We start from the raw sequence: 53,677 nt of genomic DNA, 5'->3' as shown, positions 1-53,677 counted from the left end.
TCTGAGCATGATTCACGATTCATTCATGTCGAGCCCCACCAGCATCGTGGTGAATGGCGGCAAAATGGGTTTTGCCATGGAGCTCATCCTCACACCAATCATTCACAGGATGATTGAGGAAAAGAAAAAGCTGGGCTGATTTCAGTCTTTTCCAGTCAAGCTAAATCGATCTATCGTGGGTTCATCTGAACAGTCAGGTGAACCCATTTCTTCGTTTTCACCATCCTTTGTGATTGAAGGTGCTGGCGGTAGTAACGCCGGACTGACACCACGCTGGGATCGAGTGGACAGTCGGCGCTTGATCGCCGTCGCACGAAGGGTTTATTTCAATCACCTGACCACGAACGGTTACACCCTCGATCCATGTGGTGTGGTGGTGAATGGTCAGCACGATGACGGTCGCGTGGTGTTTGAGATGCCGACCCTCCTGCCCGAGGAGCAGTTCATCAGCGCTGAGCTGATTGGCCTCAAACTCAAGCGCCCGAGAGTCCCCCGAGATCGACAGAAGGGGGGCTCGTTCTAGTGGCACTCATGGTGATCTCCCTGGCCCTCTTCGGTGCCTGCATCGGCAGTTTCACCAACGTTGTGGTGTGGCGACTTCCAAGGCAGGAATCTCCGATTTGGCCAGGAAGTCACTGCCCGAGCTGCGGTCATCCCGTGCGCTGGCATGACAACGTTCCAGTGCTTGGGTGGTTGCTTCTGCGCGGCCGATGTCGGGACTGCGCAGCAGCGATCTCGGTCCGTTACCCAATCGTGGAGGCCTTCAGTGGCTGCCTGTGGCTCAGCGCCCTGATACCGGCCCAACGCAGCAGCGATAGCAGCGTGGTGCTGATCACTCTGCTGATGGGGCTTGCACTTGTAAGCCTCCTACTGCCGCTGGTTCTGATCGATCTCGACCACCTGTGGTTGCCGGAACCGATCTGCCGAGCAGGGGTCATCTGCGGCGTCTTCGCCACAGCTTTTCTGGCCTGGGGGGGCGGCAGTGATCACCCAGAGGCGATTCTCCTCAATCATCTGATCGCCAGCGCGACCGGACTTCTGGTGATGGAGGGCCTGAGCGCCCTTGCCGAACGAATCCTGGGCCAACCTGCCCTTGGTCTTGGCGACGCCAAACTGGCTGCAATGGCAGGGGCATGGCTCGGCTTGGGCGGCCTCGGGGTCGCCATGGCTCTGGCGGTGTTCTCCGGTGCCGCGGTTGGAACAGCGGGCCGATGGACGGGTCGTCTTGGGCCCAGGCAACCCTTCCCCTTCGGTCCTTTCATCGCCTTCGGGATTTGGATGACATGGCTGATGGGAGCGCCGTGGTGGTGGCAACGCTGGCTTGCCCTGATGGGAGGAGCCTGATGTGTCGTCTTAAATGGTTCCAGTAGAAGGCATTGCGTGTCGCTATTCGACTGGTTCGCCGATCGCCGCAAAGAACAGTCCGTCGTGAAGGTTGCCCAGGAGCCCGAGGAAGGCGACGGCCTCTGGAGCAAATGTCCTGAATGCGGCCAGGTGGTGTACCGCAAAGATCTGCTTGCCAATGCCAGTGTTTGCAGCAATTGCGGCCATCACCACCGGATTAACAGCGCTGAACGCATCGCTTTGATCGTCGATGAAGGCAGCTTTGAAGCGATTGACGAGGGGTTGGCCCCAACCGATCCACTTGGTTTTAAAGACCGTCGCGCCTACGCCGACCGGCTGCGTGAAACCCAAGCCGGCACGGGCCTCCGCGATGGAGTGATCACAGGCTTGTGCCGAGTGGACGACATCCCCATGGCCCTGGCGGTGATGGATTTCCGCTTCATGGGCGGATCAATGGGATCAGTTGTGGGAGAGAAGCTGACCCGCCTGGTCGAACAAGCCACTGCCAAGCGCCTGCCGCTGCTCATCGTCTGCGCGTCAGGGGGAGCGCGGATGCAGGAGGGCATGCTCAGCCTGATGCAGATGGCCAAGATCTCCGGTGCCCTGGAACGGCATCGTGAAGCAGGCGTGCTTTACATGCCCCTGCTCACTCACCCCACCACCGGAGGCGTGACCGCCAGTTTCGCCATGCTCGGTGATCTGATCCTGGCGGAACCGAAGGCTCTGATTGGCTTCGCCGGCCGACGGGTGATCGAACAGACCCTGCGGGAAAAATTGCCCGAAAACTTCCAAACGGCGGAGTACCTCCAGGACCACGGATTCGTGGACACAATCGTTCCTCGCACCCAGCTGAAGTCCACGCTCGCCACGCTGATGAAACTGCATGGCTGCCGACAGGGGAGTGCGGCAGTTTGATGAGGCTGACTCCGCGTTTCAAATTCGCCCGGTGGATCAGCCTGGTGGTGGTTTCACTCCTGCTTCTCCTGCTTGCGGGTCCCGTCCTGGCAGGTCCTGTTGATTGGCGAGAGGTTCCATCCAGTTCGGAAGGCCAACAGTGGTGGGACGCTGGCAGTGTTCGACGCAGCAAGGACGGCACCGTTTCCGTTCTGAGCCGTTACAGCCTGAGAACGGAGGATGAATCACCGGCCTTAGGAACCTTGGTCGTGATGGACATCGATTGCGACCAACGCCTGTATCGGGATACGCAGAAAAATGGTCTTCCCCGCTTCAGGGCCTCCTGGGAAGCTCCGGCTGACGACGATCTGATCTCCGAGGTGATCGATGCTGTCTGCAGCTCCGGATTGGCCTGATCCCTCTTTGCTGTCTTTCCCCCACTGATGCCCCATGGCTTTGAGATCCAACCGAGATCCAATTGGTGTCGCCGTTGCCGGTCTTGGTTTCGGGGCGTCCGTTCACCTTCCTGCACTGGAAGCGAACCCTGATCTCAAGGCCGTGGCGTTGTGGCATCCCCGCAAAGAGCGCCTGGATCAAGTGGGTGGAGACATGGGCCTGAAGGGATATGACGCCTTCGAGGCCCTGCTTGAGGATCCCGAGGTGGAAGCGGTGATCATCGCCACACCGCCGGGGCCGCGCTACGAACTCGCTCGACAAGCCTTGGCCGCCGGGAAGCATCTTTTGCTTGAAAAACCGGTTGCCCTGAATGCTGATCAGGTGGCTGAGCTGCAGCGGACAGCCTCGAGCGCAGGTCTCAGCGTGGCTGTGGATTTTGAATATCGGGCAGTGCCGCTCTTTCAGCAGGCAGAAAAGCTTCTGAGCAGCGGCGCAATCGGCACCCCCTGGCTGGCAAAGCTCGATTGGCTGATGAGCAGTCGGGCCAATCCTCAGCGCCCTTGGAACTGGTATGCCCAAGCAGACGAAGGAGGCGGTGTGCTGGGGGCCCTTGGTACCCATGCCTTCGACATGCTGGCCTGGCTGATCGGCCCGGTGCAGACCCTGCAATCGATCACGCAAACCGCCATCGCGAACAGACCAGATGCCAGCGGCGAAGTTCGGGCCGTCACAGCAGAAGACATCGCCCTGATCAACACAACGCTCACGACCCATCAGGGAGCACCACTGGCCGCACAGGTGGCTCTGGCATCGGTGGCGCGCAATGGCAGGGGTTGCTGGCTGGAGATCTACGGATCGGAGGGAAGTTTGAAGCTGGGTAGTGAAAACCAAAAGGACTACGTGCACGGGTTCTCCCTCACCCTTCAACGGGACGGCGAACCCCCTCGCAGCATTCAGGCGGATGAGGAGTTCCGCTTTGCGAAAACCTGGAGTGACGGCCGCGTTGCCCCTGTCGCTCGGCTGCAAGGTTGGTGGGCGGAGAGCATGCGCAGCGGCCGGCCGATGGTGCCAGGTCTGTTGGAAGGGCTTGCCAGTCAGAAGGCATGCGACCGCTGCCTTGAGATGGCCTTGGGACAGTGATCGAGGGGAGACAAGAATCCAGGGGTTAGATCCGGTAGATTCGCCCCCATTCGTCTCCAAGACGTTCTACCTCGAGGTTCTTTCCCATGGCGCTCGTTCCGCTTCGGCTTCTGCTCGACCACGCCGCCGAAAACGGCTACGGCATTCCTGCGTTCAACGTGAACAACCTGGAACAGGTGCAGGCGATCATGGAAGCGGCTGATGAGACCGACAGCCCCGTGATCCTGCAGGCCTCCCGCGGCGCCCGCAGCTACGCCGGTGAAATCTTCCTTCGTCACCTGATCCTGGCCGCCACCGAGACCTATCCCCACATCCCCGTGGTGATGCACCAGGACCACGGCAACGCTCCCGATACCTGCTACTCCGCTGCCATCAACGGTTTCACCTCCGTGATGATGGATGGCTCCCTGGAGGCCGACGCCAAGACTCCCGCCAGCTACGAGTACAACGTGGCCGTCACCAAGCAAGTGGTGGATTTTGCCCACTCCGTGGGTGTGAGCGTTGAAGGTGAGCTGGGCTGCCTGGGTTCCCTGGAAACCGGCAAGGGTGAGGCTGAGGACGGCCACGGTTTCGAGGGTGAGCTGTCCAAGGACATGCTGCTCACCGATCCTGCTGAAGCAGCTGACTTCGTTGCCAAGACCAAGTGTGACGCCCTGGCCATCGCCATCGGCACCAGCCACGGCGCTTACAAGTTCACCCGCAAGCCCACCGGTGAAGTGCTGGCCATCAGCCGCATCGCTGAAATCCACAAGGCCATCCCCAACACCCACCTGGTGATGCACGGCTCTTCCTCCGTTCCCCAGGAATGGTTGGAGATGATCAACAAGCACGGTGGTTCCATCCCCGAGACCTACGGCGTTCCCGTCGAGGAGATCCAGGAAGGCATCCGCAACGGTGTGCGCAAGGTGAACATCGACACCGACAACCGCCTCGCCTTCACCGCTGCTGTTCGCGAAGCAGCCATGGCTGATCCCGCCAACTTCGATCCCCGCCACTTCAACAAGCCGGCTCGCAAGTACATGAAGCAGGTGTGCCTCGACCGCTACCAGCAGTTCTGGGCCGCCGGCAACGCCAGCAAGATCAAGCAGGCCAGCATCACCCACTACGCCGGCCTTTATGCCAAAGGCGCTCTCGATCCCAAGGCTGCCGTCGCTGCCTGATCATCGCGATCGAGTCATCCTGCAAAAGGAGGCCATTCGGCCTCCTTTTTTTTGTGCCTACGCAATCACCACATCCAGGTCCATCCGATTGTTCGTCCTGCGACCTTCCACTTCGATCACTAGCTGTTCGGGATCAGCAATCACGGAGATTCTGTGGTCGCCCTTTGACAGAGACAAGGGCATGGTGAAGTCTTCACTTTCACCGGCTTTGAGCCATGGAATGCGCACGTAGCGGTGGTTGCTGTAGCGGTCATCGATCACGACAGCGACGCCCACATCACTGACGTCCATGCTGCCGATATTGCTGACACGGAAGTGCAGTGCACCTGCTCGATAGACAAGGCTCTCGATCGCCAGGTCACTGGCCAGTGCCTTGATGCTGCGCAGCGGATAAATCCATAGGCTCTCAAGCCGTGCCAGGCGGGTTGAAGGATGTTCATGGTGGAGATGGCCGCCATAGGCCAGGTCGGTGCTGCAGCCATGCAGATGCAGATGGGCGCCTTCCTGTGGAACGGTCACCCGTCCGAGTTCGGGCTCCGTATCGAAGAACCCGCAGCAATCCCATTGCATGGAGCGGCCGAGATAGCGGATCGGATCGTCCGTGTTGCCCGGGTCCGGGGGCAGTGGAGCGAGCCGGTAATGCTGGAGCATGTCGTAGATGCTGAGGCCCGCAGCAGTGGTTCCAGCCTCACTCGTGGCGATTCCAAGATTTCTGCGCTGCTGTCCCATGCAGAGCTTGGAGGCCACGGTGATCACCAGTTCATGCCAGTGCGCGATCAGACGCACGCCGTAGATCGGTGCCGCCTCCAGGGTGCCAAGACGCTGCCCCTGGGCGATGGCATCCTCCACAAGGCCTTGCAGTGGCCGTCCCTCCAGGTCTCCGAGGGTCTCGAGATCGGCTGGTCGACGCAGAGCCCTGGCATCCCTGGTGAAGCACACATAGGGGAAATGACCGCTGCCATCGCCAGGGGTGAGTCTGACGATGCTTCCGTCGTGGGCGACACATCGCCAGATCACGGACTTCTGGTCGCCATTGCGAAGGAAAGTTAGTTCTCCGTTATCGACACTCGTGGTTGTGCCCAGACCCAACACATCACCTTCGAGCGGAATCCTCTCCAGCGGCAGATGTTCGCGCACATCGCCAAGGATCAGATCACTGACAGTGTTCGCAATGGTGAGGTCAGCCATGGTGAGTCAGCGAAGAAGTTGAAGGGTGCCATCGTTCCCATTCAGTTGTGCCTTCACGCCTAGAGGCAGGGATTGATTGGGTAATCCATGGCCCAAGGGCAGATCGAGCAGCAGAGGAATCCCGAGATCACCAAGGCGTTCCTCGAGAATCTCAGCCATCGAAAAATCACCGGGAAGAATGTCGTCCTCCTTCCAGCTGAAACGACCGCAAGCCACACCCGCCACGTTGTTCAAGAGCCCCGCACTGCGCCACTGCGTCAGCATGCGATCCACGCGGTAAGGAGCCTCACCCACATCTTCAAGCACCAAAACAGATCCCTGAAGGGACGGAAACCATGGGGTGCCGATCAGATGCGTCGCCACCGTGAGATTGGTCACCACCAGGGGGCCCTGGGCTGAACCAGCACGCAGCGGGCGTCCCTGCAACGGCGCTGTCGGCTCACCTTTCAGAAGTGAAACTGTGCGTTGCCACTGCTGCTCCGGCCCACCTGTGGAGCCATGAATGGCGCCCAGAAGTCCGGCGTTCCACTGGGCCAGGAGCAGGGCGCTGCTGTCGGAAAAACCAAGCGCCCAGAAGGATCGTTTCGGGAACTGAACACCCGCTTCAAGCACCCTGGCCGCGCCCCAGCCACCACCCACGTACACCACCCCATCAAGAGTGGGATCATTCCAAGCCTCCTCGATAACCCGGCGCCGTTGAGCATCGGTTCCCGAAAACCACTGCCATTGACCACGCACATCGTCAGGGATTTCCAAGACCCACCCCTGGGCCTCACAGCGTTGAACGAGAGGATTGAAATCCGTGTCTGGATCAATCCAGGTTCCTGGATTAAGAGCACGCAGCCGCGAGCCTTTCGCTAGCGGTCGTAGGGGTGGAAGCCGTCGGGGCGTTTGGCGTGCCCTCACGCCGCCAGGCCAGAGAGAGGTCAACGCCCCGGAACCGACTGCTAACGAAGCCAACTCCAGCAGCGATCGACGGCGCATGACTTAGGAGAGCAGAGCCTCCAGGATCGCGCGACCGGCTGTACTTCCGGTTACTGGATCGCACGCGCGCTCCGGGTGTGGCATCAGACCCAGCACGTTGCCCTGTGCATTGGTGATGCCAGCGATATCGGCGACAGAACCATTGGGGTTCCTGCAATAACGCAGGGCAATGGCGTCATCGTCCTGCAGCTTCTTGAGCGTGTCATCACTGCACTGAAAACGGCCCTCGCCGTGAGCGATCGGCAAGGAGAACTGGTCATCGCGCGCGCAAGTCGCCAGCCAGGGGGTGCGATCACTCACCACCGCAAGGGGAGTGGACTCGCAGATGAAATGAAGATGACGATTCCGCGTGAGGGCCCCAGGCAGCAAGCCGAGTTCCGTCAGTACCTGAAATCCGTTGCAGATTCCCAGAACGCGGCCCCCCTCTGACGCGAAACGTTTCAAGGACTCGAGCACTGGTGCAAAACGGGCAATGGCGCCGCAGCGCAAGTAATCGCCATAGCTGAATCCGCCTGGCAACACGACGGCCTCCAACCCACCAAGATCACGATCTTCGTGCCAGAGATACCGGGTCTGGTGACCAAGACATCCTTCTGTGGCCCAGCGGACATCGCGGTCACAGTTTGATCCTGGGAAAACGACAACCCCGATGGTCATGACTGTGAGAGCTCCAGAGTCCAGTTCTCGATCACAGGGTTGGCCAGTAGTCGATCACTGAGCAGTTCAACCCTGCGCCGCGCTTCTGCCTCATCAGGTGCTTCCAATTCAAGTTCCACTGCTTTACCGATGCGGAGATGGGCAATCCCATCCACACCAAGACGCTGGGCAGCGGCGCTCGTCGCTTCCCCTGCGGGATCGAGGACCGATGGGCGCAGTTGCACCAGAACGCGGGCTTGAAAACGCGGCACGAGCTCTGAACGGGGATTGTTAAATCTTGACAGGCCAGGGGTCCGCAAAGGGGCGATCGACTGCACGTTGAAGACAGGTGAGTGAACCCTGCAACGCGTGACTGCCCCCAGCAACGCTGTTCTTCCATCCATCGCTCTGCTGATGGTCTCAGTGGCGGTCTTTGCTGCTCCAGCGCGGGCTCAATCCGCTTTGGCCGTCACGATGGAATGCCGCCACGCCAATCAGGCCTGGTCCCCCTGCCGCTACGTGAGCGAGCAACCGGGAGCTCGCTGGGAGCTGGCGTTCAGCAACCAAGTGGTGCGTTTTCAGCACGACGGCAGCGGCACGATGCAGATGCAGATTGGCGAGCAGACCCCCTGGGCCAAGGTGCAGGCGCGCTGGAGTGCGGATGGAACGCTCTGCTGGAACACGGTCTGCGCCCGCGGCGACATTCCGCTGGACTGAGGTCAGCGTTCCAACGTGGCATTCACCGCCAGCTCAAAGGGCACGGCGGATGCCGGCAGATTGAGCAGGTTGGCGCAGAGGGACGCGAGGTCGCCCGGCTGCGTCATCAATTCGGGTGCCAGAGGACTCGTTGCGCGTGCCATGTCGGTGTTCACCCAACCTGGGCAGATGGCGGTCACGCGGATTCCCTGGTCCCAGCCTTCGTTGCGCATCGCCTGGCAGAGGCCCATCAGGGCGAACTTGCTGGCGGAATAGCCCGCCAACGTGCCCTTGCAGCGTTTGCCACTCATGGAGACCAACACCTGAATCCGCCCCGTTTGTGAGGCCACGAGCGCTGGCCAGGCTGCTCGTGTCAGCCACCAGGGGCCCTTCACATTCACACTCCAAAGCTCGTCGGGCTCGTTGCTTTGCGCATCGCTGAACAACAGCGGTGTGCTCCGGAGGATTCCGGCGCAGTGAATCAGGGTGTCGAGTGCTCCAAACGCCTGCTGCGTCGCCTGCACAGCCCGCTCGGCATCGCCTGGATCCCTGGCGTCGTAGCGACAAAGCGATAGAGCATCGCCATGGAGACGGGGATCCAGGGCTGTATCGCGGAGGCCATCCGGATCCCGAACAGCCAGACAAAGGTGATGCCCCTGAGAGAGCAGCAAGGTCGCAATCGACCGGCCGATACCCCGACTCGCACCTGTGATCAGAATCGTTCGCATAGTGGGAGCACGTAGAGGAAGGCCACCCCATGGCGGATTGGAACCAGGCGTTCCATGGCTGGAACCTGAGCTGGCGAAGCCTGTTCAGCAATCAACAGGGTGAATGGTGGCTGGTGGCCCAGCTGCTGCTGATCGTGGGACATCTGGCGCCGGCTTGGCCGAGCACGCACTCCCTAGGGGTCCATTGGCCAGCGGGGATGGCGATGGGCGGACTGATCCTCTTCGCCGTGGGACTGGGATTGGCGGTTCAGGGATTCCGTGCCCTGGGCCCCAGTCTCTCGCCCTTACCGGAGCCCAAGAAGGGAGCCGCCCTGGTCACCACAGGGGTTTATGCCCACTGCCGCCATCCTCTCTACAGAGCAGTGTTGGTGTGTTCCTTGGGAGTGACCCTGGCCTGGGGAAGTCTTCTGCACATGGCTCTTTTTTTGTCGCTGGTGTTTGTCCTCACCGGCAAAGCGCACCGGGAGGAGCGTGAACTGCTCAAATGCTGCCCCAACTACGCGGACTACATGAAAACCACAGCGTCAATCGTGGCTCACATCCCTGGTTTGGACTGGCGCACAACGGGGGCCGGCTGAGAAACCGTTTATTCATTCTTGAACCGATAATGATTGCCCGTAAGACAGGTTCGTTTTTCTGTCAGCGGAATGCAAATCGTCCGGGATCGCCGCACTCTCTGCCGTTGCCTTGCATGGCCAGTTGTGGCGACAGCGTTGCTCGGACTGGGAATGGCCCCCGCAGCACGCGCTGATCGTCAGGATGGCGAGCGTCCCTCCCTGATGGCCCTGCTCGAGCCCGTTCCACCGAAGCCGAAGCCTGTCCCCACCCTCGTTCTGGAACGGACCGACCGCCGCATCGCCTCCACCGGCGATCCGATCTGGGATCTGAGGCTCGAGATTCCCGGAAAGCCAACCCGTCGTTTTGACGCTGTCAGCGGACGGGCCAATCGTCAGAACGCTGACCGCGACCGCATGGGAAGCCGAGCTCCCCTGCCAGCAGGCACCTACAGCGTCGGCCCGGTCGAACCCCTCGCCGACGGGGCCTATCCCGAGCTTGGCCCTGTCTGGATCAGCATCGAGCCCACCTTCACGACCGGTCGCAGAGTTCTGGGAATCCACCAGGATCCCAGCGCCGGTCGCCTCAATTCCCAAAGCGGCACCCTTGGATGCATCGGTCTGGTGAACCGCAACGACATGCTCGATCTCTCTGCTCTGATCGAACGGTCAGGAACCCAGCGCCTCGTGGTGATGAACTGATTCGATTGCCGAAGATCACAAGCAAGGGACTGAACCGCCCATGAGCACAGCACTGGATCTCTCCGATGCTCCCGCTCCGCTCAAGCGCAGAGTGTTGCTCGCCTACGGCATTGGTGATGCCGGAACTGGCATGGCCACGGCCGTCGTGGGCTTCTATCTCTTCGTTTTTTACACCGCAGTGGCTGGATTGCCCGCATGGCTGGCAGGAACGGTGCTGATGGTGGTTCGCGTCTGGGATGTGTTCAGTGATCAGATGATCGGTTTGCTCAGCGATCGCACCGGCGGACGCTGGGGCCCGCGTCTGCCGTGGATGATCTCCAGTGCGGCACCCCTGGGGCTGTCCATGACTCTGATGTGGTGGGTGCCACCGTTCAGTGATCCTTGGCGGTTTCTCTGGTTTGTGGTGGTAGCGGCGATCTTTCAGAGCACCTACTCCGGGGTGAACCTGCCCTACTCAGCGCTGGCCACGGAGCTGACGAATGATGAAACGCTGCGCACGCGCCTCAACGCCTACCGCTTCACGGGGTCCGTTCTGGCCAGCCTGCTTGGGCTTCTGCTTGGCGCAGCACTCAGCCATGAAGGTGCACCTGGATACCTGCGAATCGGTTTGGCCTCTGGCCTGATCCTGGTGTTCGGCAGTGTGGCCAGTGCGATTGGGTTGGCGCCTGCTGCAGCCCGGTGCCAGCGACCCAAAGCGATGCATCAGGCTCTCATCCCTCAGCTGCGCAGCCTCAAAGCCAACGGTCTGTTTCTGCGGGTGGTGGCGATGTACCTGCTGGGGTGGGGAGCCCTTCAGCTGATGCAACCAGTGTCGATCATCTACCTCTCGGATGCCTTGCATCTCCCCCATCGCTGGAGCACGTTCTTGCTGATCCCGTTTCAGATCAGCGCCATGGCAGGACTCTGGATCTGGAATCGGGTGGCCGCACAACGAAGCCGCTTGCTGGCGCTGCAGGTCGGTGGTTGTGGCTGGATTGTGTTCTGCATCATCGCGATGGTGCTGCCGGCGCTCCCCATCAGCGGAAACGCTCTTGCCGCTGCCAATCGAACCCAGCTTCTCGCCTTGCTGGTCACCCTCGTGCTGCTGGGTCTGTGCGCGGCCACGGCCTATTTGCTGCCTTGGGCTTTTCTGCCGGAGGCTGTCGATGCGGAGCCCAACCATCCCGCCGGTCTGATTACAGCCTTTATGGTTCAGATCCAGAAGCTTGGAAGTGCCGCTTCAGTGTTCCTGCTGGGCCTGATGCTCAGCTGGAGTGGCTACGAAGCAAGCCTGGGGGAAGCCCAGCCTGAGGGAGCGTTGGTCATGATCCGCATGAGCATGGGGCTGATTCCCGCTGTTCTGGTGATGCTCTCTCTCTGGGTGATGCGTGATTGGAACACGGTGCGGTCGCGCCTCTTGCATCGCTAGCGACTCGCCAGAAGCCTCAACTCCAGCCTCTCTGCCGCACCAGCCTCGAGGCCGATCACGACGAGCTCGAGACCGGAGCCTGCTGCAGGCATCCAGGCATGATCTGGAGCTGCTTCAAACCAGCTGTCCAACCTGGGACCCACCATCTGGATTTGCAGAGGGAGAGTCTTGCCGGGAAGCCAGACACGACCTTTGAGGCGGATCACATGATGGGTGCGGACAAACTCCGGCAGTAGCTGCTCAAGCGTGCTGCGATCAAAGGGGCCTTCCAGACGGATCTGACCGCTGATGGCCTCCACATGGCTGTGATCGTGATGGCTATGGCTGTGTTCGTGGTCGTGGTCTTGGTCGTGATCGTGATGCCCGGCTTCGTCGGCGTGCTCAGCGCCATGGCTCGATTCAAGGGACTCAAGCCCGAGAACCAGAGCTGGATCCACCTCGCCACGACTGATGGCCAGAGTGCCCGCACCGGGACGCAGCCGCGGCTCGATCGCCTGCAAAACGGTCTGCAATTGCGGCGGCTGCAGACAATCGGAACGGCTGATCAGAACAAGATCCGCTGCTTGGAGCTGGTCTTCGAACAGATCCTCGATGGCCGTGAGGTGATCAAGGCTCTGATCCTCTTGCCGCTGACGTTCCAGCGCCTCAGGATCACCGACGGGACTGCCACCACTCATGGCTTCACCATCCACCACGGTGACAACCCCATTCACATGCACACGGCGGCGGATGGCAGGCCACTCAAGAGCCTGGAGGAGGGGACGGGGAAGAGCCAGACCGCTCGTTTCAACGACAATGCCATCGAGCTGATCGGATCGTTCCAGAAGCGTTTCCATCGTTGGCAGGAAATCGTCCTGAACGGTGCAGCAGAGGCAGCCGTTATTCAGTTCCACAAGACGGCCCTCCACCTCCTCGTCTGGGCAGAAACCGCAGCTGCGGATCAGATCTCCATCCAAGCCAACGGTTCCGAACTCATTGACCATCACGGCAAGTCGTTGACCGCTCTGGGTGAGCAGGTGCCGCAGAACTGTGGTTTTGCCGGCGCCGAGGAAGCCGGTGATCACCGTGACAGGAAGTCGCTTGGCCATCAACGACATCCCAGTGATTCTCTCGTGCTCACACCACTGAGACTGTTCACGCCGCTGGCGCGTCCACACAGAGCTTTGAGCTGGGGAAGATCGATCACGGCATTCGTGAAATCGGTTCCTTCGATCTGAGCGTCGTTAAAACGGCTCTGCATCAACATCGCGTTGGTGAAGTTCGCATCGCGCAAGTCGGCCCCATCGAAGCGGCTGGAGAAAGCCACCACATCTTCAAGATCGGCACCGCGAAGATCAGCTCCCTGAAGTTGCGAGGTGTTGATCACAGCCCCGCGGAGATCGGCGTCCCCAAGATCAACCTCGCGCAGGTCGGCCTTGAGAAATTCCTTTTCCTTCAGATCCCGACCATGCATGTTGGATGAGATGTCCTGCACGGCACGCTGTCCGCGCAGCTCCGGGGCGGTGATCGCCTCTGCTGAGGGTGCACCGATGAAAACGGCGGAGAAGACCAGCACTCCGGCGAGCAAGGCCGTGACCAGTTGGCGCAGCGAGTTGCGAAGAAACGCGGAGACAGACATGGGGGGTAGGAACCTCGGCGGGTGCCGGAAGCAGCTGCCGTAATTTGAACGGTCACGTTATGGCAGAGATCTGCCCAGCCACGTGTCATGGCCAAGACTCTTCGGGTGGTCGTTCCGCCCCACCCACTCATTGCCCACTGGCTAACGGTGCTGCGCCATCAGGGAACTCCGGCAGCTCTGTTTCGTACAGCAATGGAAGAGCTCGGCCGATGGCTGAGTTACGAAGCGCTTCGCGACTGGTTGCCGCACCGGAGGGAGGTGGTGCAGACACCTCTGGCGAGCACAGAAGGAACGATGATTGAAGCGAGCGTTCCCCTCCTTGCAATCCCGGTTCTCCCTGGAGGCCTGCATCTTTGGGAGGGTGCACGCCAGGTGCTTCCGAATGCTGATCTATGCCTCGATGGCGTGCCCTCAGGCATCGAGGCCCAAGCGGGTGTTGTGCTGCTTCTCGATCAGATCAACGATGGCGAAACTCTGCTTTCGAGCCTGAATCGGTTGCAGCAAGAAGGGGTGGATGGGCGTCGCTTGCGCGTGATCACCACAATTTGCGCCAGCCCGGGGTTGAAGCGCATTGGTGAGGCCTTCCCTGATATCACCATTCACACCGCCTGCATCGATGCTGATCTTGATGAACAGAATCAGATTCTTCCGGGAATCGGTGACCCCTTGCAAAGGCTCGGGATCAGATCAACGCAGGCCACCTAGGGTTCAACCAAGGATTGAAGGGCCATGGCGCGTCAGCAAGACTCAACCTCGGCAACACTGGCGACACTCGTCAGCGGAGCTGTTCTGGGCGCAGCAGGCCTTGGCTGGTGGCTGATCTCGGAAGCAGACCGTCGCCGGCGTCTGCGCTACAAGCGCTCGATGTTGTATGCCCCGCGCATGCAGGACGGCAGCGAGGCTCTTGGACCAGGAGAGCGCCAGCCTCTTGATGCCGACAGTCAGCTAGAGGCCCGGGTTGAGCAGCTGAATGCCGCGATCGCGGATGTTCGCAAGCAGCTTGAAGACCTTGGCTCCAGGGGGTGACCAGCGCAGCCGGTAGGTTGATTTCAGTTTCACGCCGGATGACGGCCTGATCCATGCTCCGCTCCGATGCCGTCACCAAAGGGATCCAGCGCTCACCCAACCGGGCGATGCTGCGGGCCGTGGGTTTCGGCGATCAGGACTTCGGCAAGCCGATCATCGGCATCGCCAACGGCTACAGCACGATCACGCCCTGCAACGTCGGGCTTGATGACTTAGCCCGGCGTGCCGAAGAAGCGGCCCGACTGGCCGGTGGCATGCCACAGACCTTCGGAACCATCACCGTCAGCGACGGGATTTCGATGGGCACCGAGGGGATGAAATATTCCCTGGTGAGCCGGGAAGTGATCGCCGACGCCATCGAAACAGCCTGCAATGGCCAAAGCATGGATGGCGTGTTGGCCGTCGGCGGCTGTGACAAGAACATGCCTGGGGCCATGCTCGCGATGGCGAGGATGAACATCCCAGCGATCTTCGTGTACGGCGGCACCATCAAGCCGGGAAAACTGGGCGGCTGCGACCTCACCGTGGTGAGTGCTTTTGAAGCGGTGGGTCAGATCACCAGCGGCAAGATCGACGAAGAGCAGCTCACGGCCATCGAGAAAAATGCCTGCCCCGGTGCTGGCAGCTGCGGCGGCATGTTCACCGCCAACACCATGAGCGCCGCCATCGAAACGATGGGGCTCAGTCTTCCCCACAGCTCCACCATGGCCGCTGAAGATGAGGAAAAGGCCGACAGTGCAGCCCGATCGGCCGAGGTGTTGGTGCAGGCAATCCAGGCCGGCATCCGCCCGCTTGACCTGATGACAAGGGAGGCCTTTGAAAATGCCATCAGCGTGATCATGGCGGTGGGTGGCTCCACCAATTCGGTGCTGCATCTGCTGGCCATAGCCCGCACGGCCGGCGTTGCACTGGCCATCGACGACTTTGAACAGATCCGCCAGCGCGTTCCGGTGATCTGTGATCTGAAACCCAGTGGCCGTTACGTCACGGTGGATCTCCACCGCGCCGGTGGGATTCCCCAGGTGATGAAACTGCTGCTCGATGCCGGCCTGCTCCACGGTGATTGCCGCACGATCGAAGGCAAAACCCTGAAGGAACTGCTTGCGGATGTGCCTTCCACACCACCCGCGGATCAAGACGTGATCCGTCCACTCTCCAATCCCCTCTACGCCAAGGGCCACCTGGCCATCCTCAAGGGCAATCTGGCCTCGGAAGGAGCAGTCGCGAAGATCAGTGGTGTGAAGAATCCAGTAATTACAGGCCCGGCAAGGGTGTTTGAAAGCGAAGAAACTTGCCTAGAAGCGATTCTCGACAACCAGATCCAGGCCGGTGATGTGGTGGTGGTGCGCAACGAAGGCCCCGTCGGCGGTCCGGGCATGCGCGAAATGCTCAGCCCCACCTCCGCGATCGTGGGCCAGGGTCTGCTCGACAAGGTGGCGCTGATCACCGACGGCCGTTTCTCCGGAGGCTCATACGGTTTGGTCATCGGCCATGTGGCGCCTGAGGCGGCCGTGGGTGGAACCATCGGCTTGATCAAGGAAGGAGACAGCATCACCGTGGATGCCAATCAGCTGCTCCTCCAACTCAATGTGGACGACACGGAATTAACACAGCGACGTAACGCCTGGGTACCACCAACGCCGAAGTACCGCACTGGAATCCTCGGCAAATATGCCCGGCTTGTGAGTTCCAGCAGCCAGGGTGCGGTCACCGATCAGCCCTGATCAGCCCCAGCCTGTCACCCTCAACCAGGGCCCCCAGGGGTTGAGGATTCCTCGCAGGGCCACGGCAGTCGGCTCCTTCACGGTGGTCATCCAGGCCTGAACCGATGGTTCAAGGGTGATCACCGGCCAGGCATCCCCATCGGGCGTCTCAAGCCGAAATCCTCCGTCGCCGCAGGGATGAATCCATCCCCTCAACACAGCATCTCTGTGGCTGGGGGGTGCAGGGGCCGCTGCCTGCGTTGCATCAGTCTGCTCCGAAAACCCACGCAGTGACTTGTGCTGGAGGTCGTTCCAGAACGGATCCCTCCAAGCCAAGGTCCAGTTCGGAACCACTGCTGCAGGTGCCCTTCGATCATTGATCAACAGCGCCTGGAGCTGGGGCACTGAACAGTGCGCCGGTGGCACGGCCTCAGCCACCGCCAGCGCTGCAGCGGCTCCCGCCGCCTGACCCACGTTCAACACCAACGGCTGCAGCCGCGTGGCGCCATTCGCCATGTGGCTTGTGCTGATCGCCTTGTCGGCCGCCATCAGATTGTCGATCTCCGCGCTCACCAGCACGCCGTAGGGGATGCAGAACGGTGTGCCCGTCCAGCGCCCACCCCAGCGGCAGCTCTTTGGCGCCAAGGGCCAATCAGGCCCTGGATAGTGATGGTCGTTGGCGTAGTTGCCCACCGCGATCGACTGCAGCGCACCGGCTGGATCACGGGGCAAGGCAGCGCACGAGGCCCCCTCGCCAACCGGCAACAGGTCCTGCTCCAGCACTGTGGCGCGCCCCACCAAGCGCCGCCCCTCTCGCCAGTAAGGCATGGCCGCCAGCCAGGGAGCCGGACTGCCGGACTCGGCGGGGAAGGCGTGGCCAAGCTGCAGCCAGCCATCGCTGGCTTCCTTGAGGGCTTCAGCAAAACGCAGGCTGTGGGCCTGCATCTCTTCGTACAACGCCGCTTCTTGCTTGGGGTCAGCGCCAAAGGCCCGACTCAGCCCCCAGTGCCAGTCGTTGCCATGCAGGGGCCAGTTGAGCATCACCAAGCCACCGGGCAAGCGCCCGTAGGTGAGGGTGCGCTCCAGGCCGAAGCACTCACAGGCCTGCTCAAAAGGAGCCGGAAGCTGGGGCCTGCCGGCGGGATCGATGCCGCGGGCTGAATCCGCCTGCAGGTGATCGCTTTGCAGCTGGCCCACCACCACCCAAGTGGGCGATTGCACAGGCTGATGCCGGAAAAAGGCCTCTGACTTGAGGCGCTCCTGGCTTGGGGCACTGGGTTCACCCCACTGCTCCTGCGCCTCCCAGCCGAAGCGGTAGGGAGCCTCTGCCAGGGGAAGCAGATCACCGCGATCGCTGCCATCGATCACCACCTGGCAACGCACACGCCGGCATTCAGCATCGATTTCAACCTGCAGGGCATTGATCAGTGATCCTTCCCGCTCCACCTCCAGCAAGCTGCAGCGAGGCCACCAAAGCAAATTGGCCTCGGCCCTCACCCAGTCCTGCAGGATCTGCTCTGCCGTGGTGGGCCGGTAGCCAAAGCAGCTCACCCAGTTGTGATCCAGCCCTTCCGGTTCACGCCGCTCCAACTCCCGCAGGAAGGCCCCCCAAAGCCCCGTTTGCCAGGGCGATAGTTCGTTGCCATCCGGGCAGCACACTCCAGCTGCGCTCACCATCCCCCCGAGCCATGGGCCGGGTGTCAGCAGAAGCGTGGAGGCACCACCGCGTGCGGCCTGAATCGCAGCAGCTACACCACCAGAGCCGCCGCCCCAAACGAGAACATCGACCGCATCGATGGACGTGATCATCACGCGCTGCAATCCCTGCGACTAATCCGTAGCTGCTCGTCTTCCGGTAGGCGGCCCAGGCAGCGGAAGCGCAGCCCCACGAGTTGGTCGTACAGCGGATTCAGTTTGCACATCGGCGGAATGTGCACGAGTTTGTGGCCAAACAGCACTATGTCGCGTTCAAAGGGACATTGCGCAGGGATCAGGCTCACGATGAAGCCAGCGACGGCTGGGTCACTGGGGTCAAGCGCATCCAACCACTGTTTCAAGGGTTCAAGCGGATGGATACTCCGGGCGCTTGTCGGGGCGTCACACGGCTGCAAACCCTTCAGGGGTGACTGATCACAGCCGAGCAAGTCCGCCCAGTGATGGAGCAGAGCCAATTCCATGGCACTGAGATGACCATCGGCCAACGACACCACAACGGCAGAGCGCAGAAACTGCTCGGCGAGGGTCGGATCTGCAGCGAAAGCCTCGGCCAGATCACTGTCTTGAACAGGGGGCAAGCCGTCCCAGTTGAGATCGGCGTCAGGCAGGGTTTTAGAAAGGTGATCAGCCAGCGCTCTGCGCTCTCCTTCGCTGAAATCACCGTCAGCAAGAGCCAGTTGGTGCAGGGCTGACAACCAGACACGCCGAACCTCTGCGCATTGGATTGGAGATGTCATCGAAACCAGAGGGAAGAAAAGGAGGTCGTTAAGATCCAGCCCCAGAGCCAGGGGCCTCAGAAGAGAGCCGACGCGATGACCTACAGCCTCACAACGCCGCTCTATTACGTCAACGCCAAGCCCCACCTCGGAAGCGTGTACACCACGCTCGCCTGTGATGCGCTCGCTCGTTTTCAGCGTCTCGAAGGCCAAGATGTTGTGTTCATTACCGGGGTTGATGAACACGGCCAGAAGATTCAACGCACGGCCGAAACGCAGAACATCAGTCCAGCGGATCATTGCGATCAGATTTCCGCCTTGTACTCCGACCTCTGGGCGCGTTGGGACATCACCAATGATCGTTTCGTTCGCACCACAAGCCCTCGCCATCTTCCCCTTGTCCAGGCCTTTTTTCAGCGCTGTGAGGCTGCAGGGCATATCCGTACCGGCCATCAGGAAGGCTGGTACTGCGTGGATTGTGAGGAATTCAAAGATGATCCCTCCGATGCCAAGAATCCCGACTGCCCCATCCATCGCAAGCCACTGGAATGGCGCGACGAGGAGAATCTGTTTTTCTGTCTCTCCCAGTTTCAGGAACGCATTGAAACCCTGATTGGGGACCCTCAGTTCATCGCACCCACCAGTCGCCGTCGGGAGATTGAAAATTTCGTCGCAGGTGGGCTGCGTGATTTCTCGATCTCCCGGGTGAATGTGTCATGGGGACTACCCGTTCCCGGCCATCCAGGGCACACGTTCTATGTGTGGTTTGACGCCTTGCTCGGGTACCTCACAGCGCTGCTGGATGACGGTGGGGCGGCGGACTTGGATCGCCTCGCAGACGTTGGCTGGCCTGCGGATGTTCATGTGATCGGCAAAGACATCCTGCGCTTTCATGCGGTGTATTGGCCCGCCATGCTGATGTCTGCGGGATTGCCTGTTCCCAAGCGCGTTTTCGGGCATGGTTTTCTCACCAGGGAGGGCCAGAAAATGGGCAAAGCGCTGGGGAATGTGCTGGATCCGGAAACCCTGCTGGAGCGTTGCGGGACCGATGCCGTGCGTTGGTATCTGCTGAGAGACATTCAATTTGGTGAAGACGGAGATTTTCAGCAGCAGAGATTTATGGATCTTGTGAACAACGACCTCGCCAACACGATCGGCAATCTCCTGAATCGAACTGCCTCGATGTCACGCAAGTGGTTCGATGCATCCCTTCCTCCTGTGTCGGATGGAGTTCGCTCTGACCATCCTCTGAAAGACACCACGGAACAAACGATTGTCCGCGTGCGGCAGTCGATCCCTGCACTGGCTTTTCAGAACGCGGCTGAAGCCGTGCTGCAACTGGCGATCGAAGCCAACGGATATCTCAATGAACAAGCACCCTGGAGCCTGATGAAACAACCAGGCCACGAAGAGAAAGTGGGAGATGATCTCTATGCCGTTCTCGAATGCTGCAGGGTGATCGGCCTTTTGCTTCAACCCCTGGTGCCAGGCCTCAGCTCCAGGATCCTGGCCCAGCTGGATCAGCGTCCAAGCGAGGATTGCTGGACCCAAGCGCTGAGCTGGGGCCAACTGGAGCCAGGCATCGGACTTCCGAAACCTGAGCCGGTGATGCAGCGACTTGAGCTTGAGTCCCCCCTCTGATGGCCTTGCTTTCACGCCAAGCATGGCTTTCAAGCTGTCTACTGGCAGGCCTTCCTTTCTTGAGTGGTTGCGCGGATGAGAACACACCGGTCGCCGTCGAGGCGCCGCCTTTCGTGTTCCGTTCACTGGAGCTTGAACAGAAAGCCAGCAATGGTCAACGGCAATGGAGCTTGTCCAGCCCGGAAGCCCGTTACGAACTGAACAAACGCTTGGTTCGCGCTCGCAGGCCCGTTGGTCTCCTATTTCGCAATGGAAAGCCATCGTTTCGGATTCAGTCCGATCTCGCCCAAGTGATCAACGATGGGGAAAAGATCCTGCTGGAAGGGAACGTCAAGCTTCAGCAACTCACCGGCGCGAAGCTGCTGATCCAGGGAGATCGACTGCGCTGGCGGCCTGAACAAGGCGTTCTGACCATGGAACAGCGGCCCCGAGCGTCGGATCAGGAGTCGCGTATTTCGGCCCGCGAAGCCGAACTTCAACAAACCACCAATGAACTCACGCTGACGGGCACTGTTCAACTCGACCGTTGGTCCACCGCCGACCGCAGTACCCCCCCTGACAGCTTTTTGCGCAGCGGTCAAGCCCAATGGAATTTGGATTCAGGACGGCTCAAAGCCAAGGGACCCGTTCTCGGTCAGCGCAGAGATCAGGAAGGAACCGTGCTCGAGCAGCTCGAGGGGCCATCACTGAATGGAAACACGCTCAAAGGAGAGATCACCGTGCAAGCACCAGTGATTCTCAAAATCCCGCGCGAGAAGGGTGTGCTCAGGGCCCAGGCCACAACCTGGTTCTTCCGGGATCAAATCATCCGCAGTGCAAAGCCATTTGAGGCTGACCTCGAGCGCACCAGAATCACAGGTGATGGCTTCAGGGCCGATCTCGGCGAAACGACCGTCGATGTGAACGGGGCCTGTGAGATCCGTCAGCCAGGGGAAGTCTTGGAAGCTGAACGCTGCCGCTGGAACTGGGACAGTGAAGACGTCTTGGCCGAAGGGCAGGTTCGCTTGCGGCGAGACGAGAACGATCAGGTCACCAGAGCCACGCGGCTTGAGGGAACGGTTGGCAAGGAGGGTCGAATTTCCTTCACCGCTCCTGGATCCAAAGTGCAATCGGAAGTCAGGCTCCCTTCTGAGGGGAAGGGTGTGACTCCTGGATCCCGTCCCCAACCAAATCCAGTGTCCTTCTAAGGCGTTCGCTCCATCCCGCCAGCCAACGTTCATCCGATCGGGTAAAGCAACGCTCGGACCAACCGCCGAGCACGACCCACCCCCGGTGCCCGAGGGGTTGCACCATCACAGATGGCAAGCCTGGCAACACGGGATCAAATTCATTGCGGCCTGGATAGAGCGCCGTCTTCACCAAAGAGATCAGCTCCTGGCGCTGGCTCGCCCGTTGGCAGATGGCACCGGGTACGAATGAATTCGACGTGATCAGTCCACGTCGGAGAAGAACTTTCCCATCCCACATCACAAGCATCGAGGCGGCTGAGGTGGCTGTCAGAAACTGATGGCTGCCCCAGGCCAGTTCCAAGGTCAGGGCCTCATCCAACTCCTCGTCAATGCGGAGCCCCTGCTCACCGCTGAGTTGCGCTGCTTCAGCAGGCCGGGGAATGGCACGCGTCCAAAGAACGGCAACCAACATCAAACCAACAGCTGCCATCCCAGCAAGCACTTCAGCGCGTTGAAGGGAAGGAGGAAAGTCTCCAGCCGTGAGGGCATTGACGAGCGCCAGGCTCAGCACCAAGACCCCGGCGATCAAACAAAGACGAGCGGAGCCAGGCATGGTCTGCAACATGCTGCGGTCAGAACGACTCACTCTTGCTCAAATGAGGAAGCACAGACCAGCCCAAGATGACTGACGCTGAAGCCTTTGCCGCAATTGCTCTCGCCGCGGTGGCCTGTGATGGCACCCTCGGGCGTGATGAGGCCCACGCTCTGCGTCGCTCACTCGAATACCGCACGCCTTACAAGGACCGGAACGAGCAGGAGATGGCCGCCCTGTTTGATCGCCTCTTGGCCCAGCTGCGAACAGACGGCGTCGAACGTCTTGTCGACGATGCCCTGCCCGTTCTGACGCCTGTCCAGCAGGAGACAGCTCTGGCGGTGGCTGTTCAGCTCACCCATGCCGACAGGGACGTCACCCCTGAAGAAAAACACTTTCTCAACAATCTGACTGGACGTCTCAATCTTCCGGAAGGGCGCGCCGTGATGGTTCTGGAGGCGATCATGGCTCTCAACCGAGACAGCCTGGCCGCCTGAGGGCAGACTAATTCGACGCTGAGCATGACCATGAATCGCTTCACCCAGCTCACCGGCGGGATTCTGGCCGCCACCCTCTGCTTGCTGTTCTGCACGCCGCTGGCGCTTGCGGTCTCTCCCCAGGACTTCCCAACCCAGCCACCCGATGAGCTGGTTCTCGATTCAGCTGAGGTGTTGAGTCGATCTGGTCGCAACGAAATCAGCAACCGACTGCAGGAGCTGGACCGCTTTCACGTGGATGCTCGGCTCGTGACCCTTCGGCGCCTTGATTACGGCCTGAGTCTCCCGGCCTTCGGAGAGGAGCTGCTCAATCGCTGGAGTGAGGCAACTGGTGGATCGGACAGGCCCTTGCTGCTGTTCCTGGAGGAAAGCCAGAGCAAGCAGGCCACGGTTGTCGCGTCACCAGCCTTGTTGGAACAACTACCGGAGAGCCTGTTGCGCAGCACCGGACGCACCACCATGAGCCAACCCTTGCGGGACGGGGATCGCTTCCGCCAGGCCACCCTCGACGGCGTCGCAAGACTCGAGATCGTGCTCGACGGTGGCGAAGACCCCGGTCCTCCGGTTCAGGCGGAGAGGGTTGCACTACCGACCAATGTGCCAACGGCTGAAGAAACAGAAGAGAGCAATGCGTTTACTTGGGTTGTCGTTCTGCTGGTGGTCGGCACGATAGTTCCGATGGCCACCTGGTGGATTTTCTCCCGGTAACAGCACGATGGCAGGACGCAACTGGCTCGACACCTTCGGAAGGGCCAAGTCCCTCGATGTGAACGCCGATCTTGATCGCGGCTACGAAGCCGCTCTCTTGATTCAAAGCCTGGAACTTGAGTACTACGGAGACCGGCCGATCCGCCCTGATCTGGAACTCTCTGTTCCCAGTTCGGTTCAAGCGACGGTTCTCCGGAAATTCCGGGCAGCCATCAGCGTCTGTCGGGCCTCTCTGGACAAACTGGAGTATCAGCGTGGCCAACTCGATCCGCAGGAGTTGCGCCAGCTCCAGCTGATCGAGAGTGTGGTCAATCGCTACAGCCCCCGGCGGACGGCCTCAGCTCCCACCATCAGCCGATCTCCTGATCCGCTTCCACGGTCCCTTCTCGGAATCTTCGACACGCTGCGACGGCAGCTGAATCCCACTTCAGAAGCAACGCTGGTGGCTGGATTCCGGCGGCGGCGCGATTCCACCCTGATTTCCCTGAAGGTGCTGCTGCTTCTCATCCTTGTTCCCCTCTTGGTGCAACAGGTGAGCCGCACTTACATCATCAGCCCCGCAGTGGATCGCTTTGCTCCAGATCTGCCGTTTTTGAGTTACCCCAAGCCACAACTGGAAGAGCAAGCCGTCGAGAAGCTCCGTGTCTACAAGGCCGAGATCGAATTTGATGCACTCCTGCGCGGCGATTCGATCCCAACACAGGAAGAGTTACAGAAAAAATTATCTGCGAAAGCGGAAGAGCTGAAGCAGGAAGCAGATTCAGAAAGCACCCATGCCGTCAAGAACGTCCTCGCTGATCTCGCCGCCACAGTGGCGTTTGTTGTGGTCTGCGTGTTTAGCCGAGAAGAACTACGAGTCCTGAGGGGATTTTTCGACGAAGCTGTGTATGGACTGAGCGATTCAGCCAAGGCGTTTGCCATCATTCTCTTCACCGACATTTTCGTTGGTTTTCATAGTCCTGAAGGCTGGACGGTGCTTCTTGATGGAATCGCCAATCATTTCGGTTTCCCGGCTAGAGAGAACTTCATCCTTCTGTTCATCGCCACCTTCCCGGTGATCCTGGCGACAATCTTTAAGTACTGGATCTTCCGCTATCTCAACCGCGTCAGCCCATCGTCGGTAGCGACGCTTCGCGGGATGAATGGTGGCGGCTGATCATCCTGAAGGTCTGGTTCTTGTCTCCGGTCCAAGCCGAGGAGGCAAGAGCCGCTGGGCCGAACATTTGGTCTCCTTTTGTTCTGAAGTGACGTACATCGCCACCTCACCGTCTTTGCCTGAAGACGCATCGTGGCAGGAGCGACTTCGCCTTCATCGGGAACGTCGCCCCCCCAACTGGGGGCTTCTGGAATGCGATGGTGACCTCACGTCTGCGCTCAAGGAAGCGCCGGACAACCATGGCGTGCTGATCGATGCTCTTGGTGGGTTCACGGCCGCCTGGCTACAGAGCGATGTGCAGCAGTGGAACGCCGTTCAAAGCGAACTGCTGACCATCCTGAAACAGCGCCATCAGCCCGTCGTGATCGTGATTGAAGAAACAGGCTGGGGCTTGGTGCCCCCAACAGCCATTGGTGGACTCTTCCGCGATCGCCAGGGAGAGCTCGCTCAGCGTCTAGCCAGACAGGCCAACCGAAGCTGGCTTGTCGTTCAGGGCAGAGCTCTCGATCTTCATGATTTAGGCCAAACCGTCCCGCTGTGACTCTTCTCAAGCTCAAGCCATCCGCGCTCAGAGTGGCTTTGTTCGAACCACGTATCCCTCCGAACACAGGAAACATCGCGCGGACCTGCGCAGCGTTTGATTTGCCTTTGTCATTGATTGAACCCCTGGGTTTCTCAATCGATGACAGACAGCTCAAACGAGCCGGGCTGGACTACTGGCCCCATGTGAACCTCTCGGTTCATGCAGACTTCAACGCGTTCAAAAACAGTCTCCCCAAACCCTCCCGCGTGATCGGCTGCAGCCGCAGGGATGGCGTTGCACTGCAGGGTTTCTCCTTTGAGCAAGGGGATGTACTGCTGTTCGGACGAGAAGACACAGGGCTTCCAGAGCCAGTGCGAGCCGAATGCGATCAGATTTTGACGATTCCGATGCCTTGCAGCGCTGGGAGTGATGGACAAGGTGGCGTGCGCAGTCTGAACCTGTCCGTCGCCTGCGCGATCGCCTGCTTTCAGGCAGGCCTGAAACTGCAGCTGTGGTAGTCCATGATCTGACACTCGTGCCCTTGCAGAGGGGTGTTCAGCCCGCTACTTTCAGCCCGGTCTGATGCTGTGGCGGCGTCTTCGGATCTGTTCTTCACTTGCGCGCTGAATGAAGCCTCTGCTCCTCGCCGTGACCGCCGTTGCATCCAGCAGCGCCTTGTTCGCGATGTCGCAGACCTCCGGTTTCGCAGACTCCGATCACATCAGCTCAAAGCAACTCCTTTCGGCTCTCTCTTCGGAGCCATCACAGATCTGGGTTCGATTGATCGAACCCAGCAATCTTGCAACGTTGGCTCGTGATCTTGAACTAACCCCGAGCCAGCTCGAAGAATTGAATGAACTCAAGGCAGAGACTGCCCTTGAAGCAGGGACATGGGTTGTTCTTCCTTCCACGAGTGCTGCATCCATCAGTGCATCGGACGCATTAGACGGAACGCAAATCAGAGAGACCGCACCGCTCAAGACTCCTCCAGCTCCGGTGGAAGTCGTTGAAATCAAACCTCAGCAATCGTTGATGTCTTTGGTTCAAGAGCACGGCATCACGCTGACACAGTTGAAGACTTTTAATCCAGGGGTCGAGCTCTCCAAGCTCGTGGTGGGAAGCAAGGTTCGTGTTGCTAAGGCCAGTGTGCTGGCTGTGCGTCCCTTACGTTCCGGCGGAGCAAGCTGGCCCGAACTTCCTGCACTTCCTGGATCCAAACAGTTCGATGCGTCCCAGTCCTATATCTGGCCTGCTAAGGGTGTTTTCACCTCTGGATACGGATGGCGCTGGGGAAGAATGCACAAGGGAATCGATATTGCGAACAACGTCGGCACTCCAATTCTGGCTGCCAAGGATGGCGTTGTTGCTTACTCCGGCTGGAGCAGCGGCTATGGCTACCTGGTTGAAATGTCCCATGGAGATGGTTCTTCAACGCGTTACGCCCATAGCAGCCGACTGCTGGTTAAAAAAGGACAATTGGTTCCTCAAGGTGCTCGCATTGCCCTGATGGGGAGTACCGGTCGCAGCACGGGCCCCCATCTCCATTTTGAAATTCGCAAGCCTGGCGGAGCAGCCATGGATCCGATGTCCATGCTTCCGTCACGCAGAGGCTAGAGAAAACGAAGACTCACTCGCCCCAAAGCGAAATACCTTCGAAGTGAGTTCACTTGAAGGGAGTGAATCGATTCTGAAAAATGTCAGAGGAGAGACTTGAACTCTCGACCTCAGGGTTATGAATCCTGTGCTCTAACCAGCTGAGCTACTCTGACGAAATGGCTTTCAGGCCAGTTGCCATCATACATCTTGGAGGGTCAACATCAGCGCATATCAATGGCGTTGAGTCTCTCTCGGAATGATTTCGGCGACGCTGTGGCCACGGCCTCAGACAGGGATGCCATGTCATCCGGCATGGCATTGGGCCTCCGCTGTTGACGGACCGGCTGCCCGCGATGCGGCCTGGCCTTGAGCAAGAGAGCCCGACTCGAAGGATCGCGCACTAAGGGCTGACTGCTGAGCTCACTTCGCACTTGATTCAGCAAGCGGAAGTGGCCGGTGCTGCTGAACTTTCTAAGAAGCGCCTGATCCCAGGCCATGGATGAATGAATCATCCGCACATCTTAAAAGCCGGCGAAAGCAGGATCTGGTGCAGCGGGGCACGCGATTGGCGCGCAGAGGCGTGATAAGTTATTGCCCGCAATTGGAAGTCGTAACGACTTCGACCTAGGTCTTCACGCTTCCTTGCCTTCCTTCGCCCGTTCATCATGACCGCCAACGGTTGTCTGCGCGTGGGCCAACAGGCCCCCGACTTCACCGCCACAGCAGTGGTTGACCAGGAATTTAAGGAGATCAGCCTGTCCCAGTACCGCGGCAAGTACGTGGTGCTGTTCTTCTACCCCCTCGACTTCACCTTCGTGTGCCCCACGGAGATCACGGCATTCAGCGATCGCTACGCCGATTTCTCCAGCAAGAACACTGAGGTTCTCGGCGTGTCCGTAGACAGCCAGTTCAGCCACCTCGCCTGGATTCAGACCCCCCGGAACCAGGGCGGCCTCGGCGACATCAACTACCCACTGGTTGCTGACCTGAAAAAAGAAATCGCCAGCGCCTACAACGTGCTGGACGATGAGGAAGGCGTGGCTCTGCGCGGCCTGTTCATCATTGATCCCGAAGGTGTGATCATGCACGCCACGATCAACAACCTTCCGGTTGGTCGCAACGTGGACGAAACCCTCCGCGTTCTCCAGGCATTCCAATATGTGCAGTCCCATCCCGATGAGGTCTGCCCCGCCAACTGGACTCCCGGCGAAAAGACCATGAAGCCTGATCCCGTGGGAAGCAAGGAGTTCTTTGCTGCTGTGAACTGACCTAGAAGGCAGTGAACAGTAGGGACCCACTGACGTGGGTCCCTTTTTTATGGCTGCATGTTTGCAGGGGTTTTCAGCAGAGCCTTCAGCCCCTGATCGAGATCATTCGCCATTGCCACACGTCGCCCATCACTGACAACCACTCTGGTGAGCGTCGGCAATCCTCCAAGGCGAGCTTTGAGGTAGATCGGCTCCACATAGAGCAGAGAGTCGCCAACAGGCACCACCAGGAGGTTTCCCTGAACAACTTGGGAACCGGCTCTGTCCCACAGACCGAATTGCTGACTGATGTCAGGGTTTTGATTGATTAATGCCTGAACCTGCTCAGGGCCAAAGATCGGAACATCGCTCGGGAATCGCAACAGGATCAATTCGCCGTAATGCACTCCATCACTGCGTGCGGCCAGCCAGGCCGAAAGGTTTGGGCGAGCCAAGGGCGTGAGTGGTTGGAGAAGCAGAAATTCAGAACGTTCGCTTCCTTTAAGTTGAGCCGTGATGTGATACGGGGCAACAGGTATCTGTTGGCGCCCGTAAAGTTCAACTGGGACTTGCCAGACATCATCACCGCTGTAGAAAGTCCTTGGCTCGGTGACGTGATAACGCAGCAATTGCTGAACTTGGAGCTCAAACTGATCCTGAGGAACCATCAGATGGTCCCGAAGAGTCGACGGCATTGCATCCCATGACTCAAACAACGCTGGAAATAATCGGCTCCAGCCAAGGACGATTGGATCCTCTTCTTCACTTACATAAAAATGAACCTTGCCGTTATAAGCATCCACAATGGCCTTCACCGAGTTGCGTAGATAGCGCAGGGGGCGTCCATCAGGAAGCGTGGCTGCATAGGGATACGTTCGAGACGTGGTGTAACCGTCAACAATCCAATACTGATGCTGATCCTTCGAGAAGCCTGGAGGAGGATCTTTTAGGGGAACAGAAACGAGATAAGGATCACCCATAAAGGTGAGAAATGGAGCCAGAGCCTTGACTCGATGTTTCACATCGCGCCGTAAAAGCAATTTGGATTGCGGAGTCAACGCACCAGTGTTGAGCAGTCTGGGGTCGTTGAGATAGGTAGCCGCACTGATGCGCTGCCATAGCGAGGACAAAGGGATCCCAGCAGTACCGGAGTAATGGGTATATGTATTTTTATCTCCCTCTGGATAATCAAATTCCTCGATTCGCGTGGGTGCCACTGCATAAGGCGAGGGCAACAAACCGAAATAGAGAGCAGCTCGGCCGATTGGAACTTCACGCTTAACATCGGCCTGAGTGATACCGAGAGAGGGGTTTCCTTCAATCCTGGTTGAACTGCCCAGATCACTGATGAAATAATCAGGAAGGCCATCCGGCGCGCTTGTATTGACTGGATTGAGCGTGAAACCGAAACCGTGGGTGAACACAAAGTGACGGTTCTGCCAGGTTCTGGATCGCCTTGGAAGGGCTGTCTGATCCAGCTCCCGCGCCGCCATGATCACCTGCTGCCGCTCCTTTCGATCAGGGCGCAGTGGATAGCGATCCACAGCAGCTTTGGCAAAGCGGTAATAAACCCTGAGCTGTTGAAGTTGCCGATTCGAAGCCAACAACGGTTGACTATCCCAGAGACGAATGTTCCTTAACGTGCTTTCTCCTTGAACCAGATCATCCGCCTCGAGTTGCTTTGAAGGGTTGATCGGTCGAGTCGTAATGCTGTCCAGTTGATAGGCATGGCGCGTTGCTGTGATGGCATGACTGAGGAATGGCCCCTCGAGCTGGAATTCCCTGGGGCGGACCACCATCCACTGCAAGAGGGGTGCCAAGAGAATTTCGGTGAGCAGAAGCACGATCGCCAAGGCGACGAAAACCCCTCTCATTCCCCGTCGTCGTCGCGAGGACACCCCAGGCCAAGGGAACAAGGTGGTCGCCAGGAGACCAAGAAGAACGCTTCCCCCCACCCTGAGCGGCAAGATCAGATGCACATCCAGCCAGCCTGCGCCGGCCACAACACCGTTCTGGGTCCAGAGCAGCTGATGGCGCGACAACCAGAGGAGTGCGGCAAGCACCAGAAACAAGGCTGCAAGCAGCGGAAGGAGCAGACGGCGTTCCTGGGTTGTCCAACCAGGAAAGCCCCAGTCACTCAGGCAGGAACTGCGAGTCAGTCGGCTCCAGATCGCAGTGCTGAGAACAAGGAGCAGCTGAAGCAGCAGCAACTCCAAAGCCAGAGCAATCGCTGAAAAACGACCAAGCCCAAAGCTCACATCAGCGCCGAGCAGGGGCTCAAAACGGTTGGCGTCAGGAATCGTGAGTGCCAAGGCCCAGAGCCCCCAGGCGCGGGCCGTGATCAGACAGAAACAGACACTTCCATAAAGATGGGCCAATCCCAGTCGATGACTTCTTGTCAGTCCAAACGTGATCGTCAGGACCAGCAGAATCGAGAGGGTGAACAGCGGCCAGGTGCTCTTGAAGGGAACACTCCACCAGTGCGCCAGGAGGAATGGCTGGGATAAGGCCAGCCAGGCCAGGCGGGTGTAAACCACCAGCACGCTCAGAAGCACCACAAGCGTGCTGGCCAGACCAAGCGCATACGTTCTACCCCTCAAGGCAGGAAGTTCCCCCTCGGGGGTGGGTTCATAGGCCGCCATCCATCGCTGTCGCCAAATGGTCGTAACACCTGCGAGGACTAGGGCAACGGCTCCTCCAGCGCCTTGGAGCCCAAGACGTTTGAGATACACACCCTCAAGGTTGAACTGTTGGAACCAGGCCACCTCGACCTGGAGACGGGCCAACAGCACAAATGCGGGAACTAGCAGCAGCAGCCAGCGGGCAGATGCAGGATGGCTTGCGAAAAAGGCTCGCTTGGACGGGCTCAAGTCCAGGCCGGCAGTTGCCCCAGGCTAGGACTCCGATCCGGCGGATCAATCCCTAACAGGGCATAGAAGCGATCCGACTGAAGGGTCTCCTCCTCAATCAGAGCATCAACCAGAACATCCATCTGTTCACGCCTTGACTCGAGCAGATGGATCGCTTGCTGCAGAGCCTCGGATGCCAGCAAGCGAACACGAAGGTCGATCTCGCGACCAGTGCGTTCCCCGTAAGACGGCCGGGTATGGATCAAATCGCGGCCCAGAAACACCTCCTGGTCCTGTCCCTCGAGAGCAACGGGGCCTAGATCAGAAAATCCGAATCGGGTCACCATCTCCCGTGCCAGTTGCGACACCATCTGCAAATCACCGCTTGCCCCTTGGGTGACCTCAGATGGTCCGAACACGACAATCTCTGCGGCACGGCCACCAAGAGCCATCACCAATCGGGCATGGAGGTAAGCACGGGTCACCAAGCCGGAATCAAGCACTTCCTCATCAGGGAAAAAGCGCGTGAATCCCCCCACACCACCACTGCGGGGCAGGAGGGTGACTTTGTCGACGGGATCGGCATTGGGCGTCAATGCCGCAACCAGGGCATGCCCGATCTCGTGGTAGGCGATTAATCGCTTCTTGGCACCATCCTGTAAGGGGGCAGCCGTCAGCCCCATGGTGATCCGCTCCAGAGCCATTTCCAGCTCTTTGTTGCCCAAAGCTGTGCACTGATAGCGGGCCGTGAGGATGGCGGCTTCATTCAGAAGATTGGCCAGATCGGCTCCGGAGAAACCTGGCGTGCGTCGGGCCCAGTCCGCCAGGGACACCTCTTCAGCCAGAGGTCTGGTGCGGGCATGCACAGCAAGAATCGCCTCTCGCCCTTTGCGGTCCGGCAAGCCAACGGCAATCCTGCGGTCGAACCGCCCTGGACGCATCAAGGCTGTATCGAGGACGTCGGCGCGGTTGGTGGCCGCCAGAAGAATGACGCCCGAGTTATCCGCAAACCCGTCCATCTCAGTGAGCAGCTGGTTGAGCGTCTGCTCCCGCTCGTCGTTGCCTCCGCCAATCCCTGCCCCCCTCTGACGGCCAACGGCATCGATCTCGTCGATGAACACAATGCAGGGTGACTTCTCCTTGGCTTTGCGGAACAGATCACGCACACGGCTGGCACCCACACCCACGAACAACTCAACGAATTCCGAGGCCGCAAGGGAGAAAAAAGGAACGCCAGCCTCTCCGGCAATGGCTTTCGCCAGAAGGGTCTTGCCGGTACCCGGAGGGCCGACCAGAAGGACTCCCCGAGGAATCCGCGCTCCCAATTTGATGAACGTCTCCGGTTGCTTCAGGAAGGTCACAACCTCCTGAAGCTCGTCTTTGGCCTCTGCGATCCCGGCCACATCTTCGAAGCGCACCGTCACCTCGCTCTGCGGACTGGTGCGCGCCTGGGTACGCCCGAAGCCCATGGCCTTGTTGGCCACCTGAGCCGATCGCCTCAGCAGCAGCGACAACCCAACCACGATCAGGACGATCAAGGCCAGATTGCCGGCCAGACCGGCCAGGGCCTGTTCCTGCCGGACATCCTTCACGCGAAGAGGAGTTCCAGCAGCCTCAGCGGTCCGCAGAATTTGTGGATCATTGACCAGAATTGGCACCGTTGTGCGTCGTCCGTCGGGGTAGGTGACAATCACCTCCCGGCGAGCCGGCACCAACTGCAGCTCCTTCACCTTCCCCGAGGAGATCTGCTTCAGCAACGCGCTGTAACTCGGAGGAGGCTCCGAACGAAAGCGAGAGAATGGATTGCTCGGTTGGTCCGTTCCGATCGACCTCTGGGCATCGAGGCCCGGCTGCGACTGACTCTTCTGCTCTGGGCTCACACCGCTGTTGCGTTAGGTCAAGACTAGCGATTTGACGGAGGGGCTCTCGAAAGTGGATCATGGCTGTTTGGCAGTGATCAGCCCGAGATGGCCGTCCCGAAGAAGAAAACCTCTAAGAGCAAGCGCAACCAACGGCATGCCGTCTGGAAAGCCAAGGCCGCAACTGCAGCCCAAAGAGCCCTTTCCATTGGCAAATCCGTTCTGAGCGGCCGTGCTCAAGGTTTCGTCTACCCCGTGGCGGAAGCCGACGACTCCGAAAGCTGAGTCAGCTGAAACGGACCTCGCGAACGGCCCTTTCGCTCGTGAGGTCCACGATGATCGTGGCTCCAGGAATGCAATCGAGACAACCTCTCGGCAGAGCCACCTCAACCATTCGATTGAAATCGGAGAGTTCGTTCTCAGCAAAGTTCACTCCGGTCCTGTCCAAGAGCGTGTTCAATTGCTGACGCTTCCAGCGCGCGGAAGCATCAACGTTCTCGATGCGCAGATGCCAGAGCTCATCGAGCATGGACCAGATCGAAACGTACTCGCTGAGCTTTGTGAGTGCTTTGGGACGCCACTGACGTTCTGAGGGCGTGAGCTGTTGCTCCATTGCATCATCACGGTGCTCACGCACCACCGCACCGAGAAACCATCCCTCCAGCAACACCACCCGTGGCTTGGAGATGGTGGAACCGCAACGGTCGCCCCGTCCTCCCCGAAGAGACTTGTCAAACCGTGGCGCCTGGAGACAGTCCCCGTTCAGCCAAGCCTGCAGAGATCGTTCCATCCCGATGAGGTCATGACTGCCAGGCAAAGCCCGGGGGACTCCCCACGGATTTCCGGCCATGCTGCGTTCCAATTCTGCTGCAGGCCAATAGAAGTCGTCGATCGATAGATGCTCCACCGACCAGCCGAGATGGTCGGCAGCATGTTTGATCCAACTGCAGAGGGTGGTCTTGCCACAACCCGGCAGGGCACTGACCCCGATCAACGTCGGGACATCCTCGGCGTGGGCCTGTTCCACTCGGGTGAGGAGTGGAAGAGCGAGGGAGGCAATCCAGGCATCATCGACAGGAACGGTCCAACGATCTCGCACCAAGCTCAAACCACCACGGGCCTGCCAGTGGTGCCACCAACGCTCCGGATCGGGCCAACCCAAGAGCTCCAGAAGGGCATCCCCCCCGCGTGGTGCGTCCGGTCGTCTGTTACGAGCCAAGCTTGAAAGCCTCAAACACAACGGCGTAGACGGTTCCAATCCGCAAATTGTCGAGAGCGAGCCATCCCAGAGGCCAAGGCTCAATCCGCACCCTGCTACGCAGCCGCACCAGAACTTCTAAAACCACCACCATCATCAGAACAGCGATGGGGCGCTCCTGACCTGATTTCTGATACCAGTACATCGTGACGTTGCTGCCCACAATGAAACCGAATAACAAGGCCAGCAGTCCCACACTCCTGCGACGCCAAGGCCCGACCAGGGCCTGGGACAGATGAGCTCCTACCCGACGCTGAAGCCGGTCGTATCGCGTGACATGCAGCGTCATCCCTGACCCAGATCAAGCAGCATCTCCAAATACTTCAGCGTGACCCGGCCGCCTTCACAAGGGGGTCCGCTGTGGATCCGACACGAGGTTTCTGCTCCGAAGTGATCCAAAACAGCTGTGGCGTGGTGATTGTCCCTTGGAAGTTCAGGATCCCAAGGGGATGGAGTGAGCAAGCAACGCAGTCCTGCCGCACGAGCAGACCGCAAGCCCGGTGCTGAGTCCTCCAAGGCGATCGCGCAATCTGGATCGACACCACTGCGTCGCAGAGCGAGCTGATAGGGCTCTGGATCAGGCTTTGAACAACGGACATCGTCCGCTGTCACCCAACCGCTGAAAGGGCCTGCGCTGAAACCATGCAGGACCTCGAGGAGAGCCTGAACGGAAGCAAGTCCGCTGCTGGTGACGATCCACTGCTGAACACCAGCGTGCTGAAGGTCCTTGAGAAGCCGCAGCACTCCTGGCCGCCACTGCACTGCACCGGAGCGAATCATGGCGAGGTAGTGACGCTGCTTGGCCTCGCGTAACCGTTGGAGCAAGTCGGGCGTTAGAGACACTGAGCACCTCTGCGCAAACCGCTGCATGCGCTTGGTTCCCCCGGGAATGGTCAAGAGCTCGGCGTAGAGGTCAGGATCCCAGTTCCAGCCGATACCCAGCTCGGCGAAGGCACGGTTGTAGGCCACCCGATGGCCGGACATCTCCGTGTCAGCAAGCGTTCCGTCCACATCCCAAAAGACGGCTTGCAGTCGAGACATTGCAGCGATTCAGCATGGGTTCACCCTGATGGAACACCATCGGTCGCGGAACCCCCCACAATGCGTCCATCGGAGATGAGGGATGGTTGAGGTCGGCCGACAGCAGCAGTGGCGTCTGCCGCGGCCCATCGATGGCATCCCCCTTGATCGCATTGCGTTACCCCAACCACTCAAAGCGGTTCTTTATCGGCGCGGCCTCTCAAAAACAGAAGACGTGGAGGCTCTCCTGAGCGATCAGGACCCGCCGGCTCCCCACGACCACTTCCCCCAGCTCGCCCAAGCACTGGCGCGCCTTCAGACGGCGTGCCGGACGGGGGAGTCTCTGGCCGTTTGCGGGGATTACGACGCCGACGGCATGACCAGCACCGCCCTGCTGCTGCGTGCCTTCCGCTGTCTTGGTGCCGATCCGAAAGCAGCGATTCCAAGCCGGATGGACGATGGCTATGGGTTGAACCCAGGGATGGTGGAACAGCTCCATGCGGAGGGGATCAGACTTTTGATCACCGTCGACAACGGCGTAGCCGCACGGGAGGCACTGGAGCGCGCCGCAGACCTCGAGGTGGATGTGATCCTCACGGACCACCACACCCTTCCGGATCAACCTCCGAAAGCCATGGCCTTGATTCATCCAGCCACAACCCCTGAAAACTCGCCGTATCGAGGTCTTGCGGGCGTAGGTCTTGCCTACATCTTGGCCCGCACACTGGCATTGGAGATGAAGAGGCCCGAAGCGATTGGCAGCTCCCGGGATCTCTTCTGCATCGGCACCGTGGCCGATATGGCACCCCTGACAGGGGCCAACCGCAGTCTGCTGAAGGAAGGGTTGAAACACCTTCACCGCAGCAGCTGTCCGGGTGTGCAAGCCCTTCAGCAGCTGGCTGGACTGGGTGATCGCCCCCTTGTCGCCGATGACATCGGTTTCCAGCTGGCACCCAGGATCAATGCGGTCGGCCGCATTGGTGATCCTGTGCTGGTGGTGGAGCTTCTCACCGCAGAGGATCAAGACCAGGCCTACGAATTGGGACGCCGTTGTGACGTCCTCAACCGTCAACGCCGAGACCTCTGCGATGCGATTGAAGCGGAAGCCATTGCGTTGTTGGACAGCGATCCATCGCCTTTACCACCTTTCGTTCTTTTAGCTCAAAGCCATTGGCACCACGGTGTGATCGGGATCGTGGCCGCCCGTTTGGTTGAGCGTTATCAAAGACCGGCGGCCCTGCTTGCGGCAGATGGGGAGGGATTGATGCGGGCATCCGTCCGTGCCCCCGAGGGTTTCGCAGTGGATCAAGCTCTGAAGCACTGCGGGCATCTGCTGGAACGCTTTGGCGGACATCCCGCAGCTGGAGGCTTCACAGTTCAGGTGTCAGCTGTGACAGAGCTCCACGACGGGCTAAACAGGCTCGCCGCAGCCTGGATCGCCCAGAGGGGAGAGGGATTGCTTGTGGAACCTGAGGCACTCTTAACGCTTGAGGACATCAACCACGACCTCTGGGCAAGCCTGCAGAAGCTGGAACCCTTCGGCGCAGGACATCCCAAACCGCTTTTCTGGTCGAGAGGTTGCCGGGTGTTGGATCAACAATCCCTGCGCGGCGGGCATCGACGCCTGACCCTGGAGCAGGACGGCGCTGAACGACAGGCCATCATTTGGCGTTGGCCAGCCAACGCCGCGATTCCGCAGACGATTGATCTGGCCTACAAGCTCAACCAGAATCATTGGCGTGGGGAGACCCGGTTTCAGCTGGAGATTCAGGCCCTGCGGGATCACCATCCGGTGATGGAACTCAGTCGCGGGTCTGGGGTTTACAGGATGCAGCGCTTGGGACCGAAAGCCCTCCAAGTGCTGAATCCCGCCGGTGAGTCCTTGATCTGCAAGATCAACGACATGGGTGTGCTGGAGAGTGAAGACAGTCGGGCCGGGCACCCCTACGTTGCGGGCTTACTACAGGAGGCCTGCGTGGGTCTCGGCCTTTGCCCATGAGTCCGGACAGTCGCCAGGAAACCGCCCTGATTCCGGGGACACTGCCCTCCCAAAGCCAGTTGCAGGGCTTGGTGCGTCATTTCATCAGCCTGGTGGTTGTTGGCGTGCTGATCGGCATCGCCTGCCTGCCGCTCAACCTTGTGGATCGCGTTCAGGAAAAGCTGTACGCGCTGATGCCGACGAATGCAGCCAACGAGTGGACTCTGCCCGGTGTTCTTGTGGCGCTGGCGCCGCTAGTGGTGATGCCGATTCTCCTGCTGCTGCAGCGAGGTCCGTGGCATGAGGGAGCAGGGTCCGGAATTCCTTCCACGATGAATGGATTAAAGGATCCTTCACTGCTGCCAAGGGCCATGGCAGCTCCCGGCACAGTGCAACGCGGCCTCCTCTGGTCGATCGCCACCGTGGCCATGTTTCCCCTGGGAAGGGAGGGACCTGTTGTGCAGTTCGGTGCCGCAGTGGCCAGAGCCTGTCATCAGCGTTTTAAGGGATGGCTGCCGTCACTGAGCGAACGGCAGATGGTGGCCATCGGTGGAGGCGCCGGCCTGGCAGGAGGGTTCAACACACCATTGCTCGGAGCCGTTTTCATGCTGGAGGAGCTCACGGCCGATTACGCCATCGTGACGATCTGGCCTGCTCTGGTGATCAGTGTTGCGGCGGCAGGCTTGTCGAACATTGGCGGACAACCGATGTTCGGCCTAGGCGTTCTCAACGTCGTGACGCCGGAGTTGGAACAATTGATGATGGCGATTCCTGTCGGACTCGTGGCCGGTCTTGTTGGCGGTCTGTTTAACAAGGGACTCGTTTGGCTCACGCAAAGGCTGTCGGCATCGGTGAGACAACGGCCTCTGCGGACGGGCCTTTATCTCGGTGGTGGCCTGAGCCTGCTGGCTTTGATGAGCTGGGGGACATCCACATCCGATGGCGAATCTCTCGTTCGCCAACTGATCGAGCAAGGCATGCCCAATCCTGTTCAAGACGAAAGTCACTGGGTCACGGGCCTCGCCAGTGTTTGGATCACGGCCGTGCGCGTGATCGGTCCGATGCTGGCGCTCAGCCCTGGGGTGCCTGGAGGCCTGATCGATCCATCGCTGACCTTCGGAGCTGTTCTCGGTTACACCATCTGTGCGATCGCTGGTTACAGCGGTCAGCTGGGAATCGGATTGGGTCTTGCGGCAGGGCTTTCAGGGGCGACCCAGCTCCCCCTGGTGTCCATCATCTTTGCCTGGCGTCTCGCCGGTGATCAGCAGTTGTTCGCCGGCGTGGTGCTGGCGGCTGTGCTCGCCGCGTACATCGGTCGCCTGGTGTGCAGGGATCCGGTGTATCACGGGTTGAGCAAGCTCAATCGTCAGAGTGCGCCGCGGCGGTAGAAGAGGATGAAGATCACTGCCGGACCTGCCAGGGTGATCAAGGCCAGTGCACCGAAATTGGCGATCAGGTGGAAATCGATTCCCATGGGACGAGAGCTGGTAAGCAACAGTTTGCCGAGACCAGGTTACGAGCCTTCCGCCAGAAACAATTCGAACCGGGCTGGCCTCTGTGACGGCTTGTCACAGCTCGGTCTCAACGCAACCCACAACGGACCGTCACGATGAGCCGCCATTCCCTGCACTGGGCCTGCCTCCAGCAATGCGGCGCCTGCTGCAAGCTGGCCCCAGAGGAACGTCAGGAAGCGATCGAAGCCCTGACGCCTGAACAACAAAGCCAATACCTAGCGATGGTGGGGCCCGACGGATGGTGCATTCACTTCGACAGCGGCGCCAGGCGATGTCGCATTTATGAAGAACGCCCGGATTTCTGTCGTGTCGCCAGCCTTTGCAGCCTTTTCGAGGTTCCCCAAGACCGCGCTGACGCCTTCGCCATCGCCTGCTGCCGCCAGCAGATTCGATCGGTTCATGGCGGACGCAGTCTGGAACTGCGTAAGTTCGAACGACTGATTCGATCCACGCCTCCATCGCGATGACCGACGCCGGAAGCTCTCAGCGTCCAAGGTTCACAACCGTTTTGGTCAGTACCTTCACCACTGTGTTCCTGGCGGAACTTGGGGACAAAACGCAGTTGGCAACGCTGTTGCTCTCCGCTGAATCCGGTCAGCCTTGGTTGGTCTTCGGTGGTGCCGCTCTGGCACTGATCTGTTCCAGTCTTGTTGGCGTGCTCGTCGGCCGCTGGCTGTCGTCGGTGCTGCAACCAGAACGTCTGGAACAAATGGCAGGTCTCCTGATGGTGGGACTTGGCCTGTGGCTCGGATCCCAGGCACTACGTTCGGTTCTGGGCAGCCATCCCCTCTGAACGCACCCGGTCGACCCCCAGCTCAATCCATCCAAACCACCGATGAACCTCACGCTGCTGCTCTCAACCTTCGTCACCGTGTTTCTGGCTGAGCTCGGCGACAAGACGCAGTTGGCAACCGTGGCGATCAGCGGCACCTCTGATCGGCCGTTGGCAGTCTTCCTTGGATCGTCCAGCGCTCTCGTGATCGCAAGCCTGATCGGAGCGGTGGCGGGAGGCTCTCTATCGGCGATCATTCCAGCCGATTGGCTTCAACTGCTGGCATCCGTTGGGTTCCTGGTGATCGGGCTCAAACTTCTCTGGCCGATGCTGAAAACAGAGAGCAACGTCATTCCCGAACAGGACTGAACAACACCCCGGCAAGGCATCGGCCCGTAAGATCAGATGGATTAAGGAGGTTGCGCGGTTCCTCTGCTGCTTGCGCACCTGCGTTGTCCCCCTCCCGGTCCTGAAGGCCGGTTCCTGATTCCGTTCTGATGAAATTCACGGTCGCTGATCTGCTCGACCAGGTTCCCTTCGATGGAACCTTGGAAACGGCAAAGCTGGAGAAAATCCTGCGGCTGACCAATCGATCAGAGAAACAGTCCCTTGGCTTGGCACTGCAAGCTCTCACGCGCCTGGGGATCCTGAGCACGGACGACAGCGGAGACATCCAACGCTGCATCTCCGATGACCTCGTGGAAGCTCGCCTGCGTTGCAGCAGCAAGGGCTTTTGTTTTGCAATCCGCGATGACGGCGGTGATGACATCTATATCCGCGATCACCAGTTGAATCACGCCTGGAACGGCGATCGCGTTCTTGTGCGCATCACCCGGGAAGGCGGTCGCCGTCGTTCCCCAGAAGGAGGTGTGCAATGCATTCTGGAACGGGCCACCACAAGTCTTCTGGCGGCTGTCGAACAGCAGGAGGACAAGCTTGTGGCGATCCCCCTCGACGACAGGATTCTGGCGACCATCGAGCTTCCCTCCGAGGATGCAGGCCACGCGGACACTCCCGCGGATGAAGCGGTCGCCGAGGTCATTCTTGACCGCTACCCCGTCGCGCAGTTCTTGGCCCAGGGCCATGTCTCCCGCGCACTGTCTCTCAATGGCGGACCTGAGGCAGATCGGGACCTGATGTTGACCAAAGCCAATCTCCATCAACGGTCCAGCCCACCACGCGCATCACTCAAGGCACCAGCAGCCAAAAAGCGGCTGGATTGCACGGATCAGCCGGCATTGCTGCTCACAGGCTGGTCTGCAAGCGACGCTGTTTCCCTGCCGGCAGTTCATGTCATCCCCCACGAAGGAGGGACGCGCCTTTGGATCCATGCACCAGCCGTTGCGGAACGGCTGACCCCTGGGAACAGTCTCGACCAGTGGCTGCTGGACCAGGCAGAGACCATCTGTCTTGGCCAGCAATGGCTTCCGCTTCTGAGCCCGGCACTCACAAAGGCCAGCGCATTTCGCGTCGGCGAAATTCAGGATGCCGTCACGCTTCGGCTGGATTTCGGCCCTGACCGTGAATGGAAAGACTGGGAGTTCTCGTTAACCAAGATCCGTCCTGTTGCTGAGATCACCAACGAACATCTCGCTGCCCTTGAAGGACGCAAACCGAAATCCCGGGCGATTCCAGCGGCCTTGAAAGCAATCAAAGAGCAGATCAGCCAGCTGGAAACTCTGATCTTCTGTGCCAAAAACGCCCATGAATGCGAAAAAGCCGCAGGATTAATTGAACTGGATCTGCCCAGACCTCAGCTCGACACCCTGGGAGATTTAAATCCGCTCGCTCCAGATGGTGATGCAACCAACTGGACAGAACCGCTGAATCCAGCCGCTCCTGAATCGGTCATGGCCGTGCTGTTGCGCACGGCTCACCGAGTCTGGAACTCCCATAGCCAGGATCTGCGTCTCCCTGCCGTCCTTCTGAGTGCCCCACCCGCCGATGACTCCGCTCTGACGGATGTCGCCAAGGCAGCCATTGCCCTTGATGTTCCTCTCGAACTCGATGAAGACGGAACGCCGTCCGCAGATGAACTCGCCAAGGCTGTCGCCGGTTGTGAGTCGAGCCGCGTGCTCAATCTTCAGCTTCGGCATGCCCTGCCCGACAGCGTTTACCGACTCAGTGACGCTGCAGCGACCACGGGAAGCCTGCAAACCGATGACAACAGCACTGATGCAGAGACAGAGGTTGCATCCTCAGCAGACGTTGATCAACCGGCCAGCAATGACGCGGAGACATCCGGTTCGGTTTGGGCTCAATCCCTTGCACCCTGGTGTTGTCCGACTCTTCATTACGCCGATGTCTTGAATCAGCAGGTGTTGTGTCATCTGCTCAACGAGGGCAAGGACCGCCCCAGCGTGCGTCACAAAGACAAGGTGCCGATCGGACGCCAGGGGGTAGGCGATCAGATCACCTGGCCCCTGTTCACTGCTTCGCAGGATCAGAAACTGTCAGAGCTGTTCCGTGAACGGATCGTCCAGCGTCTGAATACAGGCCGCCGTCAGGTTTCAGAGCTACGCAAAGACGTGGTCGCCATGGCGCAAGCCAGAAGTGCTGAACCGATGGTGAATCAGGAGCAGACCGGTGTGATCAGTGGTGTGCAGAGCTATGGATTCTTTGTGGAGATCCCTCCATCGATGGTGGAAGGGTTAGTGCACGTCAGCTCATTGAATGACGACTGGTACGAATACCGCTCCCGCCAGAATCGACTCGTGGGTCGACGGAGTCGCAGGGTTTATCAACTTGGCGATCAAGTGAAGGTGAAGGTGCTGAAAGTTGACGTGCTGCGCAATCAGATCGACCTGGAGGTAGCCAGCAACGACGATTCTGCGCACGATTCCACGGAGGCCGATCCCCTGCCTGTGGCCGTGTCAGACGCATGACCGCCCCTTTCGTCATTGGCGTCAGCGGCGCATCCGCCCAGCAATTAGCTGAACGCAGCATTCAATGGCTTCTCAAGGGTGGGCACAGCGTGCACGTGATTGTCAGCCGGGGAGCCCACGAAGTTTGGAGAGCTGAACGGGGGATCGCCGTCCCGGTGGATCCCAGCCAGCAGCACCAGTTCTGGCGTGACCATCTCGATGTGCAAAGCGGCGAGCTGATCTGCCATCGCTGGGATGATCAAGCCGCTGTGGTGGCCAGTGGCAGTGTGGTGACCCGGGGAATGGTGGTTGTTCCATGCTCGATGGGAACCGTGGGACGTCTGGCGTCTGGACTGGCGGGAGACTTACTGGAACGCAGTGCGGATGTGCACCTCAAGGAAGGCAGACCTCTTGTCATCGCCCCGAGGGAAATGCCATGGAACCTGATTCATCTGCGCAATCTCACAACGCTTGCCGAAGCTGGAGCCAGGATTGCGCCGCCGATTCCAGCCTGGTACACCCAACCGGAATCCCTCGACGACATGCTCGATTTCCTCGTCATGCGCCTGTTTGATGGTTTGGGCGAGTCGCTAACAGAACAGAACCGTTGGCAAGGACGACGGTCATGACCCCGCTGCAACGGCTGCTGCTGATTCCATGCCTGTCACCCTTGCTGCTCACGTTGCTGGTCGCAGGGCTGAATCTTGGGAAGGGAGGCAGCCTTCGGATCCTCACCTGGCAGCTACCCACCCTGCCCATCGGTGCCTGGATGGCCATCGCAGCCGCAACCGGCGCTGCGCTGGGCTCGGGTGGTGCCTTGGCGGCATCTCCCCAACCACCAACGCTGCAGCGCGAGGTGCGACGACCGTTCGCGTGGCCGCCTGAGCCCTCAGAACCGCTTGAGCCCCCGAAGCCTCCCTCCGATGCCGCCTCCGTGACATGGCCTGAGCGGGATGTGCGTGACCCAGCGCCGACGGTCTCTGTGCCCTTTCGTGTGATCCGACGGGGCGACGCTGAAGCCAAGACAGTGCCTAGGGCCGATCCCGATCAAACGGCAACCCCGACAGCTGGAGCATCCAAGCCATCAGGGCCTGATGACTGGAATCAGCCCCTCAGTGAGGACTGGTAGCCCGCGGCTGGTGAGGCAACACCTGAGCTGTCTACAGTCCCGCCAGTGACCGACATCCGGTGAGCGAAACCCCTGCCAAGCCGAAAGGCGAGACCAAACCCGCTGGTGAAGGCAAAGCAAAACCTGCCGCCAAACCCAAGCTCGAAGACAAACCCTTCGCCTCCTTCATCCAGGACGACTTTCTGCCATCGCTCTCGAAGGCTCTGGCGGAACGAGGCCGTGCCCCCGTAAGTCTTTCCCTCTCAGAAGGTGAGAGGCCCGTGGTGGGAGGTTCCTGCTGGATGGTGAAAGGAGAGCTCAGCAGCGAGCGCAGGTTCTGGCTCTGCTTCGAATCCGAAGCCATCACCTCCGGCAAAACCATTGCCCTTGCCGAGTCTGGAACCGAACCGAGCCTGCTGGAATCGTTTCTCATCGACGAAAAGCGCATCAACCTGGCGCTTCTGCAATCGAGACTGCTCCAGCGGCTCAACGGTCAGAAATGGCTCGGCGGCAACTGAACGACTCGCTTCACAGAGACCCCGGCAACCTCACGGTGCCACTTACGATGGTTAGCACTGAGCAAAAACAGATGGTGCCTCCAACCGCCGTCAACGACGCACCTGCACCAGGATCAGCCGTTGCCGTCAAGGACCCGGCCAAGGACACGATCCTCACGCCGCGCTTCTACACAACGGACTTCGAAGCCATGGCCGCCATGGATTTGCGGCCAAACGAAGCAGAACTGGAGGCCATCTGCGAGGAGTTCCGCAAGGACTACAACCGTCATCACTTTGTTCGCAACGAAGAATTTGACGGTGCGGCAGACAAACTCGATCCGGAAACGCGTCGCGTTTTCGTTGAATTCCTTGAGCAGAGCTGCACATCAGAATTCTCAGGTTTTTTGCTCTACAAGGAGCTCAGTCGTCGGATCAAAACCAGAAATCCACTTCTGGCTGAGTGTTTTTCTCACATGGCCCGTGATGAAGCCCGCCATGCTGGCTTCCTAAACAAGTCGATGAGTGATTTCGGCTTGCAGCTCGACCTGGGCTTCTTGACCGCCAACAAGAAATACACATTCTTCAAACCGAAATTCATCTTTTACGCCACTTACCTTTCCGAAAAGATTGGTTATTGGCGCTATATCACGATCTTCCGTCACCTCGAGAAGAATCCCGACAGCAAGATTTTCCCAATTTTCAATTTCTTCGAAAATTGGTGCCAGGACGAAAATCGTCACGGGGATTTCTTCGATGCCTTGATGAAGGCTCAACCCGACACCGTTCGTGGTTTGCGCGCTCGCCTCTGGTGCCGCTTCTTCCTGTTGGCTGTCTTCGCGACCATGTATGTGCGCGACGTCGCCCGCAAGGAGTTCTACGAAGCCCTTGGTCTTGATGCGCGTGACTACGACCGGTTGGTGATCGACAAGACCAACGAGACAACCGCCAGGGTTTTCCCCGTTGTGTTGGATGTCAAGAATCCGAAGTTCTATGCCGGGCTTGAGAACCTTGTGACCAACAACGCTGCACTGGACGCTGTGGATGCCAGTGCTTCACCTGCACCAATCAAGGTGCTGCGCAAACTTCCCCACTGGATCGCCAACGGAGCCCAGATGGCGTCCCTCTTCCTGATGGCACCAGTGCGCAGCGAAAAGTTTCAGCCCAGCGTGCGCTGATGCAAACCAACACGATTACGGCAGCCGGGATTCCGAATCTCGACCCCGGTTGTTCGCCTTGGGAGCAGCGCCTCAACATGCTGTTAAACGCTGGCTTGGGAGCCGGCGCCGATCTCGTCGAAGTCTTCCTCGAGCGCACTGACCACCTGGGTGTGCTCGCTGAGCAAGACAAGATCACCAGCGTTTCGCCGGCCTTCGGCATGGGGGCTGGCATCCGGGTGTTCCGGGGTGCACGGGATGGATTCGTCAGCACCAACGATCTCAGTGACGCCGGCTTGGCAGAAGCACTGGATCAGGCCTTGGCCATGCTTCAACTGGAACGATCCACTCTCTCCGGTTCCAACGCATTTCAGGGTCTTAGCGCTCTCAGAAATTTCGCTGCGACGAAAAACGATTGGTTGGACAGCACACCCAACCTCGATGTCATCACCCAGCGACTGCTTGAAGGCACCCAATGCCTGCAGCGCCTTGGCCAGCACCTTGAAGTAAGGCGTGGCAGCTTTTCTCGAGACTGGCAGGAGGTGCTTGTTGCTGCCAGTGACGGCACCTTCGCCCGCGACATCAGGCTGCATCAATCCAGCGGCCTCAGCGTGCTGGCTGCAGACGGTGACCACCGCGCCAGCATCGCCCGCCGTTACGGGAGCACCGACAAACCGAATGATCTGTGCGATTGGAACATCGAAGCCTCCGCACAGGAGGTGTGCGGCAGTGCCTCCACCATGCTTCGCGCGGAGTATGTGGACGGTGGTCAGATGCCAGTGGTGCTCGCCAATCGTTTTGGTGGCGTGATCTTTCATGAAGCCTGCGGCCACTTGCTGGAAACAACCCAGATCGAACGCGGTACCACGCCATTCGCTGAGTGCATCGGCGAATCCATTGCCCATCCAGCCGTTACAGCCATCGATGAAGGGTTGAGTGATGGAGCCTTTGGCTCGATGTCCATGGACGACGAGGGCATGGAACCGCAGCGCACCGTTCTCATCGAAAATGGTGTACTGAAGCGCTTTATCAGCGACCGCGCAGGTGAACTACGCACCGGCCACGCCCGCACCGGCAGTGGTCGTCGCCAGAGCCATGGGTTCGCGGCCGCAAGTCGGATGCGCAACACCTACATCGCTGCTGGTCCTCACAGCATCGATGATCTGATCGGATCCGTGGATCGTGGGCTCTACTGCAAATCCATGGGAGGCGGCAGTGTCGGCCCCACCGGACAGTTCAACTTCTCCGTTGAAGAGGGCTATCTGATTGAAAACGGAACCTTGGGCAAGCCCGTGAAAGGCGCCACCTTGATCGGTGAGGCCAAGGAAGTGATGCCGCGGATTTCGATGTGTGCCGACGATCTCGATCTTGCTGCCGGCTATTGCGGTTCGGTGAGCGGCAGCGTCTTTGTCACCGTGGGGCAACCCCACATCAAAGTTGATTCCATCACCGTTGGAGGCCGCTGATCATGGGAAGTACACCTCTGAACGTGGCGGCTCTGCGTGATCGGCTCCACCAGCTCGCATCCCGAGAAGGAATTTCTCAATGGGATCTCGGAGCCAGCCGAAGCAACAGCGCGTCCGTTCAAGTGGATCGCGGTGAAGCCAAACAGTTGAAAGCTTCACAACGCAGTTCCATCACCGTGCGTGTCTGGAACCGGGACGGTCTGGTGGGCATTACCAGCACCTCAGATCTCTCGGATGCAGGTCTGGAAAAGGCCTTGATGGGCGCCCATCAGGCCAGCGCCTTTGGGAACAGTGATGAGGTTCCCCACTTCTCTCCACTGGCAAACGCGCCAACCGAACCTCTCGATCGGCCTCTCAAGGACTCCGAAGGCATTCAATCCCTGCTCAAGCATCTTCTGGAGGCCGAAAAGGAACTCCTCAGCCGGCACCCCGCCATCGAGACGGTTCCCTACAACGGCCTTAATGAAGGGCGCAGTGAGCGCATTTACCTCAACAGCGATGGTGCTCTCCGGCAGGCACAACGCACCCAAGCGAGTCTTTATCTGTTCGCCCGCGCTGAGGAGCAGGGACGGAAACCCAGGAGTGGAGGAGCGGTGCGACTGGCTCTCGGCAGCGCCGACCTGGATCTCAAGGGATGTATCGATGAAGCAGCCGAACGCACCATCAGCCATCTCAACTACAAACCGATTGATACCGGTCGCTATCTGGTGTGCTTCACACCAGAAGCTTTTCTCGATCTCATCGGTTCCTTCAGCAGCATGTTCAATGCCCGCGCCGTTCTCGACGGTGTAAGCCTGAGCAAGCCCGACACGATCGGCCAACAACTGGCCGTTCCCTTCTTCAATCTGATCGACAACGGTCTTCACCCTGCCCATGTGGGAGCGATGCCATTCGATGGGGAAGGAACGCCAACCCGTACCCTGCGCCTGATTGGTGATGGGCGCCTGGAGAGTTTCCTGCACTCAGAAGCCACCGCCCGTGCGTTCGGTGTCCAACCCACCGGACACGCCGGGTTAGGAGCCAAGGTGTCCGTTGGACCCGACTGGTTTGAAGTGCATCGCAGCGCAGGGTGCACGCTGCCAGCTGATCACCTTGATCACCGCACAACCAGCGATCCATTCGTCTTGATCGAGAGCCTCAATGCTCTGCATGCCGGCGTCAAAGCCAGCCAGGGATCATTCTCGCTTCCCTTCGATGGCTGGTTGGTGAATGGAGGTGAACGCATTTCCGTTGAGGCAGCAACGGTTGCCGGCGATATCCGAGAGCTCCTGCGATCCATCGTTCAGATCGAAGCCGATCCCATCGTCACCCACGAAGGGGTGTGCCCTCACATTTGGGTCGATGGTCTCGCCATCACCGGCGAAGCCTGATTCACTCGCCGCTCAACCGCTTTGGCTTTGAAGATCCTGTTCTGGGGCACTCCGGCGTATGCCGTACCAACCCTCGAAACACTCCATGAAGCAGGGCATCAGATCGTCGGTGTGGTGACCCAACCGGATCGGCGCCGAGGTCGGGGCAAACAGTTGATGCCTTCCCCTGTGAAAGCCAGGGCTCAAGAGCTCGGCTGCCCCGTGTTCACCCCGGAAAGGATTCGACGGGACCCGACGTGCCAGCAACAGCTGAATGCCCTGGGTGCGGATGTGTCTGTGGTGGTTGCCTTCGGCCAGATCTTGCCCAAGGACATCCTTCAGCACCCACCTTTGGGCTGCTGGAACGGGCACGGCTCTCTGCTTCCCCGTTGGCGAGGTGCAGGACCAATTCAATGGTCAATCCTTGAGGGGGACGCGGAAACCGGCGTGGGGATCATGGCCATGGAAGAGGGATTGGACACCGGTCCAGTCCTCCTAGAGCAACGCCTGCCGATCGGCCTCCTTGAGAATGCCCATCAATTGGGCGAGCGACTCAGCCGGCTCACCGCCGATCTCATGCTGGAAGCCCTGCCTGCGATCGAGAGGGCGGGCCCAGGGCCCGAGGGAGAGCGATGGTCGCGCCTCAAGGTGCGCCGACAGCCAGAGGAGGGCACCTACGCCCGCATGCTCAGCAAAGAAGACTTTCAGCTGAATTGGGGAGATTCAGCCCTAACGACCCACCGAAAGGTGATGGGTCTGTATCCGGGAGCCGTCACGGTCTGGAAAGAACGCCGCCTCAAGGTGCTGGCGACGGAACCTCTAATCGAACGTCTCGCAGATGGCTTATCTGAAGACGCCCGCGCCTTGGTCGGCCGATGGAGCACCGGTGCACATCCTCCCGGCCAGATTCTTCACTGCGCTGGTTCAGACCTGGTGGTGAGTACCAGTGGCTGTCCAATCCTGATTCGTGAAGCCCAGCTGGAGGGGAAGGCTCGCAGCCATGGGCAGGCCCTTCTCCAACAACTCCAGGCAGTCCCTGGAGACACGATGGGGCTCGCGGCGAACCCTTAGCGATGACGGCCGCGCATGGGGGAGGGTGCGGTGCGCGCTCTGGGTTTCCCGGGTGGGCGCCTGCGGCCACCACTGAGATCCAGGGGAGGAGCTTTGAGCACGGTGGGCTCAAAGCCTTCCACGGTCTGACGCTTCAGCTCCTCGCCCGTTAGCCGCTCGATCGCTTTAAGGAGAAGTGCTTCCTCGGCGGCAACCAGCGATACCGCATGCCCCGTTTCACCGGCACGACCAGTACGACCGATGCGGTGCACATAATCTTCCGCCACATTCGGCAGATCCAGATTCACAACATGGGGGAGCTGCTGGATATCAATGCCTCTAGCGGCGATATCCGTCGCCACGAGAACACGGACACCTCCTTGTTTGAAACCCTGCAGGGCTCGGGTCCGTGCCCCCTGACTCTTGTTGCCATGGATGGCCGCTGCGGAAAGACCTTCCTTGTTGAGACGGTCGGCCACCCGATTGGCTCCGTGCTTTGTGCGTGAAAACACGAGCACCTGACGCCAGTCCCCTGCACGAATGAGATGGCTCAACAAATCGCTCTTGCGCGCCATGTCGCAGGGATGCACCACTTGCTCCACCGACCGCGCCGTCTGATTTTCAGGCGTGACTTGAAGATGAACTGGATCATGGAGAAGGCCCGACGCCAACTTGCGGATCGGCGCACTGAACGTGGCTGAGAACAGAAGCGTTTGGCGCTTCACAGGCATCAGCCTGATCAAGCGGCGAATGTCGTGAATGAAGCCCATGTCGAGCATGCGATCCGCTTCATCAAGAACCAGGCATTCCAGCTGGTCAAAGCGCAGAGCCCCCTGCTGATGGAGATCAAGCAACCGACCGGGCGTGGCCACAAGCAGATCGATGCCACCGCGCAAGCGATCAATCTGTGGGTTGGCCTTCACACCGCCGAACACAACATCGCTGCGGAGAGGCAGATGCATGCTGTAGGCCTTCACGTTCTCAAGAACCTGGGCGGCGAGTTCCCTGGTTGGCGTGAGAACAAGAGCGCGAATCTGGCCCCGTCCAGCCCGTTTGCCGTGCCGAAGTCTCTCCAGAACCGGCAGGGTGAAACCAGCCGTTTTACCCGTACCGGTTTGCGCAGCTGCCATCACATCCCTGCCATCAATCACCGCCGGGATCGCCTGCGCCTGAATCGGAGATGGGTGGGTATATCCCTTGGCCTGAAGCGCTTCCAGCAGGGGCTCACCCAATCCCAGATCAGAGAACAAAACCTGGGGATCCGTAGGGACAGAAACTGCGCTGATTGTGGTGCCGCCGCTAGCCACACCCTACGGGGGCACCCATTGAGCTCTTAATGATCGGCGTAAAGCTGCTGCGCCTGAGTCCAAACCTCATCGAGCTGTTGGTCACTGAGCACGAGCGCCTGAGGGTGAACGCGCGCCAGCCAGGCGCGGCGGTGCTCTGGGGTCTCATTGTTGAAAAAGGTCTGCTGTGCCGCAAGAACGCGAAATTTAAGAAATTCCAGAAGCACAGCTCGAGCGCGCAGAGCGGAATGCTGCATCCAAAGGGCCTTCAGAACAATTGCCAAACCGCATTGTCGGGTCTGTCAGGTGCGGCATGGAGATCAGTGGGTTCCTGTTGCGTGACTCTCCAAGCAGGAAGTCTGCAATCGCGATAGCTCGGATGTTGGATCAGGATGCCGTCCTGATCATCCGTTGAGCCATAAAAACCACCAACCCAGTGCGGCCGTTCATTCAGACCGCCTCGAAACCACACCCAGCATCGCTCGCGTTTCATCGATCCACGGTGTTGTTCAGGGCTCCATTCTGAAGAACTGGGGCTAGGGAGCAGCCTCGCGATGCACACAGCGTTCGCAGGGACCCTCCGGGAGCACCGCACAGCGCAGGAGTGGGCTGAGTGCATTGAAGCGGCAACTGGGATCTCCAATCACCCAACCATGACGGAACCAGCGGGCATCCTCCGGTTGCTTCTGTGTCTTCACGAGAAGGACCACAGAACGCAGTTCGTAGCGACCGGAGCGAAGCCTGTAACGATGCCGTCGCTGCATGACCAGGAAACTTCTGGTGTCGAGTGAAAACCAACGGCCAGGGTGGGGAGGATCCTCCATCTCCAGCCGATCGATCGGCTGCTCGCTGCCGAACTGACGGATCTCGATGAGCATGGCTCAGGTCTCCTCAACGACTGGAGGGAGCCGAACCGAAAATCCCCAAATCATCAACCCAGTCACCACAAAGAGCGTCAACAGCCCAGGGATATCAATCGTCGGGAAAACAAGCTGGATCAGCAACTTGAATCCAACGAACGCCACGGCCAGATAACCGGCCGATTCAAGTCTGGAATAGATCTTCAGCCAATGGATGAACAAACCCGACGTAAAGCGAAGTGCGATCACTCCGATCAGGGCACCTGTTATTACCAGCAGAAGTTGATCACTGATCGCCACAGCGGCAGCCACGCTGTCGATTGAAAACGCGAGATCCGTAAGGGCGAGGGTCAGAACGGTGCGGCGAAAACGCACAGTCGGCGCAGACTCCTCCAAGGCCTGAGAACCGTCCTCAGTGGCAGCAGGCCGCCAGTGCTGATAACAGAGCCAAAGAAGATAGCCAGCTGCCAGTAGCTGGATCGGCGGGAAGGCCAGCACCCATTGCGCCAGAAGAATGAGAGCAACGCGCAGCACGAATGCCATCAACACACCCAGATTGAGAGCGCGACGCTCGAGAGCTGGATCCTGCTGGGTGCGGGCAATCGCAGCCAAAGCGATGGCATTGTCTGCGGACAACAGCAGTTCCAGACTCACCAGCACAGGCAACAAGGGAAGCAGTTCACCAAGTTGATCAACGCCATCCAGCCAGGGGGTTAGGGAAGGCAGTGCAGCTGTGTCCATCAGCCCAGCCTAGAAATGGGACGCGCCGACCAGTGGCATGAAAACCCAAGCCCAGCTTTGCCATCACAACGACCAGCGCTGCATTGTTCGCGTGGAAGCCTTTGACGGCGACACGTCACTGGGCAGTGCCCTGGGTGAGGCGCCCACGGCAACCGAAGCAGAAGATCAGGCCATCGCCAGGCTGCTGCAACGCCTGGGAACGCCCAAGGCAACGACAGCCAGCAACAAGGAGCTTGTGCGCCGCAACGGCCAGGAAGGGGATCGAACTGCACAGAAGGCAACGCCTGTCTCTGAGCCGCAAACTCCCCCCGCGATCAAAACCCCAGAGCAAGACACCCAAACCAGCGCTGTCAACGAAGCGCCCACTGATCCCGACGATTGGAGCGAAGAACTCACCGCAATCGACCTCGAGTTGCAACGCATCGGCTGGGATCGAGCCAATGAATCCATTTATTTGGAGCGAGCGTTTGGCCACAGCAGCCGACATCGACTCACGCGCTTCAGTGATCTCGTGGCTTATCTCAAGCGCCTGCGTGAACTTCCAGCCTCGAGCGATGCACAAACGGCGACGATTCCCTTACGCCGCTCAGATCTTGTGAACCAGTGCGATGAGATCCTGAAGCGCCTCAATTGGCCGCAACAGCAAGCCCGAGAGTTTCTTCAAAACAACTTCCAAGTGGGTTCAAGGCAGCAGCTGAGTGATGAACAACTGCTTGGATTCAACATGCTGCTGGAGGAGCAGTTGCTGCCACCCGATTGATGGTGAAAGACGCCAACGGCTATCGGCGGATGAAGGTGCATCCCACCTGTAAACGAGTGATTAGGAGTTTGTCGAATCTTGAGTACAAAGCAGGATCAAGCGTGCCCGACCCAAAGAGCGACCATCTCCACATGGCAGATGCAGTGGGCTATGCGTGCGTGGCACTGGCGAAAGGATTACTGCCTTACTCCATCGGGCAAAGCGGCTTCCAGATTTATTGAGGATGGGCGAGCGTAGCGAGCAAAAACCCCGCCATTGCTGCGCACTATTGTTACTTAATTGACGAAAATTGTGCCAGGTATCGGAAGCCGTTGTGAGCTGGATAGGGTTGATGTAGAAATAAAAAGCCCCTGTGATTGCAGGGGCTTGTGTAGACTGAAGAATCAAGAATCAGAAAGGGTTCCAAGTTTTACCCCAAGGATCTATAAACCCATGGCCACAGTTATTCCCACCACCAGCCACGCCTTCTAGTTCCTCTTCTGATATCTCTGCCTGTGATTTCTTCAGCTCCTCAGCAGAAATAATAAAACCTGCAGCCTTGGCAATCGTTACGACGGCATCGACATCGCCAGCCGTCTTCAGCTTCTCCTGAAGCCCAGCATCAGCCTTGACTGCTTCCATGAATGCCTTGAGTTGCTCTTCTGACATGGGAACGTGTGGAGCTACAGCCTGTTTTTAGCAATCGTTGACGGCCTTGTCAGCAAGCAACAAAAAACCCCGCCATTGCTGACGCACTACTGTTACTTAATTGAAGAAAATTGTGCCAGGCATCGGAAGCTGTTTGGGGCTGGTTGAGGGTGGCTGAAGAAATAAAAAACCCTGTGATTGCAGGGGCTTTTGAGGATTTAGGCTGGAATAGGTCTATAGTAAGTTAGTCAACCCAACCATTCCCAATCTATCTGTCCACCAGCCACGCCTTCAAGCTCTTCTTCTGAAATCTCTGCCTGAGATTTCTTTAGCTCCTCAGCTGAAATAGCAAAGCCCGCTGCCTTCGCAATCTCCACTACAGCATCCGCATCGCCTGCTGCCTTCAACTTCTCCTGAAGCCCTGCATCCGCCTTGACGGCTTCCAGGAAAGCTTTGAGTTGCTCTTCTGACATCGTGTTTGTTTTTTGACAGTCACTTCATAGCAAAACCAACAGCATTTGTCTGCTCAAAAAACCCCACCATTGCTGACGCACTACTGTTGCTTAATTGACGAAAATTGTGCCAGGTATTCGGAAGCCGTTTGGGGCTGGTTGAGGGTGGCTGAAGAAATAAAAAGCCCCTGTGATTGCAGGGGCTTGTGTAGGCTGAAGAATCAACAGCTTAAATGACCGCCGACGCCCCAAAAGAACACCCAACCGATTGACAAGCACATTTATTCTGACCCCCACCAGCCACGCCTTCAAGCTCCTCTTCTGAAATCTCTGCCTGAGATTTCTTTAGCTCCTCAGCTGAAATCACAAAGCCTGCAGCCTTGGCAATCGTTACGACGGCATCGGCATCGCCAGCCGTCTTCAGCTTCGCCTGAAGCCCTGCATCCGCCTTGACGGCTTCCAGGAAGGCTTTGAG

General features: G+C 59.2%; 64 protein-coding genes and 1 tRNA gene (2 of these 65 only partly in view). 39 read left to right on the top strand and 26 right to left on the bottom strand.

What is annotated here, in order from left to right; translation table 11 throughout:
* The 7 genes from SynPROS71_RS06375 to fba form a co-directional block, all read left to right on the top strand.
* A protein-coding gene (locus SynPROS71_RS06375; RefSeq protein WP_186597545.1) for a phosphoribulokinase crosses the window boundary here: on the top strand, positions 1-139 show its final stretch. It extends 764 nt beyond the left edge of the window; the window shows 139 of its 903 coding nt (coding positions 765-903); its start codon lies beyond the left edge, outside the window; it ends in the stop codon at positions 137-139.
* Positions 140-229: 90 nt separating this feature from the next.
* Positions 230-523, top strand: coding sequence for a hypothetical protein (locus tag SynPROS71_RS06370; protein WP_255442441.1), 294 nt, complete (start codon positions 230-232; stop codon positions 521-523).
* An 8-nt stretch (positions 524-531) separates the two neighbouring features.
* Positions 532-1,344, top strand: a complete 813-nt coding sequence (locus tag SynPROS71_RS06365; RefSeq protein ID WP_186597541.1) for an A24 family peptidase — start codon at positions 532-534, stop codon at positions 1,342-1,344.
* A gap of 36 nt (positions 1,345-1,380) precedes the next feature.
* On the top strand, positions 1,381-2,259 hold the full coding sequence (accD, locus tag SynPROS71_RS06360) for an acetyl-CoA carboxylase, carboxyltransferase subunit beta (protein WP_186597539.1): 879 nt from the start codon (positions 1,381-1,383) through the stop codon (positions 2,257-2,259).
* Positions 2,259-2,654 carry a hypothetical protein gene (locus SynPROS71_RS06355; protein WP_186597538.1) on the top strand — a complete coding sequence of 132 codons (396 nt, stop codon included), beginning with the start codon at positions 2,259-2,261 and terminating at the stop codon, positions 2,652-2,654. Before accD ends, SynPROS71_RS06355 begins: the two co-directional genes overlap by 1 nt.
* A gap of 34 nt (positions 2,655-2,688) precedes the next feature.
* Complete coding sequence (locus tag SynPROS71_RS06350) at positions 2,689-3,774, top strand: Gfo/Idh/MocA family protein (protein ID WP_186597536.1); 1,086 nt, start codon at positions 2,689-2,691, stop codon at positions 3,772-3,774.
* A gap of 86 nt (positions 3,775-3,860) precedes the next feature.
* Positions 3,861-4,934, top strand: a complete 1,074-nt coding sequence (gene fba / locus SynPROS71_RS06345; RefSeq protein WP_186585531.1) for a class II fructose-bisphosphate aldolase — start codon at positions 3,861-3,863, stop codon at positions 4,932-4,934.
* A gap of 57 nt (positions 4,935-4,991) precedes the next feature.
* Here fba and SynPROS71_RS06340 read toward each other — a convergent pair whose 3' ends face one another.
* The 4 genes from SynPROS71_RS06340 to purS are packed head-to-tail and all read right to left on the bottom strand — an operon-like array spanning position 4,992 to position 8,014.
* Entirely contained in the window at positions 4,992-6,122 is a 1,131-nt protein-coding gene (locus SynPROS71_RS06340) for a CARDB domain-containing protein (protein ID WP_186597534.1), read from the bottom strand.
* Between the two features lie 6 nt (positions 6,123-6,128).
* Positions 6,129-7,106 carry an LD-carboxypeptidase gene (locus SynPROS71_RS06335; protein ID WP_186597532.1) on the bottom strand — a complete coding sequence of 326 codons (978 nt, stop codon included), beginning with the start codon at positions 7,104-7,106 and terminating at the stop codon, positions 6,129-6,131.
* Between the two features lie 3 nt (positions 7,107-7,109).
* Entirely contained in the window at positions 7,110-7,763 is a 654-nt protein-coding gene (gene purQ / locus SynPROS71_RS06330) for a phosphoribosylformylglycinamidine synthase subunit PurQ (RefSeq protein WP_186597530.1), read from the bottom strand.
* Positions 7,760-8,014: a phosphoribosylformylglycinamidine synthase subunit PurS gene (gene purS, locus SynPROS71_RS06325; RefSeq protein ID WP_186585516.1), complete on the bottom strand. Its 255-nt coding sequence runs from the start codon at positions 8,012-8,014 to the stop codon at positions 7,760-7,762. The genes purQ and purS overlap by 4 nt, the downstream gene beginning before the upstream one ends.
* A 97-nt stretch (positions 8,015-8,111) precedes the next feature.
* Between purS and SynPROS71_RS06320 the strand changes: the two genes are divergently transcribed.
* Positions 8,112-8,459, top strand: coding sequence for a hypothetical protein (locus SynPROS71_RS06320; protein ID WP_186597528.1), 348 nt, complete (start codon positions 8,112-8,114; stop codon positions 8,457-8,459).
* Positions 8,460-8,461: 2 nt separating this feature from the next.
* On the opposite strand, the gene SynPROS71_RS06315 is transcribed toward SynPROS71_RS06320, so the two are convergent.
* Positions 8,462-9,166 (bottom strand): SDR family NAD(P)-dependent oxidoreductase, encoded by a 705-nt coding sequence (locus SynPROS71_RS06315; protein ID WP_186597526.1) that lies wholly within the window; start codon positions 9,164-9,166, stop codon positions 8,462-8,464.
* Positions 9,167-9,195: 29 nt separating this feature from the next.
* Between SynPROS71_RS06315 and SynPROS71_RS06310 the strand changes: the two genes are divergently transcribed.
* The 3 genes from SynPROS71_RS06310 (at position 9,196) to SynPROS71_RS06300 (ending at position 11,830) form a co-directional block, all read left to right on the top strand.
* Positions 9,196-9,744, top strand: a complete 549-nt coding sequence (locus SynPROS71_RS06310) for an isoprenylcysteine carboxylmethyltransferase family protein (RefSeq protein WP_186597524.1) — start codon at positions 9,196-9,198, stop codon at positions 9,742-9,744.
* 69 nt (positions 9,745-9,813) lie between these two features.
* Positions 9,814-10,422, top strand: coding sequence for a hypothetical protein (locus SynPROS71_RS06305; RefSeq protein WP_186597522.1), 609 nt, complete (start codon positions 9,814-9,816; stop codon positions 10,420-10,422).
* A gap of 40 nt (positions 10,423-10,462) precedes the next feature.
* Positions 10,463-11,830: an MFS transporter gene (locus SynPROS71_RS06300; RefSeq protein WP_186597520.1), complete on the top strand. Its 1,368-nt coding sequence runs from the start codon at positions 10,463-10,465 to the stop codon at positions 11,828-11,830.
* Here SynPROS71_RS06300 and cobW read toward each other — a convergent pair.
* Together cobW and SynPROS71_RS06290 are read right to left on the bottom strand one after the other, a co-directional pair.
* Positions 11,827-12,918, bottom strand: a complete 1,092-nt coding sequence (gene cobW / locus SynPROS71_RS06295) for a cobalamin biosynthesis protein CobW (RefSeq protein ID WP_186597518.1) — start codon at positions 12,916-12,918, stop codon at positions 11,827-11,829. The genes SynPROS71_RS06300 and cobW overlap by 4 nt on opposite strands.
* A complete protein-coding gene (locus tag SynPROS71_RS06290) occupies positions 12,918-13,448 on the bottom strand; it encodes a pentapeptide repeat-containing protein (RefSeq protein ID WP_186597516.1) in 531 nt (176 codons plus the stop codon). The genes cobW and SynPROS71_RS06290 overlap by 1 nt, the downstream gene beginning before the upstream one ends.
* Before the next feature lie 87 nt (positions 13,449-13,535).
* Between SynPROS71_RS06290 and SynPROS71_RS06285 the strand changes: the two genes are divergently transcribed.
* From SynPROS71_RS06285 to ilvD, 3 genes are read left to right on the top strand one after another with little or no spacing between them, the layout of a single operon-like run.
* Entirely contained in the window at positions 13,536-14,153 is a 618-nt protein-coding gene (locus tag SynPROS71_RS06285) for a uracil phosphoribosyltransferase (RefSeq protein WP_186597514.1), read from the top strand.
* Positions 14,154-14,177: 24 nt separating this feature from the next.
* Positions 14,178-14,474 (top strand): hypothetical protein, encoded by a 297-nt coding sequence (locus SynPROS71_RS06280; protein ID WP_186597512.1) that lies wholly within the window; start codon positions 14,178-14,180, stop codon positions 14,472-14,474.
* Positions 14,475-14,527: 53 nt separating this feature from the next.
* Positions 14,528-16,198 carry a dihydroxy-acid dehydratase gene (ilvD, locus tag SynPROS71_RS06275; RefSeq protein ID WP_186597510.1) on the top strand — a complete coding sequence of 557 codons (1,671 nt, stop codon included), beginning with the start codon at positions 14,528-14,530 and terminating at the stop codon, positions 16,196-16,198.
* On the opposite strand, the gene SynPROS71_RS06270 is transcribed toward ilvD, so the two are convergent.
* Both SynPROS71_RS06270 and SynPROS71_RS06265 read right to left on the bottom strand, forming a co-directional pair.
* Positions 16,199-17,986 (bottom strand): FAD-dependent oxidoreductase, encoded by a 1,788-nt coding sequence (locus SynPROS71_RS06270; RefSeq protein ID WP_186597508.1) that lies wholly within the window; start codon positions 17,984-17,986, stop codon positions 16,199-16,201.
* Complete coding sequence (locus SynPROS71_RS06265; protein WP_186597506.1) at positions 17,986-18,630, bottom strand: Mo-dependent nitrogenase C-terminal domain-containing protein; 645 nt, start codon at positions 18,628-18,630, stop codon at positions 17,986-17,988. Before SynPROS71_RS06265 ends, SynPROS71_RS06270 begins: the two co-directional genes overlap by 1 nt.
* Before the next feature lie 75 nt (positions 18,631-18,705).
* Here SynPROS71_RS06265 and SynPROS71_RS06260 point away from each other — a divergent pair, with 75 nt between their 5' ends.
* Positions 18,706-20,250 (top strand): methionine--tRNA ligase, encoded by a 1,545-nt coding sequence (locus tag SynPROS71_RS06260; RefSeq protein WP_186597504.1) that lies wholly within the window; start codon positions 18,706-18,708, stop codon positions 20,248-20,250.
* Complete coding sequence (gene lptC, locus SynPROS71_RS06255; protein WP_186597502.1) at positions 20,250-21,437, top strand: LPS export ABC transporter periplasmic protein LptC; 1,188 nt, start codon at positions 20,250-20,252, stop codon at positions 21,435-21,437. Before SynPROS71_RS06260 ends, lptC begins: the two co-directional genes overlap by 1 nt.
* Here the strand turns inward: lptC and SynPROS71_RS06250 are convergent.
* The gene (locus SynPROS71_RS06250; protein WP_186597915.1) at positions 21,367-22,032 is read right to left on the bottom strand and encodes a cofactor assembly of complex C subunit B; all 666 of its coding nucleotides are present in this window, start codon (positions 22,030-22,032) and stop codon (positions 21,367-21,369) included. The genes lptC and SynPROS71_RS06250 overlap by 71 nt on opposite strands.
* Positions 22,033-22,100: 68 nt before the next feature.
* Here SynPROS71_RS06250 and SynPROS71_RS06245 point away from each other — a divergent pair, with 68 nt between their 5' ends.
* The 6 genes from SynPROS71_RS06245 to SynPROS71_RS06220 all read left to right on the top strand — a co-directional run bounded on the left by SynPROS71_RS06245 (position 22,101) and on the right by SynPROS71_RS06220 (position 26,509).
* Positions 22,101-22,508, top strand: coding sequence for a tellurite resistance TerB family protein (locus SynPROS71_RS06245; protein WP_186597500.1), 408 nt, complete (start codon positions 22,101-22,103; stop codon positions 22,506-22,508).
* Between the two features lie 30 nt (positions 22,509-22,538).
* Entirely contained in the window at positions 22,539-23,216 is a 678-nt protein-coding gene (gene psb32, locus SynPROS71_RS06240; RefSeq protein ID WP_186597498.1) for a photosystem II repair protein Psb32, read from the top strand.
* 7 nt (positions 23,217-23,223) lie between these two features.
* Positions 23,224-24,372, top strand: a complete 1,149-nt coding sequence (gene pxcA, locus SynPROS71_RS06235) for a proton extrusion protein PcxA (RefSeq protein WP_186597497.1) — start codon at positions 23,224-23,226, stop codon at positions 24,370-24,372.
* Complete coding sequence (gene cobU / locus SynPROS71_RS06230) at positions 24,359-24,913, top strand: bifunctional adenosylcobinamide kinase/adenosylcobinamide-phosphate guanylyltransferase (protein ID WP_186597495.1); 555 nt, start codon at positions 24,359-24,361, stop codon at positions 24,911-24,913. The genes pxcA and cobU overlap by 14 nt, the downstream gene beginning before the upstream one ends.
* Positions 24,910-25,413 (top strand): tRNA (cytidine(34)-2'-O)-methyltransferase, encoded by a 504-nt coding sequence (locus SynPROS71_RS06225; RefSeq protein WP_186597493.1) that lies wholly within the window; start codon positions 24,910-24,912, stop codon positions 25,411-25,413. Before cobU ends, SynPROS71_RS06225 begins: the two co-directional genes overlap by 4 nt.
* 109 nt (positions 25,414-25,522) lie before the next feature.
* Entirely contained in the window at positions 25,523-26,509 is a 987-nt protein-coding gene (locus tag SynPROS71_RS06220) for a M23 family metallopeptidase (protein ID WP_186597491.1), read from the top strand.
* A gap of 81 nt (positions 26,510-26,590) precedes the next feature.
* Here SynPROS71_RS06220 and SynPROS71_RS06215 read toward each other — a convergent pair.
* Positions 26,591-26,664 (bottom strand) — tRNA-Met (locus SynPROS71_RS06215).
* A gap of 48 nt (positions 26,665-26,712) precedes the next feature.
* Positions 26,713-27,003 (bottom strand): hypothetical protein, encoded by a 291-nt coding sequence (locus tag SynPROS71_RS06210; RefSeq protein ID WP_186597489.1) that lies wholly within the window; start codon positions 27,001-27,003, stop codon positions 26,713-26,715.
* Positions 27,004-27,156: 153 nt separating this feature from the next.
* On the opposite strand from SynPROS71_RS06210, the gene SynPROS71_RS06205 reads away from it, so the two are divergent.
* Positions 27,157-27,759 carry a peroxiredoxin gene (locus SynPROS71_RS06205; protein WP_011933026.1) on the top strand — a complete coding sequence of 201 codons (603 nt, stop codon included), beginning with the start codon at positions 27,157-27,159 and terminating at the stop codon, positions 27,757-27,759.
* Between the two features lie 47 nt (positions 27,760-27,806).
* On the opposite strand, the gene SynPROS71_RS06200 is transcribed toward SynPROS71_RS06205, so the two are convergent.
* Together SynPROS71_RS06200 and ftsH are read right to left on the bottom strand one after the other, a co-directional pair.
* Entirely contained in the window at positions 27,807-30,608 is a 2,802-nt protein-coding gene (locus SynPROS71_RS06200; RefSeq protein WP_255442434.1) for a UPF0182 family protein, read from the bottom strand.
* Positions 30,605-32,413 (bottom strand): ATP-dependent zinc metalloprotease FtsH, encoded by a 1,809-nt coding sequence (ftsH, locus tag SynPROS71_RS06195; RefSeq protein WP_255442493.1) that lies wholly within the window; start codon positions 32,411-32,413, stop codon positions 30,605-30,607. The genes SynPROS71_RS06200 and ftsH overlap by 4 nt, the downstream gene beginning before the upstream one ends.
* 141 nt (positions 32,414-32,554) lie before the next feature.
* Here ftsH and rpmF point away from each other — a divergent pair, with 141 nt between their 5' ends.
* The gene (gene rpmF / locus SynPROS71_RS06190) at positions 32,555-32,731 is read left to right on the top strand and encodes a 50S ribosomal protein L32 (protein WP_011933023.1); all 177 of its coding nucleotides are present in this window, start codon (positions 32,555-32,557) and stop codon (positions 32,729-32,731) included.
* A gap of 1 nt (position 32,732) precedes the next feature.
* Here the strand turns inward: rpmF and SynPROS71_RS06185 are convergent, their stop codons facing one another.
* The 3 genes from SynPROS71_RS06185 to SynPROS71_RS06175 are packed head-to-tail and all read right to left on the bottom strand — an operon-like array spanning position 32,733 to position 34,745.
* Positions 32,733-33,665 carry a kinase gene (locus tag SynPROS71_RS06185; RefSeq protein WP_186597485.1) on the bottom strand — a complete coding sequence of 311 codons (933 nt, stop codon included), beginning with the start codon at positions 33,663-33,665 and terminating at the stop codon, positions 32,733-32,735.
* Positions 33,655-33,993 carry a DUF565 domain-containing protein gene (locus SynPROS71_RS06180; protein ID WP_186597483.1) on the bottom strand — a complete coding sequence of 113 codons (339 nt, stop codon included), beginning with the start codon at positions 33,991-33,993 and terminating at the stop codon, positions 33,655-33,657. Before SynPROS71_RS06180 ends, SynPROS71_RS06185 begins: the two co-directional genes overlap by 11 nt.
* On the bottom strand, positions 33,990-34,745 hold the full coding sequence (locus SynPROS71_RS06175) for an HAD-IA family hydrolase (RefSeq protein ID WP_186597481.1): 756 nt from the start codon (positions 34,743-34,745) through the stop codon (positions 33,990-33,992). The genes SynPROS71_RS06180 and SynPROS71_RS06175 overlap by 4 nt, the downstream gene beginning before the upstream one ends.
* A gap of 82 nt (positions 34,746-34,827) precedes the next feature.
* Here SynPROS71_RS06175 and recJ point away from each other — a divergent pair, with 82 nt between their 5' ends.
* Positions 34,828-36,723, top strand: coding sequence for a single-stranded-DNA-specific exonuclease RecJ (gene recJ, locus SynPROS71_RS06170; RefSeq protein WP_186597479.1), 1,896 nt, complete (start codon positions 34,828-34,830; stop codon positions 36,721-36,723).
* Positions 36,720-38,090, top strand: coding sequence for a chloride channel protein (locus SynPROS71_RS06165; RefSeq protein WP_186597477.1), 1,371 nt, complete (start codon positions 36,720-36,722; stop codon positions 38,088-38,090). Before recJ ends, SynPROS71_RS06165 begins: the two co-directional genes overlap by 4 nt.
* Here the strand turns inward: SynPROS71_RS06165 and psb30 are convergent.
* Positions 38,069-38,176 carry a photosystem II reaction center protein Ycf12/Psb30 gene (psb30, locus tag SynPROS71_RS06160; protein WP_006041509.1) on the bottom strand — a complete coding sequence of 36 codons (108 nt, stop codon included), beginning with the start codon at positions 38,174-38,176 and terminating at the stop codon, positions 38,069-38,071. The genes SynPROS71_RS06165 and psb30 overlap by 22 nt on opposite strands.
* Before the next feature lie 135 nt (positions 38,177-38,311).
* Between psb30 and SynPROS71_RS06155 the strand changes: the two genes are divergently transcribed.
* The 11 genes from SynPROS71_RS06155 to fmt all read left to right on the top strand — a co-directional run bounded on the left by SynPROS71_RS06155 (position 38,312) and on the right by fmt (position 48,497).
* Positions 38,312-38,683, top strand: a complete 372-nt coding sequence (locus tag SynPROS71_RS06155) for a YkgJ family cysteine cluster protein (RefSeq protein ID WP_186597475.1) — start codon at positions 38,312-38,314, stop codon at positions 38,681-38,683.
* On the top strand, positions 38,680-39,009 hold the full coding sequence (locus SynPROS71_RS06150) for a TMEM165/GDT1 family protein (protein WP_186597473.1): 330 nt from the start codon (positions 38,680-38,682) through the stop codon (positions 39,007-39,009). Before SynPROS71_RS06155 ends, SynPROS71_RS06150 begins: the two co-directional genes overlap by 4 nt.
* Positions 39,010-39,051: 42 nt before the next feature.
* On the top strand, positions 39,052-39,357 hold the full coding sequence (locus SynPROS71_RS06145) for a TMEM165/GDT1 family protein (protein ID WP_186597471.1): 306 nt from the start codon (positions 39,052-39,054) through the stop codon (positions 39,355-39,357).
* 128 nt (positions 39,358-39,485) lie between these two features.
* The gene (locus SynPROS71_RS06140) at positions 39,486-41,873 is read left to right on the top strand and encodes an RNB domain-containing ribonuclease (protein ID WP_186597469.1); all 2,388 of its coding nucleotides are present in this window, start codon (positions 39,486-39,488) and stop codon (positions 41,871-41,873) included.
* The gene (locus SynPROS71_RS06135; RefSeq protein WP_186597467.1) at positions 41,870-42,481 is read left to right on the top strand and encodes a flavin prenyltransferase UbiX; all 612 of its coding nucleotides are present in this window, start codon (positions 41,870-41,872) and stop codon (positions 42,479-42,481) included. Before SynPROS71_RS06140 ends, SynPROS71_RS06135 begins: the two co-directional genes overlap by 4 nt.
* A complete protein-coding gene (locus SynPROS71_RS06130) occupies positions 42,478-42,981 on the top strand; it encodes a hypothetical protein (protein ID WP_186597465.1) in 504 nt (167 codons plus the stop codon). Before SynPROS71_RS06135 ends, SynPROS71_RS06130 begins: the two co-directional genes overlap by 4 nt.
* 59 nt (positions 42,982-43,040) lie before the next feature.
* Entirely contained in the window at positions 43,041-43,478 is a 438-nt protein-coding gene (locus SynPROS71_RS06125) for a DUF2996 domain-containing protein (RefSeq protein ID WP_186597463.1), read from the top strand.
* 71 nt (positions 43,479-43,549) lie between these two features.
* Positions 43,550-44,632 carry a magnesium-protoporphyrin IX monomethyl ester (oxidative) cyclase gene (acsF, locus tag SynPROS71_RS06120; RefSeq protein ID WP_186597461.1) on the top strand — a complete coding sequence of 361 codons (1,083 nt, stop codon included), beginning with the start codon at positions 43,550-43,552 and terminating at the stop codon, positions 44,630-44,632.
* Positions 44,632-46,077 (top strand): TldD/PmbA family protein, encoded by a 1,446-nt coding sequence (locus tag SynPROS71_RS06115; RefSeq protein WP_186597459.1) that lies wholly within the window; start codon positions 44,632-44,634, stop codon positions 46,075-46,077. Before acsF ends, SynPROS71_RS06115 begins: the two co-directional genes overlap by 1 nt.
* A gap of 2 nt (positions 46,078-46,079) precedes the next feature.
* The gene (locus tag SynPROS71_RS06110; RefSeq protein ID WP_186597457.1) at positions 46,080-47,447 is read left to right on the top strand and encodes a TldD/PmbA family protein; all 1,368 of its coding nucleotides are present in this window, start codon (positions 46,080-46,082) and stop codon (positions 47,445-47,447) included.
* Between the two features lie 27 nt (positions 47,448-47,474).
* The gene (gene fmt / locus SynPROS71_RS06105) at positions 47,475-48,497 is read left to right on the top strand and encodes a methionyl-tRNA formyltransferase (RefSeq protein ID WP_186597911.1); all 1,023 of its coding nucleotides are present in this window, start codon (positions 47,475-47,477) and stop codon (positions 48,495-48,497) included.
* Here the strand turns inward: fmt and SynPROS71_RS06100 are convergent.
* From SynPROS71_RS06100 to SynPROS71_RS06080, 5 genes are all read right to left on the bottom strand, one after another.
* Positions 48,494-49,726 (bottom strand): DEAD/DEAH box helicase, encoded by a 1,233-nt coding sequence (locus SynPROS71_RS06100; protein WP_186597455.1) that lies wholly within the window; start codon positions 49,724-49,726, stop codon positions 48,494-48,496. The two genes, fmt and SynPROS71_RS06100, sit on opposite strands and share 4 nt — an antisense overlap.
* Positions 49,727-49,809: 83 nt before the next feature.
* Positions 49,810-50,019 (bottom strand): hypothetical protein, encoded by a 210-nt coding sequence (locus tag SynPROS71_RS06095; protein WP_186597453.1) that lies wholly within the window; start codon positions 50,017-50,019, stop codon positions 49,810-49,812.
* A gap of 11 nt (positions 50,020-50,030) precedes the next feature.
* Positions 50,031-50,255, bottom strand: coding sequence for a hypothetical protein (locus SynPROS71_RS06090; protein ID WP_186597451.1), 225 nt, complete (start codon positions 50,253-50,255; stop codon positions 50,031-50,033).
* Between the two features lie 43 nt (positions 50,256-50,298).
* Positions 50,299-50,640 (bottom strand): DUF6464 family protein, encoded by a 342-nt coding sequence (locus SynPROS71_RS06085; protein WP_186597449.1) that lies wholly within the window; start codon positions 50,638-50,640, stop codon positions 50,299-50,301.
* A gap of 3 nt (positions 50,641-50,643) precedes the next feature.
* Complete coding sequence (locus SynPROS71_RS06080; protein WP_186597447.1) at positions 50,644-51,363, bottom strand: hypothetical protein; 720 nt, start codon at positions 51,361-51,363, stop codon at positions 50,644-50,646.
* A 37-nt stretch (positions 51,364-51,400) separates the two neighbouring features.
* Between SynPROS71_RS06080 and SynPROS71_RS06075 the strand changes: the two genes are divergently transcribed.
* On the top strand, positions 51,401-52,123 hold the full coding sequence (locus SynPROS71_RS06075; protein WP_186597445.1) for a hypothetical protein: 723 nt from the start codon (positions 51,401-51,403) through the stop codon (positions 52,121-52,123).
* Complete coding sequence (locus tag SynPROS71_RS06070; RefSeq protein ID WP_186597443.1) at positions 52,123-52,344, top strand: hypothetical protein; 222 nt, start codon at positions 52,123-52,125, stop codon at positions 52,342-52,344. Before SynPROS71_RS06075 ends, SynPROS71_RS06070 begins: the two co-directional genes overlap by 1 nt.
* 169 nt (positions 52,345-52,513) lie before the next feature.
* On the opposite strand, the gene SynPROS71_RS06065 is transcribed toward SynPROS71_RS06070, so the two are convergent.
* The 3 genes from SynPROS71_RS06065 to SynPROS71_RS06055 form a co-directional block, all read right to left on the bottom strand.
* A complete protein-coding gene (locus SynPROS71_RS06065; protein ID WP_186597441.1) occupies positions 52,514-52,771 on the bottom strand; it encodes a Nif11-like leader peptide family natural product precursor in 258 nt (85 codons plus the stop codon).
* Positions 52,772-52,998: 227 nt separating this feature from the next.
* Positions 52,999-53,223: a Nif11-like leader peptide family natural product precursor gene (locus SynPROS71_RS06060; RefSeq protein ID WP_186597439.1), complete on the bottom strand. Its 225-nt coding sequence runs from the start codon at positions 53,221-53,223 to the stop codon at positions 52,999-53,001.
* 208 nt (positions 53,224-53,431) lie between these two features.
* On the bottom strand, positions 53,432-53,677 hold the 3' portion of the coding sequence (locus SynPROS71_RS06055; RefSeq protein ID WP_186597437.1) for a Nif11-like leader peptide family natural product precursor. It continues 15 nt past the right edge of the window; 246 of the gene's 261 nt are visible here — the last part of the coding sequence; its start codon lies beyond the right edge, outside the window; it ends in the stop codon at positions 53,432-53,434.

This window comes from Synechococcus sp. PROS-7-1 (assembly GCF_014279795.1).
GTDB lineage: Bacteria > Cyanobacteriota > Cyanobacteriia > PCC-6307 > Cyanobiaceae > Synechococcus_C.
The sequence above is the reverse complement of the archived record's forward strand: the minus strand, read 5'-3'. Positions and strand labels throughout refer to the sequence as shown.

What these genes read in the sequence shown, in the direction of transcription:
- SynPROS71_RS06365 (WP_186597541.1), top strand. Translation starts at nt 532, where the DNA reads ATGGTGATCTCCCTGGCCCTCTTCGGTGCCTGCATCGGCAGTTTCACC.
- SynPROS71_RS06355 (WP_186597538.1), top strand. Translation starts at nt 2,259, where the DNA reads ATGAGGCTGACTCCGCGTTTCAAATTCGCCCGGTGGATCAGCCTGGTG.
- SynPROS71_RS06350 (WP_186597536.1), top strand. Translation starts at nt 2,689, where the DNA reads ATGGCTTTGAGATCCAACCGAGATCCAATTGGTGTCGCCGTTGCCGGT.
- fba (WP_186585531.1), top strand. Translation starts at nt 3,861, where the DNA reads ATGGCGCTCGTTCCGCTTCGGCTTCTGCTCGACCACGCCGCCGAAAAC.
- SynPROS71_RS06340 (WP_186597534.1), bottom strand. Translation starts at nt 6,122, where the DNA reads ATGGCTGACCTCACCATTGCGAACACTGTCAGTGATCTGATCCTTGGC.
- SynPROS71_RS06335 (WP_186597532.1), bottom strand. Translation starts at nt 7,106, where the DNA reads ATGCGCCGTCGATCGCTGCTGGAGTTGGCTTCGTTAGCAGTCGGTTCC.
- purQ (WP_186597530.1), bottom strand. Translation starts at nt 7,763, where the DNA reads ATGACCATCGGGGTTGTCGTTTTCCCAGGATCAAACTGTGACCGCGAT.
- SynPROS71_RS06315 (WP_186597526.1), bottom strand. Translation starts at nt 9,166, where the DNA reads ATGCGAACGATTCTGATCACAGGTGCGAGTCGGGGTATCGGCCGGTCG.
- SynPROS71_RS06310 (WP_186597524.1), top strand. Translation starts at nt 9,196, where the DNA reads ATGGCGGATTGGAACCAGGCGTTCCATGGCTGGAACCTGAGCTGGCGA.
- SynPROS71_RS06305 (WP_186597522.1), top strand. Translation starts at nt 9,814, where the DNA reads ATGCAAATCGTCCGGGATCGCCGCACTCTCTGCCGTTGCCTTGCATGG.
- SynPROS71_RS06300 (WP_186597520.1), top strand. Translation starts at nt 10,463, where the DNA reads ATGAGCACAGCACTGGATCTCTCCGATGCTCCCGCTCCGCTCAAGCGC.
- cobW (WP_186597518.1), bottom strand. Translation starts at nt 12,918, where the DNA reads ATGGCCAAGCGACTTCCTGTCACGGTGATCACCGGCTTCCTCGGCGCC.
- SynPROS71_RS06290 (WP_186597516.1), bottom strand. Translation starts at nt 13,448, where the DNA reads ATGTCTGTCTCCGCGTTTCTTCGCAACTCGCTGCGCCAACTGGTCACG.
- SynPROS71_RS06285 (WP_186597514.1), top strand. Translation starts at nt 13,536, where the DNA reads ATGGCCAAGACTCTTCGGGTGGTCGTTCCGCCCCACCCACTCATTGCC.
- SynPROS71_RS06280 (WP_186597512.1), top strand. Translation starts at nt 14,178, where the DNA reads ATGGCGCGTCAGCAAGACTCAACCTCGGCAACACTGGCGACACTCGTC.
- ilvD (WP_186597510.1), top strand. Translation starts at nt 14,528, where the DNA reads ATGCTCCGCTCCGATGCCGTCACCAAAGGGATCCAGCGCTCACCCAAC.
- SynPROS71_RS06270 (WP_186597508.1), bottom strand. Translation starts at nt 17,986, where the DNA reads ATGATCACGTCCATCGATGCGGTCGATGTTCTCGTTTGGGGCGGCGGC.
- SynPROS71_RS06265 (WP_186597506.1), bottom strand. Translation starts at nt 18,630, where the DNA reads ATGACATCTCCAATCCAATGCGCAGAGGTTCGGCGTGTCTGGTTGTCA.
- SynPROS71_RS06260 (WP_186597504.1), top strand. Translation starts at nt 18,706, where the DNA reads ATGACCTACAGCCTCACAACGCCGCTCTATTACGTCAACGCCAAGCCC.
- lptC (WP_186597502.1), top strand. Translation starts at nt 20,250, where the DNA reads ATGGCCTTGCTTTCACGCCAAGCATGGCTTTCAAGCTGTCTACTGGCA.
- SynPROS71_RS06250 (WP_186597915.1), bottom strand. Translation starts at nt 22,032, where the DNA reads ATGCCTGGCTCCGCTCGTCTTTGTTTGATCGCCGGGGTCTTGGTGCTG.
- SynPROS71_RS06245 (WP_186597500.1), top strand. Translation starts at nt 22,101, where the DNA reads ATGACTGACGCTGAAGCCTTTGCCGCAATTGCTCTCGCCGCGGTGGCC.
- psb32 (WP_186597498.1), top strand. Translation starts at nt 22,539, where the DNA reads ATGAATCGCTTCACCCAGCTCACCGGCGGGATTCTGGCCGCCACCCTC.
- pxcA (WP_186597497.1), top strand. Translation starts at nt 23,224, where the DNA reads ATGGCAGGACGCAACTGGCTCGACACCTTCGGAAGGGCCAAGTCCCTC.
- cobU (WP_186597495.1), top strand. Translation starts at nt 24,359, where the DNA reads ATGGTGGCGGCTGATCATCCTGAAGGTCTGGTTCTTGTCTCCGGTCCA.
- SynPROS71_RS06220 (WP_186597491.1), top strand. Translation starts at nt 25,523, where the DNA reads ATGAAGCCTCTGCTCCTCGCCGTGACCGCCGTTGCATCCAGCAGCGCC.
- SynPROS71_RS06210 (WP_186597489.1), bottom strand. Translation starts at nt 27,003, where the DNA reads ATGATTCATTCATCCATGGCCTGGGATCAGGCGCTTCTTAGAAAGTTC.
- SynPROS71_RS06205 (WP_011933026.1), top strand. Translation starts at nt 27,157, where the DNA reads ATGACCGCCAACGGTTGTCTGCGCGTGGGCCAACAGGCCCCCGACTTC.
- rpmF (WP_011933023.1), top strand. Translation starts at nt 32,555, where the DNA reads ATGGCCGTCCCGAAGAAGAAAACCTCTAAGAGCAAGCGCAACCAACGG.
- SynPROS71_RS06180 (WP_186597483.1), bottom strand. Translation starts at nt 33,993, where the DNA reads ATGACGCTGCATGTCACGCGATACGACCGGCTTCAGCGTCGGGTAGGA.
- SynPROS71_RS06175 (WP_186597481.1), bottom strand. Translation starts at nt 34,745, where the DNA reads ATGTCTCGACTGCAAGCCGTCTTTTGGGATGTGGACGGAACGCTTGCT.
- recJ (WP_186597479.1), top strand. Translation starts at nt 34,828, where the DNA reads ATGGTTGAGGTCGGCCGACAGCAGCAGTGGCGTCTGCCGCGGCCCATC.
- SynPROS71_RS06165 (WP_186597477.1), top strand. Translation starts at nt 36,720, where the DNA reads ATGAGTCCGGACAGTCGCCAGGAAACCGCCCTGATTCCGGGGACACTG.
- psb30 (WP_006041509.1), bottom strand. Translation starts at nt 38,176, where the DNA reads ATGGGAATCGATTTCCACCTGATCGCCAATTTCGGTGCACTGGCCTTG.
- SynPROS71_RS06155 (WP_186597475.1), top strand. Translation starts at nt 38,312, where the DNA reads ATGAGCCGCCATTCCCTGCACTGGGCCTGCCTCCAGCAATGCGGCGCC.
- SynPROS71_RS06150 (WP_186597473.1), top strand. Translation starts at nt 38,680, where the DNA reads ATGACCGACGCCGGAAGCTCTCAGCGTCCAAGGTTCACAACCGTTTTG.
- SynPROS71_RS06145 (WP_186597471.1), top strand. Translation starts at nt 39,052, where the DNA reads ATGAACCTCACGCTGCTGCTCTCAACCTTCGTCACCGTGTTTCTGGCT.
- SynPROS71_RS06140 (WP_186597469.1), top strand. Translation starts at nt 39,486, where the DNA reads ATGAAATTCACGGTCGCTGATCTGCTCGACCAGGTTCCCTTCGATGGA.
- SynPROS71_RS06135 (WP_186597467.1), top strand. Translation starts at nt 41,870, where the DNA reads ATGACCGCCCCTTTCGTCATTGGCGTCAGCGGCGCATCCGCCCAGCAA.
- SynPROS71_RS06130 (WP_186597465.1), top strand. Translation starts at nt 42,478, where the DNA reads ATGACCCCGCTGCAACGGCTGCTGCTGATTCCATGCCTGTCACCCTTG.
- acsF (WP_186597461.1), top strand. Translation starts at nt 43,550, where the DNA reads ATGGTGCCTCCAACCGCCGTCAACGACGCACCTGCACCAGGATCAGCC.
- SynPROS71_RS06115 (WP_186597459.1), top strand. Translation starts at nt 44,632, where the DNA reads ATGCAAACCAACACGATTACGGCAGCCGGGATTCCGAATCTCGACCCC.
- SynPROS71_RS06110 (WP_186597457.1), top strand. Translation starts at nt 46,080, where the DNA reads ATGGGAAGTACACCTCTGAACGTGGCGGCTCTGCGTGATCGGCTCCAC.
- SynPROS71_RS06095 (WP_186597453.1), bottom strand. Translation starts at nt 50,019, where the DNA reads ATGCAGCATTCCGCTCTGCGCGCTCGAGCTGTGCTTCTGGAATTTCTT.
- SynPROS71_RS06090 (WP_186597451.1), bottom strand. Translation starts at nt 50,255, where the DNA reads ATGAAACGCGAGCGATGCTGGGTGTGGTTTCGAGGCGGTCTGAATGAA.
- SynPROS71_RS06085 (WP_186597449.1), bottom strand. Translation starts at nt 50,640, where the DNA reads ATGCTCATCGAGATCCGTCAGTTCGGCAGCGAGCAGCCGATCGATCGG.
- SynPROS71_RS06080 (WP_186597447.1), bottom strand. Translation starts at nt 51,363, where the DNA reads ATGGACACAGCTGCACTGCCTTCCCTAACCCCCTGGCTGGATGGCGTT.
- SynPROS71_RS06075 (WP_186597445.1), top strand. Translation starts at nt 51,401, where the DNA reads ATGAAAACCCAAGCCCAGCTTTGCCATCACAACGACCAGCGCTGCATT.
- SynPROS71_RS06070 (WP_186597443.1), top strand. Translation starts at nt 52,123, where the DNA reads ATGGTGAAAGACGCCAACGGCTATCGGCGGATGAAGGTGCATCCCACC.
- SynPROS71_RS06065 (WP_186597441.1), bottom strand. Translation starts at nt 52,771, where the DNA reads ATGTCAGAAGAGCAACTCAAGGCATTCATGGAAGCAGTCAAGGCTGAT.
- SynPROS71_RS06060 (WP_186597439.1), bottom strand. Translation starts at nt 53,223, where the DNA reads ATGTCAGAAGAGCAACTCAAAGCTTTCCTGGAAGCCGTCAAGGCGGAT.